A 47,191-nucleotide genomic window follows, 5' to 3' on the forward strand; every position below is an offset into this window, starting at 1 on the left:
CGCTGCCTGAAAAAAACGAACCTTCAGATGCCCGGAGCGCACCGCCAGGGAATTTCCACAGCATTCGCGACACGACCTCACGTTCCGCGTGATGGCACTGGATACCGGCACGCTATACGGCGACCTGACGCCGGAAAGCCGCGCCAATGGCGTGCCTGTGGTGGCGCGCCGGCCCGCAGGGCGCGATCAGATCGACGTCGCGGACCCGGGCGCTGCCCACGCCTGAAACACGTCGCGGCCGGACTCTTCGGCGATCACCACCTGCCCGAAGCCCGCCTCGGCAAGAAGCCGCGCCCAGGTGTCACGCGAAAAGATGCCAAGCACCATACGGTCATGAACGACGCGCCGGGTGCCATCGGCTTCGCGCAGCAGATAGACAAAATCGCTTTCATAGGTGGTTCTGCGGATCATCGGCTGCGTCCATTCCAGATAGCGCATCCCGCGTTCCGGACCGTCGATCCCGCCCATCGAGGCACCAGGCACGAAGCGCTCGACCGTCCAGTCCGGGCAGAACAGCGCCACCCCGCCCGGCGTCAGATGGGCGCAAGCCGTGCGCATCGTTGCCAGCAGATCGGCCTCTGTCGTCATGTGGCTGATCGCGTCGAAGACCAGAACGGCATCGAAGGTCTCATCCAGGCGCAGACTGCGCATGTCGCCGGTCAGGTGGCGACAGTCGGGATTCAGGCGGCGGCTACCGTCCAGCATGCGCAGCGACAGGTCGACCAGCGTCATGTCGAACCGGGTTTCCAGATGCGATGCCAGATGCCCGCCGCCCGCACCCAGTTGCAGAAGCCTTGGCCGCCCCGCCGCGCCGGCGGACAGAAGCCGCGCCACCGGCACGGACCCGGCCTCATATTCCGCGGGCGGCGACATGAGCGGCCACCAGTCTGCAAGATCATCATAAAGTCGCATGCGCCAGTATTGCGTCAACAGGCCGCGATTGTGCACGCTCGACTATCCCCGGCCCGGGCGCGCGGCAAGGATGCCGATCAATAGCAGATCCGAGACCGCGGGTCAGCGCGCCAGCCGGAAATAGGCGGCCTCGAAATTGTTTTCCATGCCCGCGCCACCGCAGAAGGCCATCGAACCGTTTGATGTGCCCGAAACCGTGCCACCGGCCACAAAGGCCGCGCCCTGAATGCCGTCGGCATTGGCGGTGAAGGCGATGTCCTTCGCGGCAATCATCTGGCCGCCATACATCTGCAAGTCAGACGGAATGTCGATGCCGCCGTAGGTGACGATCTGCGCACCACCGCCGGGGGCACAATTATCATTGCGCCCCACCTGTAGCCCCGAGGCCGCATAGACCGATTTGGCACCTGTGTTCCGCGTGACGATCACCACATCCTCAAGCCGTGCGCCGGCGCCGAATTTCAGGTCGCAATCGGTCACGATCACCAGTTCCGATAGCAGGGTGCCCGCCTCGATATTCGCGCCGGAATTCTTGCAAAGCACGCGGTGAACCCGGCCTTTCTGGAACATGGTCTGGTCAAAGTTGCCGTTGTTGGACGATACATCGATGACGATGTCCGAGGTGATGTAGTCGGGCATATAGGCCGAGCCCATGCTTTGGACACCGTTGTAGATGGCGTCGATGCGATCAAGGATCTTCAGCGGATAGACCCCGTCACGCAGCGCATATTGCAGGCCATCATTCGATTCAAAACCGGACTTGGGCAGTTCGATGTCCCGAGTGTCGGGCATGGACACGACGGTCCCCTGTTCAAACAGGTTGTTGCTGTTCACCGAGACATGGCCATTTGAATGCAGGCAGAACCCGGATTCATAGATGTTGTTGCTTTGCACATCGACCAGAACGTCGCCGACCATACCCTCGCGAAGGCAGGTCGGATAGTAGGTTTCGAACACCGACGGGGCCAGGACATCCCAGCTGTTCATCCCGACCAGACGCAACAGAAAGACGGTGACGGAATTCTGCCGCTCTTCCAGTTGGGCGGTGCGCACCAGAACGGCCTGGCGCGACCCGGGCGCGGGTTCGAACAGATCGGCATCGCGGTCCCAGCGGCCAAAGACGATGTCTTCGGGCAAAAGCGCCTCGCCGAAGGATTCGGGGGGCATGTTGCGCGTCACAAGTTCGATCGCGGCGGCCTTTGCCTCATCCTCGGGCAAAAGCTCTCGTTTGTAGAGCGCGGCATGGGCCGCGGAATCCGCTGTGATTTGCAGGCGCGTGCGCGCGGCAACCGCATTCGAGAAATCGATCGCAAGACCACCGACCATCAGGATGGCCAGCAGCAAAAACAGGCTGAGCGCGGTAACCACGCCGTCTTCCCTAGCGAAACGGGCGCAAAGGTTACGCATCATCATGGCCCCTCAGATCTCTTGCAGGTGGCTTGCGCGCACCGTGACATTCAGCGACCGGAAGGCACCGACAACGCCCAGCCCATCAAGATCGCGCGCGGGGATCGTCACCTCGGATGTGATGTAGCCGGCCTCGACGCTGGTATTGATCGTGGCGGATTGGCCAAGGTTGCCAAGGGCACGCTGAATGAATTCGTTTACCTCAAGCTGGTTGGTCAACCGGCCAACCGAGACATTGCGGTTCGCATCCTGCACGACGCGCAGCACGCGGCTCTGGTTGAAGAAGATGAAGGAAATGTCTGCTATGGCGGCAAAAAGGAACAGCAGGAACGGAACCCACAGCACCGCCTCGACGGATACCGCGCCGCTATCGGCGCGCGAGAACCGTCGCAACACATGCAGGATCGACGGCTGTCTGACCTTTGCGATCGCGTCCACTGGCATGTTTCCCTCTCTGGCGGCAGTCTGGATTTATTGTCGAATAACAGGAACCTAACAAAACGATCGAAACTGATACTTGTCACATCGATAAACAACGCCGCAAATCTGGCGGGATTACGGCCTCAACGTGGTAAACTTGGGGGAAACGCCTGAACTTTGGCACAAATTGGGCCTGACCGGCCCGTGTGACGCAGGCTTTCGTTGCAGGGCGTGGCTGGGGGCCTTCGGGCACTGGCGAATCGGGGCGATGGCATCGTCGACTTCACCGCATCGGCCCTCGCAAGGATGCCATTTGCGCCATTCCGCGCGGGTTCGCCGCTGCGACTACTGCCGGACATTCCGATAAGTTACCGCTGCCACAGGAGCTGACTGGCAGCGGCGCGCGGTCTGGTCAACCGCGACGTCCTTAAGGAAACCGACGGACGCCAAACCATCGGAGCCAGTCAGCGTGCGGGTGCTCCTTCCCCGTTGACCTGTCAAGCGCCTCGCGCCCTCGGGTGCGAGGCGCTTGCGTGGAGGGGAAGCGCGGCCACTATGACAGCGCCATAACGGGGGGCGCAGGCGCACGTCAGCACCCCCAAGGGGTGGCATGAGCAGCTGTAATTTCATGGGAAAATGGTACCGCCTGCCCGGCTCGAACGGGCGACCCCCAGATCCACAATCTGGTGCTCTAACCAACTGAGCTAAGGCGGCACTGCGCGCGGATTTAGCCCCTGTCGCCCGCGATTGCAAGAGCACTTTTGCCACGCTCGGGGATCACCCATGCACTTGCCCGCCGGGCGCCAAGCGGGTAACCCGAAAGAACGGGCGATTTCGTCCGCCAAGCGGAGGCGTGATCATGGGCATCAACAAGGAAAGCGAAATCGCGGCGAATCTTCAGATCGGCCCGACCTCGCTGGGGATGGTGCGAATCTATGTTGAAGGCGAAGGCGTAGACCTGCCGCTGGACTTCGACCCGGAAGAGGCCGAGGAAATCGCCGAGGAACTGCTGGCTGCGGCCGAGGCCGCGCGTGAGATGGGCAAGCCCAAAAAGGGCAAGTGATCACTCGGGCAGCAGCGGCACACCAGGATCGCGCAGCGCCTGCAGGCGGATCGCGGCGTGGCGGGCGAATTTCTGCGTGACCACCTTGCGCCGGGCACCTGCCAGCGGCACCGCGGGCGCCATACGCACCAGTTCGGCCCCATAGCGATCGGCCAGGATCAGGCCGGTATCTTCGGGCAACAGATCGACGGGGAAATCGGCATCAACCGCCCAGAAAAAGCGATCCGCCCATTCCAGATAGCCCTGCCATTTGCGATCCGAAGTGAAATCGACGCGGCTGGATTTGCATTCGACGATCCAGATTTCGCCTTTCGGGCCCAGCCCCATCACATCGACACGCAGACCGGGGCGGGGCACCAGTTCCTCAACCGTGACAAAGCCAAGCGTGCGCAGGTGCCTGCAGACACCGCGTGCGAGCCATTGTCCGGGCATGAGATCCTGGGCCATGGCGACCTTATGAACGAAGCAGGAACATCTGTCCAGATCCCCTTGCCGATCACGCCGCGCGCCCCTATGTCATGCGGTGGCGGGTTTCTGCTCGGCGCGTGCAAGGCCCTTTTCCAGTGGCCGATAAGCATTTCCGAGGGGGCTGGCTCTGCCGGGATCGTGGTCCCGGTATCTGGTTCCCACCTGATCTAGTCAGGCTCTCGGGAAATTCACGCCTTCACGGCTGCTGCGGTTCCCGCCACCGCAAAAAGCCGCAGGTTCGCCTGCGGCTTTTGAATTTTCAGGATCGTGCACAGCCCGCGGGCCTAGCGCTTGCGGATCGCCTTTGCGGCCACCGGCACCCGCGCCGGTTCCAGCACGGGAATTGCGTCGCGGCGGCCACCCTGGCCCCCATCCTCGGGTTCTGCCAGGCGCATGACGGCGATACCGAACTGGACGCCGGAAAACACCACCGTGTTGAACACCACCAGCAGCCCCAGCGCAATATAGCCCACATCCGAGGCCGAGATCAGATGCCACAGGTTCGCGACATTAAACCAAAGCAAAAGCCCGACAAAGACCACCGACAGGGCAAAGCCGGCAAAGACGTTGCGGATGTAAAGGCGCACCAGTTCAGGCATGACGACTCTCCCTTTGCTGAACCCAATGTAGCGCATCTGCCGGGGTTTCAAACCACCAAGCTGTCTCAGCCCCGGGGCGGGCGGCGAAAACTGGCGCATGACGGCGGGGTTGCGCGATCAGAATGCCTCGGGGCGGAATTCGCGGGCCATGTGGTCCAGCACGGCATTGACGAATTTCGGCTCTTTTCCGTCGGGGAAGAAGGCCCGCGCCACATCGACGAATTCGGTGATCACCACCTTGGGCGGGGTCGCGGGGTTCTGCAGTTCGGCCCCCGCGGCACGAAACAGCGCGCGCAGAACCGGGTCGATCCGGTCGATCGGCCATTTCGCCACCAGTGCACGATCGGTCGCCTGGTCGATCCTGCCCTGCCACATCACCGCGTCATCCAGCAGGCGACGGAACAGGTCGGGGTCGCCCTCGGCCAGTTCATCCTCATCATAGACGGCGCCGAAACGGTGGGTTTCGAATTCCCGGCGCACCCGTTCGGCCCCCTGCCCCGAGGCTTCCATCTGAAACAGCGCCTGCACGGCATAAAGCCGGGCCGCGGATTTGCGCTGCCGCTTTTCCTCGGGCGTCAGCTTGCGCGGCTTTTCGGGGCCAGCATTTTCGGGGCCAGCATTTTCGGGGGCGGTGTCGGTCATGCGCGGGTCGGTCCTTTTGCGTCACCGGCGATGCGCATCGACTCAGCCGCGGGGCGGAATCCGATGCCTTTCGTCCGGCCCGCCCATTTGCGCGACAACGCGACAAGATGCAAGGCCGCCGCGGCGGCACCGCCGCCCTTGTTCTGACCGGCGGGATCGGCGCGCACCTCGGCCTGGGGGCGGTTTTCAACGGTCAGGATGCCGTTGCCGATGCAGACGCCTTCCAGCCCCATCAACGCGATCGCGCGCGAACTGTCGTTGCAGACGGTGTCGTAATGCGTGGTCTCGCCCCGGATCACGCAGCCAAGGGCCACGAAGCCGTCGTAATCGGCCATCCGCGCGGCCATGGCGATGGCGGTCGGCACCTCAAGCGCGCCGGGCACCTCGACCAGATCGGCCACGGCACCGGCCTGTGCGGCCACGGCGCGCGCGCCGGCCACCAGATTGTCGGCGATGTCCTTGTAATAGGGCGCCACCACGATCAGCAGGCGCACCGGCTTGTCGAACTGCGGCAGCGGCAGGGTGTAATGGGTTTCATGCCCAGCCATGGATCAGTCCTTCCGATAGGGGCGCGTGCCCGTGATTTCCAGCCCATAGCCTTCCAGGCCGACCAGTTTCGGCTGGGCGGAGTTGGTCAGCAGTTCCAGCTTGTGCAGGCCCAGCGCCGACAGGATCTGCGCGCCAAGCCCATATTGGCGCAGCGTCTGCGGCGACGCTTCGCCCTGCGGAACCATTTTCATCGACGTGTCGCGCAGAAGCACCACGACACCGCGCCCTTCCTCGGCGATGGCGCGCATGGCGGCGGGCACGTCGCCCTCTTTCACCGGGTTCAGGCCCAGAACGTCGGTCAGCGGGTCCAGCGCATGCATCCGCACCAGGATCGGGGCGGGATCGGACAGATCGCCCTTGGTCAGCACGATATGTTCGGCGCCCTGGGTTTCATCGGTGAAGATGCGCATCGCCCAGTCGCCACCGTGAACCGAGCGGACCGGCCGATGCGCGGTTTCGTTCACCAGATTGTCATAGCGGCGGCGATAGGCGATCAGGTCGGAAATCGTGCCGATCTTCAGCCCGTGTTTCTGCGCAAAGACCACCAGATCGGGCAGCCGCGCCATGGTGCCGTCCTCGTTCATGATCTCACAGATCACGCCCGAGGGGTTCAGGCCGGCCAGGCGGCTGACATCCACCGCGGCCTCGGTATGGCCCGCACGCACCAGCACCCCGCCTTCGCGCGCGCGCAGCGGGAAGATATGGCCGGGGGTGGCGATATCGGCCGCGCCCTTGGTCGGGTCGATCGCCACGGCCACGGTCAGCGCCCGATCATGGGCGGAAATGCCGGTGGACACACCCTCGCGCGCCTCGATCGACACGGTGAAGGCGGTTTCATGGCGCGAGGAATTGGACGAGGCCATCAGCGGCAGGCCCAGCGCATCCAGCCGCGCACCGGTCAGCGACAGGCAGATCAGCCCGCGCCCGTGCATCGCCATGAAGTTGATCGCATTGGGTGTGCACATCTGCGCCGGGATCACCAGATCGCCTTCATTCTCGCGGTCTTCGTGATCGACAAGGATGAACATCTTGCCGTTGCGCGCATCCTCGATGATCTCTTCGATCGACGAGATCGCGTCGGAATAATCGGTCCGGGGGGCCTCGGCCATGTCACGTCTCCTTTGCGGCCCTGCGGCCGGGTTGGCCTTGCGTTTCGCGCCGGGGGGCGGCCAAGTCAAGGCACAGCTTGTGTGCAAATGTCCGGCGCCTAGCGCAGGGCCCAGTCCTGCAGCCGGGCAACGTAGCGCGCCAGCGTGTCGATTTCCAGGTTCACCCGGTCGCCAACCTGCGCCGTGCCCCAGGTGGTCACCGCCTTGGTATGCGGGATGATGTTCACGCCGAAGTCACAGCCCGACACCTCATTCACCGTCAGCGAGGTGCCGTTCAGCGCGACCGATCCCTTGGGCGCGATATAACCGGCCAGATGTTCGGGCGCGCGAAAGGTGAACCGCGTGCTGTCACCTTCGGTGTGCATCGCCACGATCTCGGCCACGCCATCGACATGGCCCGACACGATATGCCCGCCCAGTTCATCCCCGACCTTCAGCGCGCGTTCCAGGTTCAGCCGCCGCCCCACGGCCCAGCCGCCGATGGTGGTTTTCGCAACCGACTCGGCCGAGATCTGGACGTCGAACCAGTTGCGCGGATCGCCGCCCTTGGCGATCACCGTCAGGCACACGCCATCGCAGGCAATGGACGCGCCGATGTCGATGCCCGTCACGTCATAGCCCGTGCCGATGCGCGCGCGCAGATCGCCCGCCTGTTCCAGTTCCAGGACCTCGCCCAGATCGGTGATGATGCCGGTGAACATGACACTCCCCCTTTTGCGTTGCCTTTGCCTAGCCCGCGATGCCCCACCGTGCAAGGGCCGCGCAAAGGGTGGCACCGCGCACCGCCAGAATCCGCGTGACAGGGCCGGAATTTCCCTTATGCAGGCCGCGTGCGCAATCTGGCGCGGGATGGGTGGCATGGGTAAGCGGTTTTCAGGGCGACGGTTTTTGTTGCTACAGGGTCCGCACGGGCCATTCTTCGATCAGCTGGGCCGGATGCTGCGCGCGGCCGGATGCACGGTCTGGCGTGCGGGGTTCAACCGGGGCGATCAGGCCTTCTGGCGCGACCGCGCGCATTACATCGCCGTGACCGAACCGCCCGAGGCCTGGCCAGCCCGCATCCGCACGATTCTGGCGCAAAAGGCCATCACCGATATCGTGCTGTATGGCGACACCCGACAGGTCCATGCCGAGGCCGTCGCCGCCGCGCGCGCGGCAGGCATTACCGTGCATGTCTTTGAGGAAGGCTATATTCGCCCCTATTGGGTGACCTATGAACGCGACGGATCGAACGGTCATTCGCGCCTGATGCGGATGACCGTAGTCGAGATGCGCGCGGCATTGGCGCAATCGCAGATCGAATTCCCCGATGCGCCGCCGCGCTGGGGCGACCTGCGCCAGCATGTGTTCTACGGCGCGCTCTACCACTTTCTGGTGATGGCCTGGAACCGCGGCTACCCGAATTTCCGCCCGCACCGCGGGGTCAGCGTGGTGCAAGAATTCCGCCTGTATCTGCGCCGGTTGCTGTTGATCCCGGTGCACATGATCGAACGCCATGTCGCAACAACCCGTATCCGCCGCGGTGGCTTTCCCTATCATCTGGTGCTGCTGCAGCTGGAACATGACGCCAGCTTCCGCGCCCATTCGCAATTCGCCTCACAGACCGAATTCGTCGATCTGGTGATGGCGGGCTTTGCCGAAGGCGCCCCACCGCATCACCATCTGGTGTTCAAGGCCCACCCGCTGGAGGACGGACGCGCCCCGATCCGCCGCGCCATCGCCCAGGCCGCCCGGCGCCACGGTGTGCGCGACCGGGTGCATTTCGTGCGCGGCGGCAAACTGGCGGCGCTACTGGCGCAGGCGCGCTCGGCGGTGACGGTTAATTCTACTGCCGCACAACAGGCGCTGTGGCACGGGATTGCGGTCAAGGCACTGGGCCGGGCGGTGTTTGACAAGCCCGAATTTGTCTCATCCCAGCCGCTTGCGGCCTTCTTTGCCGCGCCGGACCGCCCTGACAGCCGCGCCTATCGCGCCTATCGCCATTATCTGCTGGAAACCAGCCAGATCCCCGGCGGGTTCTATTCCGCCCGCGGGCGGCGGACCCTGCTGCGCCAGGTGGTTGACAGGATGCTGGCCAAGGCCGACCCCTATGCCGCGTTGGCACAAACCCAGCGCGTCCCCGCAGCAACAGTTGCGGGCCATGACATGACATGCGATGAACGGACTCGCATTTCAGGGCCCAATCCGTATGGTTATGGGCAGGTTTTGGCCGTTTCCCGCCAAGAGGAGCGCGAGCAGTGATATCGAACCTTTCCCGCAAAGCGCGCGTTGCGGTGCTGATGAGTGTGGTTGCAGCCGTCGCAAGCTGTGGCCTGCCCCGATCCGGCCCCACCCGCGGCGAGATCATCGCAGGCGCCAAGGACCGCAAGGGCAATTCCTTCATCGTCGATGTCACCGATCACGTCGCCGAAGTCACCGCCGTCGAACCGCCGCTGGCATTTTCCCAGGCCTTCCTGAACGCGGGCGTCATCGGGTCGGACACGATCAGCCCCGGTGATGTGCTGGGCCTGACGATCTGGGAAAACGTCGATGACGGGCTTTTGGTCGCCCAGGGCGCAAATGCCACGCAATTGACCGAACTGCAGGTGGATGGATCGGGCTTCATCTTCGTGCCCTATGCCGGACGGATCAAGGCCGCGGGCAACACCCCCGAGGAATTGCGCCGGATCATCACCGAAAAGCTGGACGCCCAGACCCCCGATCCCCAGGTCAGCGTCGTGCGGCTGGCCGGTGATGGGGCCACCGTTTCGCTCATGGGCGCAATTTCGGGCCAGGGCGTCTATCCGATTGAACGGCCCACGCGGACCTTGTCGGCCATGGTGGCCAAGGCGGGCGGCGTCGCGATCAAGCCCGAGGTGGCGCAGATCACCGTCAAGCGCAACGGCTATTCCGGCAAGATCTGGCTGAAGGATCTATATGAAAATCCCCAGATGGATATCGCGCTGCGCCCCGGCGACGTGATTCTGGTCGAAGAGGATACCCGCGCCTTTGTCACGCTGGGCGCGGCCGGTCGGCAGGCGCGCGTGCCGTTTGACACCGAAAACCTGTCCGCGCTGGAAGCGCTGGCCATCGTGGGTGGGCTGAATTCGGGCCTTGCCGATCCCAAGGGCGTGTTCATCTTCCGCGAGGAAAGCGGCGATGTGGCCAATGCCGTGCTGGGCCGCACCGATCTGGTGGGCGAACAGCGGATGATTTACGTGCTGGACCTGACCGAGCCTGATGGCGTCTTTGTCGCGCGCGATTTCCTGATCCGCGACGGCGATACCCTTTACGTCACCGAGGCCCCCTATGTTCAGTGGCAAAAGACCCTGTCCGCGCTGACCGGGCCGCTTGCCACCGCCAACACCGTCGACAACCTGACCAGCAACTGATGCCCCGGCACTCGGGCACTGCGGGGCCGCACGATCCTGACGCCGGGGCCAATCCCCGGCGTCTGTTTGTCTATAATGCCGGATTTCTGCGTCAGGCGCGGCTGCGCGCGATCCTGCAGGCCGCCGGATACAGCCTGCGCCTTGGCCTGCCCCGCCCCGAAGATGCCGTGGCCGTCTGGGGCCGCAGCCCCACCGCCTGGCGCGGTGAGGCGATCGCCCGGCGCCAGGGTGCCGCGCTGATCCGGGTCGAAGATACCTTTCTGCGATCCATCCATCCCGGGCGGCTGGGCAGCGCGCCGCTGGGCTTGCTGATCGACCCTGTGGGCGTGCATTTCGACGCGGCGCAGCCGTCCATGCCGGAACGGATCCTGGCCCGGGACGGGCTGGACGACAATGCCATTTTACAACGTGCCCGTGATGGAATGGCGCGATTGCAGGCGCTGGAATTGTCCAAATACAACAATTTCGATGAAACGCTGGCCCCGCCCGCCCCGGGCTATGTTCTGGTGATCGATCAAACCGCAGACGATGCCGCGATCCGCCATGGCAATGCCAGTGCCGCCACGTTCTGCGAAATGCTGGCCCATGCCCGGATCGATCATCCCGGCGCGCGGATCGTGATCAAGACCCATCCCGAAACCCGGGCCGGATTGCGCGCGGGCTATTTCAGCGCCGCCGATTGCGATGCACGGACCACGCTGCTGACGGCGCCGGTGTCGCCCTGGAAGCTGCTGGAAGGGGCCATCGCGGTCTATACCGTCAGCTCGCAACTGGGGATGGAGGCGATCTTTGCCGGGCACCGACCACGCGTCTTTGGCCAACCCTTCTATGCCGGGTGGGGCCTGACCCAGGATGAAACACCGGTCGCGCGCCGGCAACGCCGGCTGACGCGGGCGCAGCTGTTCGCGGCGGCCTATATCCTGTCGCCAACCTGGTTCGACCCCTGCCGCACCCGCATCTGCAGCTTTGAGGACGCGGTGGACCAGCTGGAGGCAGAGGTCCGCGCCTGGCGCGCCGATCGGTCCGGCTATGTCGCGGGGGGAATGCGCCGTTGGAAACGCCCCACGATCCAACGGTTCTTCGGCGCACACGGCGGCGTCAGCTTCGCCAAGGATGCCAATGCGGTGCAGCGGGCGCAAAAACGTGGGCTGCCGCTGTTGTGGTGGGCAAGCCGGATCAGCCCCGATATCGAACAGGCCGCCGCCACGCAGGCCCTGCCCCTTGTGCGCGTTGAAGATGGGTTTCTGCGTTCTCGCGGGCTTGGCGCGGATCTGGTGCCGGCGCTGTCGCTGGTCGCGGATCGGCAGGGGGCGCATTACGACCCGAACCGCCCTTCGGACCTTGAGGCGCTGATTGCCGAAGCACCACCCCCGGGCGGACGGGCGCGGGCCGAAAAGCTTCTGGCGCGCATCCGAGCCGCGGGTCTGTCGAAATACAATCTGGGCGGCGCGGTTCCGGATCTTCCGGCGGGGCACCGGATCCTTGTGCCCGGGCAGGTCGAGGACGATGCGTCGGTCCGGCTGGGCGGCGGCAAGATTTGCACAAACCTGGCATTACTAGAGGTGGTTCGCGCCGAAAACCCGGATGCAATTGTCCTTTTCAAACCCCATCCGGATGTCGAGGTGGGCCTGCGCCCCGGCGCCGTCGCCCAGGCCTGCGCCCTGCGCTTTGCCGACCGCGTCGTGACGGGGGCAGACCCCGTCGCGCTGATCGAGGCCTGTGACGAGATCTGGACCATGACCTCGCTTCTGGGTTTTGAGGCGCTTTTGCGCGGCAAGCGGGTGACCTGTACGGGGGTGCCGTTTTATGCGGGCTGGGGCCTGACGCGTGACCTGGGGCCAGTGCCCGCGCGCAGACAGGCCCGGCCCGATCTGCTGCAACTGGTGCATGCGGCGCTGATCACCTACCCGCGCTACATTGACCCGATCACCGGCAAGGCCTGCCCGCCCGAAGTTGTGGTTGAACGCCTGTTCAAAGGCGAATTGCCTGCCCGATCCCCCCAAAACAGGCTGATTGCCAAGTTGCAGGGGCTGTTTGCAGGCCAAGCCTGGCTTTGGCGCTAGGCCCGCCGCCAGCGGTGGATCACATCCCCGCCGATAGGTTCGGTGCCGATCAGCGCGAAGCGGGGCGCATCGGCCAGGTGGTGCAGATGCATCGGGCCAAGCGCCGCGCGGGCATCGCCGCCAAGGGCGACACCCGCGGTGAAGCCGATCAGTTCATCGACCAGACCCGCGCGCATCAGGGCCGCGGCGAACACACCGCCGCCTTCGCAAAACACCCGCGTCAACCCCTCGGCGCCAAGGCACTGCATCAGGGCCTGCGGGTCCAGCCCGCCCCCGGCGTTTGGCACCTCCAGCAGGCGCGCCCCGGTCCCCTGCCAGAAGTCGCGCGCCTTTGCCGGTGCGTCAGGGCCATGCATCAACCATAGCGGCGCCTGCGCCACCGAGGCCGCCAACCTGCCCCGCGGCAGATCCAGCTGCGAGCAGACCACCACCCGCACCGGCGCGCGCAATGGCGCAAAGCCGCGCACGGTCAGCAAGGGGTCATCGGCCCGCGCCGTCCCGCCGCCGACCATGACCGCGTCATGGCGGGCGCGCAGGGCATGGACCCGGGCGCGTGCCTCGGGCCCCGTGATCCACTGGCTTTCCCCGCTGGCGGTGGCAATGCGGCCATCAAAACTGCTGGCGAGCTTCAGCGTCAGCATCGGACGGCCCTGCGTCACACGCATCAGAAACCCGGTCTGAAGGGCGCGGGCCTCGGGCTCTAGCACGCCTTCGGTGACTTCGACACCGGCCGCGCGCAGCATGGCATGGCCGCGCCCGGCAACACGCGGGTCGGGATCGGTCTGCGCGGTGACCACGCGGACCACACCCGCCGCAACCAACGCCTCGGCGCAGGGGGGCGTCTGGCCGTGATGGGCACAGGGTTCCAGCGTGACATAGGCCGTGGCCCCGCGCGCCGCATCCCCCGCCTGATCCAGCGCGCGGCGTTCGGCATGGGGCCGGCCGCCCGGCTGGGTCCAGCCCCGCCCCAGGATGCGCCCGTGACGAACGATCACGCAGCCCACGGCCGGGTTGGGCCAGACATTGCCAAGCCCCCGCCCCGCCAGCGACAGGGCCAGCGCCATGAACCGGCGATCAGCCTCGCTCACTCGGCATCGCCCGCGTGCGGGCGCAGTTCAGAGACAAATTTGTCGAAATCATCCGCCGCCTGGAAGTTCTTGTAAACGCTGGCAAAACGCACATAGGCCACGGTGTCGATCCGGGCCAGGGTTTCCATCACGATTTCACCAATCGTCTTGGACGGGATGTCGGTTTCGCCCAGGCTTTCCAGCCGCCGCACGATGCCCGAGATCATCTGATCGATCCGCTCGGGCTCAATCGGGCGCTTCTGCATCGAGATGCGGATCGACCGTTCCAGCTTGTCGCGGTCGAAATCCTCGCGCTTGCCCGAGGATTTGATCACCACCAGATCGCGCAGCTGCACCCGTTCATAGGTGGTGAACCGGCCACCGCAGGCCGGGCAGAACCGCCGCCGCCGGATGGCCACATGGTCTTCGGCCGGGCGACTGTCTTTCACTTGCGTGTCGATATTGCCGCAGAACGGGCAGCGCATGGGCCCTTCCCCTTTTCCTGATACTTCCGCCTCATCATCGGGGATGTGTCCCCCCGTTTGCCACAAGACTATAGGGGCAAGCCGATTCGTTGGGTAGACGGTTTTTCAGGCTACCAGATACGGGGGGCCGGGTGTGGCACGGCGGACTCAGAGATCGCTTAGATCCGGGAAGGGCGGGATCACATGTTCACAGGTGGATTCCGCCGCCGTGGCCAGATAATTGTCGCCCATCGCGCGGATCATCAGCGACAGGTTGCCCTCGCGCGGGGCATTGGCCGCGGCCAGCACCTGGGCATCGGGCCGCAACGTGAACACGACAGATCGCGCGCGCGGCCGCGTTTCGCTGGGCCCTTCGGGGCGAACGACATAGAGCCGCGCATTGTACTGGCCCAGCCGGTTCGCCGCATATTCGCCTGCGGCGCACCAATATTGCATCGGATCAAGGCCCGGGATGCCCACCACCTCGAACTGGCCGGGAACCGCAGGATCGGCCAGCACGGGGTTGCCAAGACTGCCGAAGGCATTGGGCAGCACGTCGGGCAGCGGGCGCGGCCCGGCCGCGCAGCCCGCGACAAGCAGCGCCACCGAAAGCGAAAGGGCAACAACCTTCATGACCTGATCCTCTGTTGCCCCACCGCCGCTTACTGATCGAGGAAGCTGCGCAGCTTGCGCGAGCGGCTGGGGTGTTTAAGCTTGCGCAGCGCCTTCGCCTCGATCTGGCGGATGCGCTCGCGGGTGACGCTGAACTGCTGGCCGACCTCTTCCAGCGTGTGATCGGTGTTCATGCCGATGCCGAAACGCATCCGCAGCACACGTTCTTCGCGGGGCGTCAGGCTGGCCAGAACGCGGGTCGTGGTTTCCTTCAGGTTTTCCTGAATCGCGGAATCCAGCGGCAGGATCGCGTTCTTGTCCTCGATGAAATCGCCCAGCTGGCTGTCTTCCTCGTCCCCGATCGGGGTTTCAAGGCTGATCGGTTCCTTGGCGATCTTCATCACCTTGCGAACCTTTTCCAGCGGCATCTGCAGCTTTTCGGCCAGTTCTTCCGGCGTCGGTTCGCGGCCGATTTCATGCAGCATCTGGCGGCCGGTCCGCACCAGCTTGTTGATCGTTTCGATCATGTGGACGGGGATGCGGATGGTGCGCGCCTGATCCGCGATGGATCGCGTAATCGCCTGCCGAATCCACCAGGTCGCATAGGTGCTGAACTTGTAGCCGCGGCGGTATTCGAACTTGTCGACCGCCTTCATCAGGCCGATGTTGCCTTCCTGGATCAGATCCAGGAACTGCAGCCCGCGGTTGGTGTATTTCTTGGCGATGGAAATCACCAGGCGCAGGTTCGCCTCGACCATTTCCTTCTTGGCCTGGCGGGCCTCTTTCTCGCCCTTCTGCACCTGGTTCACGATGCGGCGGAATTCCTGGATATCGACGCCGACATACTGGCCCACCTGCGCCATTTCCGAACGCAGATCTTCCAGCCGGTCGCGCGATTTTTCCAGAAGCGTCTGCCAGCCCCGGCCCGACTTTTCCGCCATCCGGTCCAGCCAGCTCGGGTCGAGTTCATAGCCACGGTATTCGTCGATGAATTCGCGCCGGTTGATGCGGGCCTGGTCGGCCAGCTTTACCATACCGGAATCGATCGACATGATCTTGCGGTTGATCCCGTAAAGCTGGTCGATCAGCGCCTCGATCCGGTTGTTGTGCAGGTGCAGTTCGTTCACCAGCAGCACGATTTCGGACCGCAGCTTCTGATAGGCGGCCTCTTCCGCAACAGAAAAGGTGCCGTCTTCGTTCAGCGTGGCCGACATCCGCAGATCCTGCATCTCGGCCAGACGCGAATAGTCGCGCGCGATGATCTCCAGCGTCTCAAGCACCTTGGGCTTGAGCGCGGCCTCCATCGCCGCCAGGCTCATGTTTGAGCCTTCGTCGTCATCCTCATCATCATCGGCACGGGCGATCGGGTTGCCATCGGCATCCAGCTCGGGCTCTTCGGTGCCACCGGCGCGACGCGGCGCGGCCTCGACCGACAGGCCATCGACCACTGGCTCATCCAGCTCGCCCTCATCATCCATCGAGCGGCCAAAGGTCGCCTCCAGGTCGATGACGTCGCGCAGAAGGATATCCTCATTCAGAAGTTCGTCGCGCCAGATGGTGATCGCCTGGAAGGTCAGCGGGCTTTCGCACAGGCCCGCGATCATCGTGTTGCGACCGGCTTCGATGCGCTTGGCGATGGCGATCTCGCCCTCGCGCGACAACAGCTCGACCGAGCCCATCTCGCGCAGATACATGCGCACCGGGTCGTCGGTGCGGTCCAGCGTCTCGCTTTGCGTCGTGGCCACCGCCACCTCGCGCGAGGTGGACGCTTCCACCACCGCGCCGCCCTCGGCTTCCTCGCCCTCTTCGCCCTCAATGACGTTGATGCCCATTTCCGACAGCATCGACATCACGTCCTCGATCTGATCGCCCGAAACCTGATCGGGCGGCATCACGGCGTTCAGCTGATCGTAGGTGATGTATCCACGCTCCCGCGCCTCGGCGATCATGCGCTTGACGGCAGCCTGGCTCATGTCGAACGAGGTGTCCTCGGCATCCTGATCTTCGGGCTTGGTATCGTCGATGTCTTTGGCGGCCATGGGCGCTCCTCGGGTCGGTGGTGGCCGGGCTGGCGGTCAGCCGGCGGCGGGGCACGGGGCGAATCGGTTTCCCCGGTTTTATCGAATCACAGGGCCGAATCACAGGGGGGGCGAATTCCCCCCTTCGTCCCTGCGGCTATCAGTGTCGCTTCTTGCGCCAGACCTCACCATCGATCAGCGCCTGAAGCTGGGCGGACAGGGCGGCGCGATCCTCGCCCATGTCACTATTTTCATCCATCTGCGACCGTTCGGCCCGGTGGCGGGCCGTTGCCGCCTGGCTAAGCCGCCAGGTCACCCCCTCATCGGCCAGACCGGTCAGATCCTCCATCGCATCCTCGATCTCGGCCCGCACGGCCCGGTGGGCATCCAGCTTTGCCAGTTCCTCGGCCAGACACATCCGCGCCAGATCCGCATCCGCGCCCGGCTGCACCGGTGGGGCAATGCGCACATGGGGCAGGTTCATCAGCTTTTCAAGTTCCGCGCCCGCCCCGGCAAGGATCCGTTCACGGATCGTCGCGGCGTCTTCATGGGCATGCATCAGAATCAGATGGCGCAGCCGTTCATGCCCCGGGTCGGCCAGATGCACCGTTTCCAGCTGGCTTTCGAACTGCGCGATCAGCGCGGGCTGCGCGGCACAGATCGCCAGCACCATCGCCGCGCGCAGATAATCGGCCACCGCCTCATCCGGCGATGCGACAAGCAACGTCGAGCGGGTCGAGGCAAGCGGCGGCGCCGACACCGCGCCGCGCCGCCAGGGTGCGCCCGCGCCAGGCTTGCCCCCCGCCGCGCCCGTGCGCGGGTTGCGCGGCCGCGCGGCACCGAACAGGTCCCAGCGCAGGCGCTTGATCTCTTCGCCGTAATGCTCCTTGATCGAGGGGTCGGCAATGCGCCGGATCGCGGCGCGCAGACTTTTGTCCAACGCGGCCTTGCGCTCGGGGCTGTCGAAATTCTTGCCCTCGGTCTCGCGCTGCCACAGCAGGTCGACCATCGGCCGCGCGCCCTCGATCACCCGGGCCATCGCCTCGGGCCCCTGCGCCCGGATCAGATCATCCGGGTCTTGCCCGCCTGGCAGAACCGCAAAGCGCAGGCCCTTGCCCGCCTCCAGCAATGGCAAGGCCAGGTCGATCACCCGCAGCGCGGCGCGCACCCCCGCCGCATCCCCATCCAGCGCCACCACCGGTTCATCATGCATCCGCCACATCAGGCGCAACTGATCCTCGGTCACCGCCGTGCCCAGCGGCGCCACCGCCCCGCCAAAGCCCGCCTCGACCAGCGCGATCACATCCATATAGCCCTCGGCCACGATCAGCCGCGCGCCCTTGCCACAGGCTTCACGGGCGGGCCCATGGTTGTACAGGCTGCGACCCTTGTCGAACAGTTCGGTTTCCGGGGAATTCAGGTATTTCGCCGGATCGTTCGGGTCCATCGCCCGCCCGCCAAAGGCAATACATCGCCCGCGCGCATCGCGAATCGGAAACATGATCCGGTTACGGAAAATATCATAGGGCGCCTTGCCGGTGCTGCTGGGCCGCGCCAGCCCCGCGCCCAGGATCAGATCCTCGGCAATCCCCTTGGCGCGCAGATGATCCCACAGGCCCTGCCAACCAGGTGGCGCAAAGCCGATCTCAAACCGCGCCAAGGCCTCGGCCCCCAGCCTGCGCCGCGCCAGATAATCGCGCGCGCCCGCCCCCGCCCCGGTCGACAGCTGCAGGCGATAGTATTTCACCGCCTCTTCCATCACCTGCGCCAGTTCGCTGCGCCGATCGGCCTTTTCGGCCGCCTTCGGGTCACGCGCGGGCATCTGCATCCCGGCCTCGCGCGCCAGAATCTCGACCGCTTCCATGAAGCCGACATTCTCGGTCTCGCGCACGAAACTCAGCGCATCGCCTTTCGCATGACAGCCGAAGCAGTAGTAATAGCCCTTGCGATCATCGACATGAAACGATGCGGATTTCTCATGATGGAAGGGACAGGGCGCCCACATGTCGCCCTTGGCCTGGTTGGACTTGCGCATGTCCCATATGACCTTGCGCCCCACCACCTGCGAGATGGAGACGCGATTGCGCAATTCGTCAAGAAATCCGGGTGGCAGCGACATGCCCCCTATATTGGTCCGCCGCCCGCAAGAGTCGAGAGGCCAGCAGCCCCCAAGCCGCATTCCCCGTCGGCTTTGTCAAAATATCCTCGGGGGGTGAGGCGCGGCACGCGCCGAGGGGGGCAGACAGCCCCCTTCCCGCCATCCCTACAACCCCTTGGACTGATAGCTTTTCGCCACCCGGTCGATCGCCACGATGAAGGCCGCCATGCGCAGGTCGGACACGTCGGGGCGCGCGTGCCAGACCTCGCGCATCGATTGATAGGCAATCCGCATCGTATCATCGAGCCCCGATCGCACCAGCTCCAGCTCGCCCGCGCCGGTCAGGAAGCGGCGCTTGAAATCGGGCGACAGGGTCCAGCCCAGGCCCCTGTCCGCGCTCAGCCGTTCCAGTTCCTCGACCAGCAGGCGGTTGCGCGCCTCCTCGGCGCGGCGTTGCATCCGGCCGAACCGGATGTGCGACAGGTTCTTGACCCATTCGAAATAGGACACGGTAACCCCGCCGGCATTGGCATAAAGGTCGGGGATGATCACGATGCCCCTGCGGCGCAGGATCTCATCGGCGCCCGCCGTCACCGGGCCGTTCGCGGCCTCGATGATCAACGGCGCGCGAATGCGCGCGGCATTGTCCAGGTTGATCACCCCCTCCATCGCGGCCGGGATCAGGATGTCGCAATCGGCTTCCAGCAGTTCGGCGCCAACGGGCTCGAACCGGCCCACGGGGCAGTTGCGGACACCGCCGGTGGCGCGCAGATGCGCCAGAACCGCCTCGATATCCAGGCCCGCGTCGTCCCACAGCCCGCCATCGCGCTCGATCACGCCCACGATGCGCGCGCCATCTTCCTGCGCCAGGAACCGCGCGGCATGGCTGCCCACATTGCCCAGGCCCTGCACCACGATGCGTTTACCATCCAGATCGCCCGACAAGCCGGTCTTGGCCACATCCTCGGGGTGGCGAAAGAATTCGCGCAAGGCATATTGTACCCCCCGCCCCGTCGCTTCGACCCGGCCCTGAATCCCGCCCGCGTTCAGCGGCTTGCCGGTCACACAGGCGCGGGCGTTGATGTCCGTGGTGTTCATCCGGGCATATTGGTCCACGATCCAGGCCATTTCGCGCTCGCCCGTGCCCATGTCGGGGGCCGGCACGTTCTGCGCGGGATTGATCAGATCGCGCTTGATCAATTCATAGGCAAAGCGGCGCGTGATCTGTTCCAGCTCATGCGGCTCCCAGTCGCGGGGGTCGATGCACAGGCCCCCCTTCGATCCGCCAAAGGGGGTTTCCACCAGCGCGCATTTATAGGTCATCAGCGCGGCCAGCGCCTCAACCTCATCTTGATTGACGCCGGGGGCATAGCGGATGCCGCCCTTCACCGGCTCCATATGTTCCGAATGCACCGATCGATAGCCGGTGAAGGTGTGGATCTGCCCGCGCAGCCGCACCCCGAAGCGCACCGTGTAGGTCGAGTTGCAGACGCGGATCTTCTCGACCAGCCCCGGCGACAGGTCCATGACCGCGACGGCGCGGTTGAACATGATATCGACCGAATCCCGAAACCCCGGTTCCCGCAGTTGTGTCATTCTTGCCTCCCTCTGGCGGGTTCGGGCCCCAAACGCCCACCGCCCGATTAAAGGCTAGGCCGGGGTTCGGCCTGTGGCCACCGTCGAAACGGCGAATCAGGGCGCATCAGCGGCACAATTCGACGCGACAGGCCGACGCTTTGCCACAGCCCTGGATTGCATGGGGAAAAATGCCCGCGTTCCGATCACCGCCGATCTGGAAACAATCGCGGCAAAATGGGGCGAGGACACCCCGATTGCCAAACAGTTCCGCGAACTTCGCAACTCTGCCTCATTTTCGCCAGACATGCCGCGTGTTATGACAAATTGTGGCGAAATCTGCGGCCCCGTGGGCTTGGCGGCGCCGCAATCTGTAAAAGGTTCCAAGATGTCAAAGATCGCCCCGATGGCCCCTCGATCCCTTGCAAAATCATTGCGCGCCCGTCTGGCGCGCCTGCGTGATGACGAAGACGGCGCGATCCTGATCTTCAGCCTGCAGATCTTTCTGATCATGCTGATCACCACCGGCGTCGCGATCGACTTTGTCCGCCAGGAAGAACGCCGCGCCACGATTCAGGCCACGCTGGACCGTGCCGTTCTGGCGGCGGCCGACCTGAACCAGTCGCTCGACCCGACCGAGGTGGTACTGGACTATTTCGCAAAAAGCGGGCTGGGCCACATCAAGGTCACGCCGATCGTGAAAGAGGGCGCCTATAAGGAATGGCGCTCGGTCGAGGCGAAGGTCAGCGACACCATGCCCACCCTGTTCGGCCCGCTTGTGGGGATCACCGAACTGCAGGTTCCCGCCGCAAGCCGCGCTACCGAAAGCGTCGGCAATGTGGAAATCTCGCTTGTGGTCGACATCTCGGGCTCGATGAATGATGCCGTCAAAAAAGCAGACGGCAGCACCACGACCCGTATCGCGCTGCTGAAAGAAGCGGCGAAGGAATTCGTCGATACGATGTTCACCAGCGTGCAGCCCCCGGGCGCGGCGCCGGGAAAGCTCTCGATCTCGCTGGTGCCCTACAATCAGCAGGTCGTACTGGGCAGCCGTCTGGCCAGCCTTTACAACCTTGAGACCGACCATAGTAGCAACACCTGTGCCGACCTTCAGACGCTCAGCTTCGATGATCTTGCAATCTCGCCCGCGGCCGGATTGCAGCGCACGATGTATGGCGACAGCTTCGACTACAAAGGCAACAGCTGGGCTCTGCCCCAACTGGTGAACGTCAACAATTGTCAGGAAGCCGGCTTCGCCGAGGTCATGGCCTTTGGCAATGTTCAGAAAGACCTGAAGGACAAGATCGATGCGCTGGTCGCAGGCGGCGACACGGCCATCGATTTCGGTGCGAAATGGGGCCTGGCGTTACTGGACCCGTCCGCACGCCCGGCGCTGGACAAGATGATTGAAAAGGGCTGGGCCAGCGCCGACCTGTCCGGGCGCCCGTTCGACTATCAGAAGGCCAATCCCCTGCCCGAAGATGTGGATGTGATGAAGGTGCTGGTGCTGATGACCGACGGTCAGAACACCCGGTCCTATTCCACCAAGCCGGAATACCGGTCCGGCCCGTCCGGCCTTGTGTCCACCAGAAACGCCACGGACATCGGCCCCGGCATCAGCAAGCAATATCTTTACTACCACGATCCGTCGCGCGCGCGTCCCTACTACAGCTTTTACGACAACAGCTGGAAATATGCCTATCAGGTCAGCGGCACGAAATACCCGATCACCTATGAAACGCTTTGGACAAAGCGCCACCCGATCTACGATCGCTATGGCCGCAAGATCGGCGAGGCGCCGATGACCATGCAGCATGTCGTCTGGGAATATCTTGGCGTTCCGAACAACAACCGCAGCGCTTTGTACGACAAGATGGCGCATCAGTCGGAATTTGGCGACAAGGACACCGATTTGCGCGCGCTCTGCGCCAAGGCAAACGCGAACACGCACAAGATCAAGGTTTTCACCATCGCCGTGGACGCACCTGATGAGGGCAAGGCGGTTCTGTCCGATTGCGCCACCAATGAGTCCTATTATTACCCGGTCAACTCTGCCGATCTGTCGACCGCCTTCGCCTCGATCGCCTCGGCGATCAACGCGCTACGGCTGACGAACTGACGCCATGCCAACGCCTTTGACCCAGCTCCTGCGCCGCGCCCGGTCCGAAACGGGCGCCGCCACCATCCCGGCGGTGCTGATGCTGCCGATCTTCCTGATCATCATGTTCAGCGGGGTCGAATTCGGCATGCTTGTGCTGCGCAAGACAATGTTCGAACGCGGCGTGGACATGGCCTCGCGCGATCTGCGGCTGGGGATCAAGCCGATGCCCGACCATGAGGCCGTCAAACGGTCGATCTGCGACAAGACCATCCTGTTTTCCGAATGCATGCGCGACCTTGCCGTCGAGGTGTTCGAGGTCGACCGGACCACCTGGTCCTCGGCCGGTTTCGACAAGGCGCCGACCTGCACCGACCGCAGCGACGCCGACCCCCTGGAGGTCGTGATTCAGCGCGGCCAAAGTAACCAGCTGATGCTGATGCGCGCCTGCATCAAGGCGCGCCCCCTGCTGCCCGGAATGGGTATCGGGGCGGCGCTGCTGACCGACAGTTCCGGCCAGTTTCCAATGGTGGCGACCACCGCCTTCGTGAACGAACCGCGCCTGGGCAGCAACTGAGGGTGCCATGAAAATCCTGAAAACCCTTGGCCCACGTCTTCGCCGGATCGGCCGGGACACCGCCGGCTCCATGCCGATCGAGGCGGTGATGGGTGCCGTTCTTCTGCTGGGCTGGCTGGGCGTGTCCTTTCAATTCTACGATGCCTTCCGCATCAAGGGCATCAACACCAAGGCCGCCTACACCATCGCCGATCTGATCTCGCGCGAGGATATGCCCGTCGGGCCCGCCTATATCGAGGGCCTCGAAGAGGTCTTTGAATTCCTGACCGTGCCACGCGGGGACACCTGGATCCGCGTCTCGTCGGTCCACTGGGATGGGGATGCCAAGGAATACCGCGTGACCTGGTCGCATGCCACCGACGGCCAGCCCGCACAGACCGATGAGACGATCAACCTGGCGGCCCATCGCATCCCCAAGATGCCGGTTGGCGATTCCGCCCTGGTGGTCGAAACCCGGTTCAACTACTCGCCCCTGGTGCAGATCGGGTCCGAGACTGCGAAAGAGGGATCGATCTTTTCGCGGATCGGCTTGCCCACGACCATCCCGATCTCGAATTTCGTGGTCACGCGCCCCCGCGGCCCGCGGATCATCTGGGATGACGCGAACTGATCCCCGCGCCCGCCCGCGTGGGTCAGGCCCCGACCGCCTTGCGCACCATGTCCCAGTAAATCTCCTCGACACGCTCGCGGCTTAGCCGGCCGCCGGCGCGGAACCAGGTATTCACGCCCGTCAGCATGGCGATGATCGCCAGCGTCGCCAGTTTTGTATCGGGCACTGACAGGCTGCCATCCGCCTGCCCCGCCTTCAGGATCGCCTCCAGCTCATTTTCATAGCTGCGACGCAACGCCTCGATCCGGGTGAAATTCTCAGGCCCAAGGTTGCGTAGTTCCATGTAGGACAGAAAGACCGCCTCGGCGCGGTCAAGGTTGAAGCGGATGTGAAAGCGCACGAAGCGTTCCAGCGCGTCCAGCGCATCGCCACAGCGCGGCACCGCCGCCCAGGCCGCCAGCAGATCCTTCATATGCGTTTCCAGCAGGTCGAACAGCAACGCTTCCTTGTCGGGGGTGTACAGATACAGCGCCCCCGCCTGCACCCCCACCGCCGCCGCGATCTGGCGCATCGACACGGCCGCAAAGCCATGCCGCGCAAACAGGCGCTGCGCCTCGGCGCGAATGCGCGGCCCAGTGATTTCGGAATGCGATCCTGCCTTGCGTGCCATGGCGGGACCGTAACTGAACGAATGTTCAATATCAAACCCCTATGGCCACCGCCCCGCCCCCGGCCTATTGTGGCGTGACTGTCCCAGCCCGAGTCCGCGATGCGCCGCCTGCCCGTCCTTCTGATCCCGATGCTGCTCATGTCCTGCGCCAGCGGCGGGACACCGCCAGACGCACAGACGCCCTACCCGGTGCTTTTGCCGATCGATCAGATCCTGGTTGATGCGACACCCGCCCCCGACCCCACCGCAGACCTGGCCAGCCGCGCCAGCGCGCTGCGCGCCCGCGCCGCAGTCCTGCGACAGCCGCTTCCCGAAGGCTAGGCCCCGTCCCGCGTTGCAAGCGCCCCGCCGACGCGCTAACAGATCGGGGCAATTGTTCATCTTCAGGAGTTTCCCATGCCCAGCCCGTCCGGCCCCGCCCTTCGTCTTGGCATCGCGGGCCTTGGCACCGTGGGCATCGGCGTGGTCAAGATCGTCCAGCGCCATGCCGAGCTTTTGCAGGCGCGCTGCGGCCGCCCCATCGTGATCACCGCCGTTTCCGCGCGTGATCGCCAGAAGGCCCGTGATGCCGATCTGTCCGCCTATGCCTGGGAAACCGACCCCGTTGCGCTGGCCCGGCGTGAAGATGTCGATCTGTTCATCGAACTGATGGGCGGCCATGAAGGCCCCGCCAAGGCCGCGACCGAGGCCGCGCTGGCCGCGGGCAAGGACGTCGTCACCGCCAACAAGGCGCTTTTGGCCCATCACGGCCAGACCCTGGCCGAAACCGCCGAGGCCGCCGGCCGCGTGATCCGCTTCGAAGCCGCCGTCGCCGGTGGCATCCCCGTGATCAAGGCGCTGACCGAAGGACTGGCGGGCAATGCGATGCGCCGCGTGATGGGCGTGATGAACGGCACCTGCAACTACATCCTGACCCGGATGGAAACCGCCGGCCTGCCCTATGACACCGTCTTCGAAGAAGCCCGCCAGCTGGGCTATCTTGAAGCCGACCCCAACCTGGATGTCGGCGGCATCGACGCGGGCCACAAGCTCAGCCTGCTGGCCGCTATCGCCTTTGGCACCCGTGTCAGCTTCGACGATGTCGAACTGGAAGGAATCGGCCGGATCTCGATCGACGACATCCGCCGCGCGGGCGACATGGGCTACAAGATCAAGCTGCTGGGCGTCGCCCAGATGACCGGCCGCGGGCTGGAACAGCGCATGACCCCCTGCCTCGTGCCGGCCACCTCGCCCCTGGGGCAATTGCAGGGCGGCACGAATATGGTGGTCCTGGAGGGCGACAGCGTTGGCCAGATCGTCCTGCGCGGGCCCGGCGCGGGCGAAGGCCCCACCGCCAGCGCGGTGATGGGTGATGTGCTTGATATCGCGCGCGGCCTGCGCCTGCCCACCTTCGGCCAACCCGCGCAAACGCTGGCCGCCCCGGTCGCGGCAAAGGCGAACTCGCCCGCCTCTTACTATCTGCGGATGGAATTGATGGACAAACCCGGCGCGCTGGCAAAGGTCGCCACCGTTCTGGGCGAGTCGGGCGTATCGATCTCGCGCATGCGCCAGTATGGGCATGAAAGCGCCTCGGCCCCGGTGCTGATCGTCACGCACAAAACCACGCGCGATGCGATCGATCACGCCATCGGCCAGATGGGATCGACGGGCGTCGTCCTGGGCGACCCCGTGGCGATCCGGATCGAGGAAGTCTGACCGCGCCCCTTCGGCTTTGTCAAAATATCCCGGGGGGACGGCGGGCCGCCCCTGGGGCGGCCCGCCGCGGGGGGCAGCGCCCCCCCGGCCCGGCGCCGTTAGCGCGACCGCCCTTGTGATCGCCCCCCCATCGCGGCTAGATGGCACCGGCCCCCGCGGAACCGGGCATCTTGCCCTTGCTGACAGGAACAGACATGACTTCTCCGACCGATTTCAACGACCGTATGCTTTCTCTGGGGCTCGCCCGCGTGTCCGAAGCCGCCGCCCATGCCTCGGCCCGGCTGATCGGCCGGGGTGACGAAAAGGCCGCCGACCAGGCCGCGGTCAACGCGATGCGCGATCAGCTGAACAAGCTCGACATCAAGGGCGTCGTGGTCATCGGTGAGGGTGAGCGCGACGAAGCCCCGATGCTCTATATCGGCGAAGAAGTCGGCTCGGGCGATGGACCCGAGGTCGATATCGCGCTTGACCCGCTGGAAGGCACCACCCTGACCGCCAAGGACATGCCCAACGCACTGACCGTGATCGCGATGGCCCCGCGCGGCACGCTTCTGCATGCGCCCGATGTCTACATGGAAAAGCTGGCCATCGGCCCGGGCTACCCCAAGGATGTCGTCAGCCTGGACATGGGCCCTGCCGAACGCGTGCATGCGCTGGCCAAAGCCGGCGGCGTCAAGCCCGAGGACATCACCGTCTGCATCCTGGAACGCCCCCGCCATGAGGCGATGATCGCCGAGGTCCGTTCGACCGGCGCCGCGATCCGGCTGATCACCGATGGTGACGTGGCCGGCGTGATCCATTGCGCCGAAGCCGAGATCACCGGCATCGACATGTATATGGGGTCGGGCGGCGCGCCCGAGGGCGTTCTGGCCGCCTCGGCGCTGAAATGCATGGGCGGGCAGATGTGGGGCCGGCTGCTGTTCCGCAACGATGACGAACGCGGCCGCGCCGCAAAGGCCGGGATCACCGACCTGAACCGCATCTATTCGCGCGACGAGATGGTGACCGCCGATGTGATCTTTGCCGCCACCGGCGTGACCAACGGTTCGATCCTGCGCGGGGTGAAGCGCGAGCCGAACTTCATCGAGACCGAAACCATCCTGATGCGGTCGAAAACCGGCTCGGTGCGCCGCATGATCTATCGCAACCCGATCCGCTAAGCTTGCAAGGGGGGCTGTCTGCCCCCCAGCCTTCGCCACCCCGCCGGGGTGGCGAAGCCCCCCCCGAGAGTATTTAGCCAAGAAGAAGGCCGCCGATCCGGTCCTTGTGATCTGCCACTGGCGGAAGCCTTCGTTTTTTGGCACCAAGGGCCGCATGAACACAGCCTTTCTGAATGTCGAAAGCTCGGCCACCGGCCGGCGCTGGGTTGGCCCTTCGGTCGACGCCGACCGCCTGGCAGAGGCCATGGCGCAGGCCACGCGCCTGCCGCTGCCGCTGGCCCGCGTGCTGGTCGCCCGCGGCGTGACCCCCGACGAGGCCGGCGGTTTCCTGGAACCCACCCTGCGCGACCTGCTGCCCGATCCGCGCCGGCTGAAGGATATGGAGGCCGCCGCCGCCCGCTTTCTGGCGGCCGTGAAACGGGGCGAACCGATTGCGGTTTTCGCCGATTATGACGTGGATGGCGGTGCCTCGGCGGCGCTTCTGCTGACCTGGCTGCGCACGATGGGGCGGCAAGCGACCCTGTATATCCCCGACCGAATCGATGAGGGCTATGGCCCGAATGTCCCGGCCATGGCGGCACTGGCCCGCGATCATCGGCTGATCCTCTGCGTCGACTGCGGCACCTTGAGCCATGAGCCGATCGCCGCAGCCAAGGGGGCGGATGTGGTGGTGCTGGACCATCACCTGGGGGCCGAGACCCTGCCCCCCGCCGTTGCCGTCGTGAACCCGAACCGCCAGGATGAAGAGGGCGATCTGGGCCATCTGTGCGCGGCTTCGGTAGTTTTCCTGATGCTGGTCGAGGCGAACCGCCAGCTGCGCGCAGAGGGTGCGCAGGGGCCCGACCTGATGGCGATGCTGGATCTGGTCGCGCTGGCGACTGTTGCCGATGTCGCGCCGCTGGTCGGCGTCAACCGCGCGCTGGTGCGTCAGGGGCTAAAGGTAATGGCGCGGCGCGGTCGCCCTGGCCTTGTGGCGCTGGCCGATGTGGCACGGATGGACCAGATGCCCAACACCTACCATCTGGGCTTTCTGCTGGGGCCGCGGGTGAATGCCGGGGGCCGCATCGGCGCGGCCGATCTGGGCGCGCGGCTTCTGGCCACCGACGACCCGCATGAGGCGCAGGCGCTGGCGGCGCGGCTGGATGCGCTGAACACCGAGCGCCGTGAAATCGAGAATCGCGTCCGCGAAGAGGCCTTGGCCCAGGCCGAGGCGCGCGGGCTGGAGGCGCCGCTGGTCTGGGCGGCGGGTGAAGGCTGGCATCCCGGCGTCGTGGGGATCGTCGCGGCGCGGCTGAAAGAGGCGACGAACCGCCCCGCAGTGGTGATCGGTCTGGACGGGGCCGAAGGCAAGGGGTCGGCTAGGTCGGTTGCGGGCGTCGATCTGGGCGCCGCCGTGCAGCGCGTCGCCGCCGAGGGGCTGCTGATCAAAGGGGGCGGGCACCGGATGGCCGCAGGGCTGACGGTTGCGCGCGACCAGCTGGAACCCGCGATGGAACGGCTTGCGGCGCTTTTGGCCAAACAGGGCGCGGGCGCGCAGGGGCCGCGCGACCTGCGGCTGGACGGGCTTTTGATGCCCGCCGCCGCAACCCCGCACCTGATCGAGGAAATCGAAAAGGCAGGCCCCTTCGGGCAGGGGGCCCCCGCCCCGCGATTCGCCTTTGCCGGGATGCAGATCCTAGGCCCGCGCCGGATCGGCGAATCGCATCTGCGGTTCAGTTTCGGCGACGGCATGGGCCCCCGGATCGACGCAATCGCCTTCGGCGCCTTCGATGGCCCCCTGGGTCCGATGCTGGCCGATCCAGGCGTCGCACGGTTCCATCTGGCAGGCCGGCTGGAGATCAACAGCTGGGGCGGGCGCAGCAAGGTGCAGCTGCGCCTTGAGGATGCCGCAAGAGCCTGAAACCCCATCCTTTTCGGGCCGTTTTCGGACTTGCGCGCCGATGCGAAGAAAGTTTTGGAAAATCGCAAAAAGCCCCTTGCGCGTCGCGCGCAGCTGGCCTAAACACCGCCCCACACCGCAGGTGATGATCGCCGATCAAAGGCGAAAGTCACGAAAAGCGGTCTCGGTGGCCCGTTCGTCTATCGGTTAGGACGTCAGGTTTTCAACCTGAAAAGAGGGGTTCGACTCCCCTACGGGCTGCCACTTCTTCCTGTAAGAAATTGATATTCATTGATTAATCCTTCTCGCTGTCCAACAGTTCAGAAGAGTTGGACAAATTCTTGAGCCTTGCGAAGCCGCTGTCGGCAAGTTTTGAGCGATTTGCCGCCTTGGTGTAGGTTGAGGCCTGTGACGTATCGGTGTGTGCTAGAAAGGCCGCGATTTCGTTCTCGGTTGCACCCGCAAGCGCCAGCCTTGCAGCGCCAGCCTTCCGTAGCCCGTGTATCGAGCCGGGCACTCCGGCTTGCACACACTTGTCACGAAACCAGTTCCCGAAAGATTCGACCACATACGGCTCTTGGCTGCCTTCCTTGGGCAAGAAGTAATGCTGGTCTATGGGGATATGTTTGAGTGCGTCTTCAAGTTCGGGAAGCAACGGCAAGTCGGCTTCGACCCCTGTTTTGCTTCGGGCATATACAATCCTCTGTTTGCCGTCTCGCATGCGAAGCATGTGCCGCCCGGACCCGCATAGGTCCTGCCGGGCCATGCCGGTATTCAACGCCAACAGCAGCGCCAGCCCAGCTTTACTTCTGGGACCATGATACGAAAGGAAGCGCTGGATCTCAGACTCTGTCCAAGTATGATAGCCCTTTGTGTTTTCTTTCATCTTTTCAGCATCCCGTGCTGGATTATGCCCTTTGTACCGCAGCTTTTTTGCAGCGAAATTGTATAGCATAGACAGGTTCTTCTTCACCGTATTCGCGGCGGCTGGTCCCTCTTTCTTGGCCATGAGGGCTTCAACATGCTCTACTTCCATCCGCGCGAAGGGCAGATCACCTGCCTCTAACTTGATCCAGTCGAGTTGGCCACGAAGCGTGCTCTTGCGAGTGGGCGAATGCCCCCTAAACCTCAGGCTTCCGTACAGTTGCTCAATCAGCCAGCCGATTGTGTCAGACTTCGCCTTGCTCCTCGGCAGCTTTACATGCTCCAGAGCAGCTTCATAGGCGGCGTCAAACTCGAGCGACCCATATGGGCCAGGCAGATTGCACCGGAACCCGTTCTTCTCGAAACGCCAGTAAATGCGGCCCTTAACGATGTTCTTCCGCACCCAAGGGTATTTTTTGTTCTTGGGTCGCCTCATTTTTTCAACAACCTGTCACATGGGTTGCCGCCGCTGTCATCTGGGCTGCCCTCGGGCACGATCACGACCAGACCGGCGCGATGGTCCACCTCCACTCGTCCGATCTTCAGCCCGGCCGAAATCGCCGCCGCGATACTGCGGGCGACCTCGACTTTGGTGACTATTGCAGGTCGGTTTGCCATCATCCCCGCCCCCTCTGCGTTTGGTCTGGCTCAACCATGTTGGCATTCAGAAATTCATCGAATGCCCCTTGGGGAACGAAGTACATGCCGCCGATCTTCACGTGACGAAGTTGCTTCGTCGAAATCAGCGACCGGACGCGGCGCTCGGGCCAGCCGAGGCGTTGAGCCAGCTCCTTGGGAGTCTCCAGATTATTTTGCATGGCGAATCCTCGAAGAATCATAGACTATTTGCACAAGACGAGACGAATCTAACCAGAAATGTATCGCCATGGATGTAAAGTATATGATTCGATACTGGATGCAAGTCTAATGACGATTGCGGAGCGACTGGCCCATTTCCGAAAAAGTCTTGGCAAAACGCAGATCCCCTTCGCAGAAGAGCTTGGCGTGTCGCAGTCGGCGTACAAGAACTACGAACGCGAGGCGACCGATCTGCCGATCAGCATCGCTGTCAAGCTGTGCCAAGACTACGACCTGTCAGCGGAATGGCTGCTACTTGGGCGGTCGGGCATGACCACCAAGATGACGGACGAGATCATCGAAAGTGCCGTTGTGGTGACGCGCGAATTCCTGACCGAACACGGGCTGGAGGTGCCGCCGGAAAAAGAGGCGAAGATTGTCCGATACCTGGTTCGCAAGATGTCCGAGACGGGCAAGCTGAACCCGGCGGAATGTGAAGAGATTATCAGGTTGGCGATTTGACGAGGGGCCTATGTCCACACCGGAAGAGATCAGACAAATTATGCGCGAAGCCCTTGAGCAGCAGCGCGCGAAAACGCTCGCGACAATGTCCGCCAGTGCTCAGCGCCTTGTGAACATTGCACCCAAGCCAGAGCTAGAAACGGTGCAGGCCAAGGCGCGCTCGGCATTCCTTAAGGCGTTATCTTGGCCCACGGCGCAGGCCAGCGCGGCAGGGGCGGTTCTCAGCTACGCCTTCGCCATCGCTGCGCTGAACATCGCTGGCGGCCATGCCCCCAACCCACTGACAGCCCCCGTGTCGTCTGTCAGCGGGCTTGTAGCCCTGCTGGCGCTCGCGCAGTTTGCCTACCTGATCCACCGCCGATAACGACCCGGCGCAGCCGCGCCCAAGAATGAAAGAGACCCGAGCAGATGCCCACCCTACGCTGGTTGACCCGAGACGACGATGTGCGCGCCGCTGAGAAGGTGCCCTACCGCCTGTTGGAGGAGGTCGAGGGGCTGGGCTATGGCGACCGGGAAGCGGGGAACATGCTGATTCAGGGCGATAACCTTGAGGCGTTGAAGGCGCTGCTGCCCTATTACGCGGGTCAGGTGAAATGCATCTATATCGACCCGCCCTATAACACCGGATCGGCGTTCGAGCATTACGACGACAATCTGGAGCATTCCCAATGGCTGGCCATGATGTGGCCCCGGCTGGAACTGCTGCGCGAGTTGCTGGCCGAGGATGGCTCGATCTGGGTGAGCATTGATGATGATGAAGGACACTACCTCAAGGTCATTATGGATGAGGTCTTTGGTCGAAAGAACTTCATCGTGAATGTGCTCTGGCAAAAAAGGATCGGACCTGACAACCGCATTCCTTTAGGTGACGCCCATGACCACATCCTCGTTTACGGGAGAGAAAAAGAGCGATTTCGAGCCAACGCCAATCGAATTCCGCTTACTGAAAAGCAGTTAAAGGAATTCAAGAATCCCGACAATGATCCGCGCGGGCCGTGGACATCATCGTCGAACTTTTCCGCTCAAGGATATCGACCTAACCAGATGTATGAAATCGCGACGCCTGGAGGTGCTGTTTACACTCCACCCGAGGGGCGTTGCTGGGTCACTATCCAATCAGAATTTGAACGCCTCAAAGCTGAGGGGCGCATGTGGTTCGGCAAAGATGGAAAGGGCATGCCGAGGAAGAAAACATATCTTCGCGAGCATGAGGGTCGCATGTCTTGGTCATGGTGGACCAACGATGAAGTGGGAAACACTCAGGAGTCGAAGAAAGAAGTAAACACCATCTTCGGGAAGAACTCCTTTGACACGCCGAAGCCGGAACGACTGATGGAACGATTGCTTCACATCGCCACCAACCCCGGCGACCTCGTGCTCGACAGCTTCCTTGGTTCCGGCACCACCGCTGCCGTCGCACAAAAGATGGGGCGGCGCTATATCGGGATCGAGATGGGCGACCATGCCGTCACCCATTGCGCGCCGCGCCTGCAAAAGGTGGTGGATGGCGAACAGGGCGGGATTTCCAAGGCGCAGAACTGGCAGGGCGGCGGCGGATACCGCTTTTACCGCCTTGGCCCGCCGGTCTTTACTGAGGATGGCGCAATCCAGCCCGATATCCGCTTTCCCATCCTTGCCGCCCATATCTGGTTCGCGGAAACCGGCAGCCCGTGGACGGAACCGCGGCCCCTGACCCCCTTCCTTGGGGCGCAGGGGGGCAAGGGCTATGCGCTGCTGTATAACGGCATCCTTGGCGACAAGTCGGTGTCTGGCGGCAACGTACTGACCCGCAAGACGCTGGCCGCAATCCGTGCCACCATGGGCGATTTCACCGGCCCCCTGACCGTCTACGGTGAACGCACGGCGCTGTCTGACGCAACATTGAAGGCCGAACAGATCGAATTCAAACAAACCCCCTATGATGTGAAGGCGCGCAAATGAAGCTGAAGGATTATCAGAAAGCCTCGCTCGCCACGCTGCGAAAATTCTTTGAAGAGGCGCGGATTACAGGCCCCAAACCGGCCTATGAGACGATTACGGCAGAACCGGAACTCGCGAAACGGCTCAAGGGCTACGCGGCAGGCTACAAGCCGATCAAGGCGCTGCCCGAGGTGCCCTATGTCTGCCTGCGACTGCCCACCGGGGGCGGCAAGACGATCCTCGCGGCGCATTCGATTACTGTGGCCAAGGATGCCTGGGTGGAAAAGGATTTCCCGCTGGTGCTGTGGCTGGTGCCGACGAACACGATCCGCATCCAGACCGCCGAGGCGCTGAAAAATCCACGTCACCCCTATCGGCAGGTTCTGGACGCGGCATTCGAGGGCCGCGTGCGGGTGTTCGACATTGGCGATTTCACCCAGATCACGCCGCATGACCTGCGGTCGAACCTTTGCGTCGTGGTCGGCACGATCCAGACGCTGCGCGTCAGCAACACCGACGGGCGCAAGGTCTATGCCCATCACGAGATGCTGGAGGGGCATTTTTCGACGGTTTCGCCCAACACACCGGGGCTTGATCGCAATGACGATGGCCCGAATAAGGGCGATATCCGATTCAGCTTTGCCAACCTGATGCATCTGCACCGCCCGCTTGTCATCATGGATGAGGCGCACAAGGCGGGCACGAACCTCAGCCAGGATGTCTATGAGCGGATCAACCCAAGCGCCCTGATCGAGTTCACCGCCACGCCCAAGGGCTTCAACAACATCCTTCATTCTGTCACAGCGCAAGAGCTGAAGGATGAAGAGATGATCAAGATGCCCGTGGTGCTTGACGAGGCAGAGACGTGGCAGGGGGCGGTGAACTCCGCCATCCTGAAACGCGCCGAGTTGCAGGAGTATGCCGATCTGGATCGGGAGGGCTATATTCGGCCCATCGTGTTGTTTCAGGCACAGAAGAAGGGTGAGGATGTTACTGTCGATGTGCTGAAGCAGCACCTGATCGACAATGAGAATATTGACCCGGCCAAGATCGCCGTGGCGACCGGCGCGCAGCGTGATCTGGACGGGATCGACCTGTTCAAGCCCGATTGCCCGATTGAATATGTCATCACCATCGAGGCGCTGAAGGAAGGCTGGGATTGTTCCTTCGCCTATGTGTTCTGCTCGCTGGCAAATATCCGCAGCAGCACGGACGCCGAACAGCTTCTAGGCCGCGTGCTGCGGATGCCCTATGCGAAAAAGCGCAAGGAACCGGCGCTGAACAAGTCCTACGCTAAGCTGGTCTCAAAACATTTCTCCGAGGCCGCCGTCAGTCTGCGCGACAAGCTGGTAGATATGGGCTTCGAGGAAAGCGAGGCCGAGGCCAATATCGAGGCCGAACAGCCGGGGCTGGATGACGGGCTGTTTGGGCGGCAATCACGCCCACGCCCGACGATGACGGTCGAGCTGGACGCCTCCGAGGAGGAGCGCCGCGACATCAACATCGTCGCACCGGGGAAGATCAAGGTCTCGGCAGGTGATGACGGCAAGACCCGGATCGAATTCACCGGCGTGCCCAAGCCCAAAGACGAAGAGCGCCTGTTCCAGATGGCTCCCGAACGTCTGCATGGCGTGCTGCGCGAGAAGCTGGCTGAGTTCAAGTCTAAGCACGCCGACGATCTGGCCCCCGCCCATCTGGGCGAGGAATTCACCGTGCCGCGACTGATGGCGCATGTGCAGGGCGAGCTGGTCTTTGGCGATACCGATATCCTGATGGAGTATCACGACTGGTCGCTGGCCGATCATCCGGCACGGCTGACCAAGGCCGAGTTTGATATTATCGAGACGACCAACACCTTCGAGATCGACCTCGACGGCAATCGCCTGTCGATCTCGGCGGCGGATAGTTCGGAACAGCTTTCGCTGGATATCGACGTGGACGACTGGACGCCGAATGCGCTGGTGCGCTGGTTGGATGGGAAGGTCCGCGATCAATGGATCGGCCAGGCGGAGCTTCTGGCCTGGCTGAGCGATGTCGTCACCCACCTGACCCGCGACCGCGATATCCCCCTATCGCAGCTGATGCGCTGCAAGTTCATCCTGGCACGCAAGCTGAACGAGAAGATCCGGGGCTTCCGCCAGATGGAGCGCGACAAGGTTTACCAGATGAACCTGTTCGGCCCCGAGGCGCGCGTCGAGGTGTCGTTCGATAACGGCATCCGGTTTTTCGACGAGATGTATTTCGACGTGCCCAAGTATCGGGGCATGTATAAGTTCAAGCACCACTTCATGGGGCCGGACGAGGTGCCGACCTTCGACAGCAAGGATGGTGGCGAAGAGGTCAAATGCGCCTGGGCGCTGGATGCCCTGCCGGGCCTGAAATACTGGACCCGCAACGTCAGCAGGCACCCGAATTCTTTCTCGCTGCCGACCTCGACCGACAAATTCTATCCGGATTTCGTGGCCGTCATGGAGGATGGTCGTCTCTTGGTGGTCGAATACAAGGGCAAGCAGTTGTCTCCGGAAGAAAGCCGCGACAGCCGCGAAAAGAAACTGATCGGTCAGCAGTGGGCCAAGGCATCCGGGGGAAAGGCCGTCTTCGTCATGGCGACGATGGAACGCGGAGACCCAAAGGAAGTGCGAGAGCAGGTGGTGGCTACGCTGTCCCCATGAATTCAAGAAAAAGAGTTTCTGAGGGGCGGCCCCTCAGAAACCCGAAGCCATCGCGGCTCACTTTTTCCGGCGGATCGTTTCGACCACATGAGTCGATTTTTTCTGTTGCGCCGTTTTGACGGTCGTAAAGCGACCAGTTTTAGCACTGCGGCCAATCTTCATATTCTTCTTTGCCATGGGAAACCTCACTATTGGCAAGTTTGGGAGGAAGATGAGCGGCGGTGGTGCCGCTCATCTAATTCTCTTCCGATTCTTATTCAGGAATAAGAATCGGCCAAGCGCGCAGCCCAAACGCTTTCGCGTAGAGCCGCTCACCGGTCGTCGGACACGTCCGCCAAGGGCGGAACACGTACCGATAACCCGGCGGAGGGGGAGTATGACGTTTTGCCATCCCTCGTTCTCCTTCGGGGCGTATCTTGCCATTTGACCCGAAAAGCGCTATATCTGCCCTTGCAACGGAAGCTGATTTGCGTTTTCGGGAGGCTCTGCATCGTCAAGCCCCTGATGCACGATTCAGAATTTCACTTGGAGGCTCGGGCGCCAACCTGAGCCTTCTTGCGTTAACAGCCCCCACTCTTGCGGATCGAACGGAGGCGGTGGTGGGCGGCATCCCAAGAGACGCCGAACCTGTCCATAAGGTCTTGTTCCCGGTCAGTGTTGTAGATGAAGCTCTGCGGCATCAGGAACTGGGCGGCGAACTGGTTCGCCTGAGGCTCTGCAAGGCAGTAGGGCTTAGTGCCATCTCCGCGCTTTGCTCGCGCCAGAGGCACGTTAGTGTGAAGGGCCCAGTGGCCTAACTCATGGGCAGCGGTGAATCGTGCCCGGCCCTCTCCGGCACAGGCTTTTTCGTACACATCCTCTCGCAGCATAATGAACTTACCAGTGGGGCAGGTGTAGCCTTCGGCACGTCCCATCTCATGGTGGGAACCCACATCGAAGCGCACCATGTCGAGCTGGTAGTCGAGGACTTGCTCGATAAGCTCGACCACCGGAACTTCAGGGAAGGTGTGCAAGCCGAACTGTTGCCGGAACCGGTCGGCCCGGCTTCCGATGGCCGCCCAACTCATGGGCGGCACCTTATAATCGTCTCCGGTACTCATTTCGCGTCCTTCTTGTTGAGGATTTGGAAGATGCTCTTGAGCTCGTCGTCAGACAGGCTGTCCATCCGCCGCGCCATGAGGCCGGCAGTATCTCGGGCCAACGGGCTGTCAGCCTCGATAGTGAATGCTTTCCGGGATCGGTCAGCAGCGCGACGCATGGCGTCGGCGGCTTCCCCGGCCAGCCGGTAGGCTTTAATAACAAGATCTTCAAAGCCCGAGGGCGGGCTTTTCGTACCGCGCTCTACGGCGGAAATGAAAGCAGAGGACCGTTCAAGGCGCTGCGACATGTCAAGCAGACGCTCGTCCTCATCAATTCGCAATTTCCGCAGCTCCTTTCCGATTTCTGTGGTCATGGTCGTGGCTCCTCACGAGTGGTTCCATGACAACATACGCGCTGCGGCTTAGGGATTCAACCACAAAGGTTAAAATTTTTCACCTTCTGGATTTGCAGGAGAGCCTCAAAAGTTAACGCGTTACCCAAAACAGCTCTCGAATACCTGAAAGCAAACCTTCTGCGGAAAGCATTAGAGTCAAAAGATAGGCTTATCAGCTGCGGTTAGAGGTAAACAATTCCGCCGCAGGCACCCCGAGCGCCTCAGCGATCCGAAGGATCGTCTTGAGGCCCGGATTCCGTTCCCCGCGCTCGATGCCGCCGATGTAGGTTCGGTCAAGTTCCACGGTCAGGGCAAACCCCTCCTGCGAATAGCCCTGCGCCTTGCGCAGCTCGCGCAGGCGCTTCCCGAAATCCTCGACTGTAAACGTGCGCTCCATACCGCTGTAGCGCAAAAAAGGTGTTTAATCGTCCACGGACTAATCGTATCACTTTGAGCAACAGAGGAGATTTCGATGAGTTTCGTACGATTTGCCCGCCAGTTGTTAATAGCATCGCTGATTTCCAGCGCAGCAGCTGCCGCCCACGCCCAGGACCGTTTGGCCGAAACGCTGACGCCGGAGCCGCGCCCTTACCCCTACGCGATCCTCGACATTCAGCCGGGAGCAGAGGCGATGGACGCGGCCAGCATGTTCGGAGAGCGGATGATGCTGATCCTCGTGCCCGAGCAGGTCGCGTTGCGGGTCGAGAATGGCGAGGGGCGCGCATTTGCGTTGACCTTCGACCAAAAACTGGTGACGCAGGGCGTGGGGCTGCACACCCGAATGGGCCGCGATCCCTATGCCGAGATCAACGCCACGCTGGCGACTGACGTCATGGGCAGGCGAGTGCTGCAAATCCGGCGCACGATCCGCGAGCCGAACGAGAACCTGCCCGAACCTGCCGCGCTGATTGCGCAGCTGGAAGAGCGCTATGGTCCGCCTTCGAAGCGGGACGGAAGCAGCGCAACGTGGGCTTGGGGTGAGGATGGCTTTATTCCTGATCTCGACGGCCAGCCGCTGTATGAGATCACCACCGTCAGCCAGTTTGGGTTGCGCAAGACGATCCAGTATCGACCCTGCTCAACGGGCTTCAGTGCCGATGCCGAATACCGTTTTCGCCAACACCGTGAAACGCCGATCATGCCGGGTTGCACGGCGCTGTTCACGGTTGGGGTTAGCGGCGGCGCACAGCTCTCAACCGTCAGCTTTTCGCTGACCGATTTCGATCTGATCCGCCAGCATGTGGCCGAGGTGGATCGTCAAATCCTCGAAGCCTTGACCACCGACGCACCGGTCGCGCCCGCCGATATGGACCTGTGACGCCATGACAGACACAGCACCAGAAATCCAAACCTGCCCGTTCTGCTACACCGAGCTGGACGCCCGCGCGACCGTTTGCGGGCAATGCGGGGCTGTCAAAGACCTCACCCCCGCATGGATGAGCCGCCTGAAGTTCTATGGCCTGAGTGTCGGGCTTATTCTGGTCGGGCTGTTCCTCGCCTTCGTGGACGGCAAGGGGATCAATTGGTGGGCGGTGCCTTTCGTCGTGATCGGAGCCGCCTTTCTGGTGCTGGGCCGCAAGGTCGACCTATCTGACCAGCTTTGGCACCGTAAGGAATGAGGAGGCCGCTATGACTTGGTATGATACGCCGAAGTGCAGGGAGCAGCGGCAGGAACTGGTCGCATTGGCAAAACGCGACCGATCCGAGGCTGAAGAGGCCCGCTTTCAGGAATTGATCGACCTCGTGAAGAAATGCGATGCATACAACAAGGCAGCCGAGGATTTCGTAAACGGCGCGCCATGAGCGGCAAGCCGCCGCGCAAGGACGAGTGATGGCACATTGGTACTCGGCCGACCCGCATTTCGGGCATGAGGCGATCCTTGCCCATGCCGGGCGGCCCTTCCGCAGCATCGAACATATGGACGCGACACTGATCGAGCGGATGTGGAGCCGTGTCGGCCCCGAGGACGATCTCTGGATCGTCGGGGATTTCGCCTTTGGCCTGAAGGCAAAGGATGAAGGCTGGCTGCTCGGCCTCTTCGGCCAGCTTCCCGGCGCGCGCATACACCTGATCACCGGCAATCACGACCTCGCCCCGACACTGGCCCTGCCATGGGACAGCATCACGCCCATGGCCGAGGTGCCGGACCCCGAAGCTGAACGCCCGGTCACGCTCTGCCATTATCCGATGATCACCTGGAACCACGCCCGTAAAGGCGCGCTGCATTTCTTCGGCCATGTTCACGGTAATTGGCGCGGTTCATCCAACGCGGTGAATGTCGGCGTCGATGTCTGGGACTATGCCCCCGTCAACGCCCGCGAAGCCTCCGCCCGCGCCCGCAGCCTGCCGCCCAACAGGCACTGGCAGGATGCTGAGCCTCGGGCGAAAGCGAGGTAATCCAAATGTCCCGTTCCCACCGCAAAACCCCGATCATTGGCGTAACAAAAGCCCCAAGCGACAAGACCTTCAAGACCAGCGAACACCGCCGGGCACGCCGCGCCCTGAACCAGATCGACCTGACCGCAGATGACGCGCCTCATGAAAAGCAATTCGGCGACCCATGGCGCGCCGACAAGGACGGCAAGCACCCTTTCGACCCGAAAGAATGCTCGGAGTTGATGCGCAAATGACCCGCAACCCTGAGCACCGCCCGACGCATCACGGCAACAACAAGCCATTCCGCATGAAATGCACGCTCTGCGGCAGCATCGCGGAGAGCTGGCACTACGCGGCCAAAGCGCCGAAAGGGGCGACGAAGGGCATGGCGTCCTGCGCGTGCGGCAACATCACCGTCGACAGCCTGGGCTACAAAAACCTCGGGCGGGTTTTCGAGAAGCAACCAGGCACGGCAGAAGGCGTGGAGTGATCCGCTATTCTCCGCATCTGGTGCGGAGAATAGGCCGCGTAATCTCCGCAATCGCTCGATACTTGGCGTCTCGCTCATGTGGAGTTTCCGGCTCCCGTGTGGCATCCGGCCCCGCCTGACATCGCCTCCCATAAGGCAGGGGAAGGCGGGGTAGCCAATAGCCTTGAACAAACCAGCAAGGCTGCCTCAATCCCTCAGGGCGCTCGCCCTTCGGCAACGTTCTTGCCAACCTGATAGCAATGCAGGGCGCAGGGAAAGTGCCGGATGAGCACTCCGTCAATTTCGCTCTCGGCGGTGATCGTCTTCGTTGTCGCCCCTGCGGGAACGCTGTTGGCAAAGTTGCGTTTGGCGAACTCGACAAGCCCGCGCAATTCACCTGGTTGATCACTGGCGTAGCGGTCGGACCATTTGATTTCATATGCCCAGGTCGGCTTGAGGCGCGCCGGATCGACACGAACCAGATCAACTTCCAGATCGGTCCTTCCCTGCTTCCACCGCGCGTAATGCAGGTTTTTCATCAGATCGGAGTGGAACCATTGCGAAAAAATCGCCGTCTCGGACATCGCGCCCATCGCATCGTCACCATCGGCAATCGGAGCGAATAGCGCGGCGCGCATGGATGGGTTGGTCAGGTAGACCTTGAAGTTTCGCATCCGCTGAAATGTCTTGCCAGTGTCGTCCACACGGCGGATTCGGACAATCAGGAAAGCGGCTTCCAAGTATTCGAGATACTTCGTGATCGTGTTCTTGGCTACGCCCGAGCTTTGAGCCAGGCCGTCGAGACTGATTTCCTGCCCCGTATGGTAGGCTATTGTCGTGAAAAGCCGATTGAGTTCCTGAATGTCCTGAATGCCATAGAGGCTGGGGAGGTCACGCAGCAAAACCTTGTCGATGATATCACGGCCAAGGAAACGCTGCACATCCGCTTGAATCGCCGGGTTGAGAACCGCTTCCGGGTAGCCTCCGAAGTTCAGGTAATTGATGAACTCTTCGTTCAGCCGCTCGATATTCGGCGTGGAAAACCGTAGGGTCGCGCCAAGCGGAGCGGATGTGATCAGATCGGCTTCCAACTCCCTAAACGCCAGGAATTCGGCAAAGGTGAGTGGCGGGAGGAAAAAGTCAGTGAAGCGACCTGCGCCCGATTCCTGGCTTTTCAGGCGCAGCGCCGCCGCCGCCGAACCGGATGCGATAAACCTTGTGTTCGGGTGCTGGTCGGTCAGAACCTTGAGATGGACTTCCCAGTCTTTCAGATACTGGATCTCATCAAAGACGATGATCCGCTTTGCCTGCGCATCATGCTCAGTCTCTTCCTCGAACAGGTCAATCAGGCGCGAGAGCGGCATTCCGCTATAGAGTGGCGTGTCGATGGATACGAACAGGATGTTCTGGCCGCTGAACCCCTCGTTTATCGCCTTCTCAATCAGCTGACGCAGCATGACGGTCTTGCCAACCCGTCGCGGCCCCATCAGGATGGTTGAGCGTCGCACAGACCAGTCCAGGGCAAGCTTCGAAAAGGGGCCAAAATAGGCGCGCGTCTTCTCGGCTGGACTTTGAGCCACCTTATACGAAGCGTCCCACCACGGGTTATCCCGGCGGAGACTTTTGAGAATGTCTGATTTCGCGATTTCGAGCATGTTTCTCTAGTATCAAGGCATTGATCTTATGTCAACAAGGGCGCTCATAGCACTGATAACATGAAGAAATCCATGTAGTAGTAGTGAGCCATGCTCCCTGTCTGGACAGCCTCTTACGCTTAACTGCACGCTTAGTCTGCACGCACCACCCGGAACATCCGCCCGTTGTAGCGGGCGAGATCCGACAGGCCGGGGGCGCTCCAGTGCGTGATGGTTTCGCCCTGCGGCACCACGATCACCACGCGGTTGCGGTAGGGGATCAGATCGAACCCGATTTGCTGCCGCAGCTCGGCAAAGTGTTCGAGTTCAGCACGCGCTGCATCGCGGTCGGCACCGAGCTGCGCCAAATCGGCGCCCATTGCATCGATCTCGGCGGAGAGAGCGGCCTCACGGCTTGCCAACCGATCTGCGAGAGCCTGCAAAGCTGCTTCGCCTTCGGCCCGCGCCTCGGCGATCTGCTGGGTGTTTTCCGAACGGATGCGGCTGGTCTCGGTTCGTGCATCGGACATCATTCGGCTGGCCATGCCCGCGATTAAAGTCAGTACCAGAAGCGCGCCAAGGGCCAGCAGAACGACGCCAAGGGTGACTCTACGACGTAGCCCTACGATCCGTTTACCTTCTGCCTCGATGGCCTTGGCCAGGGTTGCACAAGATGCCTCCAAATCTAAAAGTTCTGATCGCGCCTTGGCCAATCCCTCTGTCAACTTGTTCAGATCATCGGCAACTGCGCCGTGGGCATCCTCCTTTCTCTGCCGAAACTTTGCGAGACGGGCATCCAGTTCATTCATGGTTGCAAACCGCGATCATGATTCAGTGCGGCCTTCACCGGCTTCGCCGCTTCTTCCTTGGTGATATCCTTTTCCGGCTGCGAAAGTCGCGAGGCTATGTTGGCCCAAGCGTTATGCAAAACCTGCATTGTGTCTCTGATCAAATCGATCAGGTTGAGGTCCGAGGCCCGTTTGCGCAGATCGTCGTCTTTGATGATCCAGACTTTGGTTTCTTCAGGGTGCGGGCGCACTGATCCATCGAGTACACCGAGAAACAGCTCCAACACGACCCGGCCCGCCTCGCGCGCGGAATCGCGGAGGTTTTGGGTGCGCTCCTTCTCGATCTTGGCAAGCGTGTCACGCAGACGGCGCGCTTCGTCTTCCGTCGCGGTTTGAGCCTGCCGGAGGGATGCCCTGTCCTCTGCAAGAAGCCCTTGTTGACGTGCCTCAAGCGCAGCTTGCTGGCGTTCGATCTCTTGTTTTACGCGTGTTTCAGCAGCACGGGCGGTCTCTTCGGCCTGCTTCCGGATAAGTTTGGCCTCCACCCGGTCAAGATCAGCCTCCTCCAGCGCCGCTTCGGCAAGATCCAGCTTTTCGGCGATTTCCTCAACCTTGGCCGCGAGTGATGCTTCCAGCCCATCTTCGGCATCGACCAGAACGCCCAAGCGCTCCTCCATGTCGCGGATGACTTTAGCTTCGCGCCGAGCGGCCTCCTTTTCAGCTTTCCATTGCTGGCGGCTTAACCTCCGGCGCTTCGGGCCGGTGCGTGTGAGGCCACAGAGTAAACTGACGTGTTCAAAGTAATCATCCTGAATCTCGCGGGCCTTGGCGCGATAGGCGGCGTTACCCATTCTCAACGCCGCCTTGTCGTCGTGGCCAGCGGCACGCGCCACCTCCATCGCCTCCTCCTTGGAGCGCCAGGCAGGATTCAAGTCGCGCGCCGAACAGTTTGGGTCATCCAAAGGCAAGACGAATGCATGAACATGGGGGTGCTTTTCGTCCCAATGGGCAATGACACTGACAAGCTTTTCACCAAAAGTCGCCTTGAGCCATGCCACGTTATGGTCGCGCCACCGCTCATACTCTGCGCGGGCCTCAGGTGTGGCTTTCACCAGTTCGGTTGGAACCGGGTAAGACGCGACCGCCGTCAGCAGCGTGTGCCGATCCTGCCTAATACCGCGACGCGCCATCCTTCCCCCCTTCAGCGTCACCTCGACACTGCCAGCCGTAACCATCTCGTCATGCAGACGTGGCACTTCATCGATTGGAACCCCGAAAATGGTTTCGGGCGGAACGGGATTTTCAACATGCGCACTGAAAGCAGGTGCTCGAGCGGCCTCTTCAAGCACCTGCTCGACTGACTGCCCACCAGGATTTTTCTTGCGAGAGAAGCTCTGCAAATGCACGAATTGGGGACCGGACATCACAGCCCCACAGTTGCGTGGCAAACACAATATTGACCGACTATTATGTTGGCGAGCAACATGTCGGGCAAGGCGCTGCGCCCCTGCACCCAGCCAGCGGCTGCGCCGCCGGTCCCGCCGGGACCGAAGCCGCCGATCGCGGCTGCACACATCTTCCGCCGCCAGCCTCGTGATGGGCGCTGCGGAACATGTGTGCGAAGAGGTCTCAATGAGCGAGGAAGCTGTTCCATCACAGGCACCCCGCAGCTTGTGCTTCACCAAGCGTGATGAGATTGCGGTCCACTGCCTCCTGCACCTGAGCCTTCGTCAGGTGCCGACACATCCCGTGGCGCGCCCTGACCCATCCTGCAATCTGTCCCACGCGTTTGACCGCCGCCGCTTCCGCCTCCGCCCGAGCGAGCCGCAGATCATCAACATGCCGCTGCCACTTTCGGCCCCGCAGCCAGTTGTCGATGAAAGCGACCTTGCTCCTGGTGAATTCCGCGCTCTCTGCCGAATAGGCGCGGGCGGCTGCCACCAGCTCGTCCCGTGAAACCTGCCGCAGGATGTCCTTCACGAGTTGGCGGCAAGCCTTTCGGTCCCGCCTGCGGTCCTCAGGGTAAGCCGCCCAGACAATTTCCAGGTCAGCATCCGCCTCCTCCGCGATGGAAGGATATGGTTTAGAATATGGTTCTAATCTGTTCCTATAACATTTGCCCTCAGGGGCCGATGCGCTGCCTTCAGGGGCAAATGCATCATCTGCCGTTTCGGGCTGCTGCATTTGCCCTTCTGGGCAAATCAGTTCGCCCAACGCATACCAGTTCGCGCGCTTGAACCGATCCTCAGCGAAGTTGCCTTTCAAGATCAGCCCCGCCTCAAGCAGCTTGTCGAGCGCTGTTCGGATCTGTTTTGCAGTCAGATAGGGGAACTGTTCGTCGAACGCCGCGAGCGAATTGTAGGTCCAGTAGCGGCCCTCATGGAAGTTTCGCCGGTTCGCTTCGTTGTGGCGCACCCAGAACACGAGATTGCGATAGACTACCGCCGCATTGATGCCGACCAACATAGCGATTCCCGGGTCGAACGCATGAAATGCGGCGTCGGCCTTGATCTCTGAGCGGCTCATCCGAGCGCCCCAAAACGGTTGGACAGAACCCGTTTTTTCCAAATGAAATCAATGGGGGGGAAACACCCTGTTGGACAAATTATGTCGTTGATTTTATTAAATAGTGCCCCCACCCTACGGGCTGCCACCTTATCCAGAAAAATCAGACATTTGCGATTTGGAATTCGGCACAACGCGTCGACTTCTGCCCGCATGCGCGATCAACCTCGCTGTAGCGGAAAAAGCCCGTGATCCCGACACCCAAGTCGGGCACCCCGGCATCAAAGCCTGCGCATCAGCCGTCCGCAGATCGTCAGTTCAGCGCCCGCAGCTCGGCCAGCAGCGCGGCATTCCGGCACCAGTCGGGCGGCGCGGGCGCGCGGTCGGGGTTTTCCGAAAGATATGCCAGACAGCCCGCCACCCCGTCGCATTGCCGGCAGCGATCAACCATTCCCGCCAGATCCGCCCGTGTCAGCACGCCCTCTTGCAGGTTCGCCGAGAAATCCACCCCAAGCCGGCGCGCGATACCGCGCGTGATCCAGAAGTGCAGATCCGGATTTCCTTGAATTTCCATTACCTTGGCCCTCCGCCACGGGTTTCGCCTGACCGCTGCACCGACAACCGCGCCCTTGCGCATCATCCGGCGCGGTTGCGGGACTGTCGCGATGACAGCCCGGCATCCACGATCATTGTGACAGGATCATCAAATCTGACCATGACAGCCATGATCCAGATCAAGCGGGCGAATGCCACCCCGATCCTGGATCAGCGCCCACGGGCGCGCAGCTCGGCCACGGTCTGACGCACGACATCCATGCGCAGCGAATTGGCCGGATGGGTGCCAAAGATCATCCGGCCCGGGTCCGGGATCCGCGTGAAGAATGCCGCGCCAAGCAGCGGATCATAACCCGCATTCCAGGTCAGGACCGTGCCCAGACGGTCAGCCTCCAGCTCATAGTCCTTGGATTTTGCCCGGCTTCCCACCGTGGCGCCGAAATCCTGTGCCGAACGGATCGCAGTCGGATCCGCGCCTGACGCCGCCGCCAGCGTGCCGAAGATCAGCGCCCCGGCCATCGCGTCCTGCTGCTTGCGCGGAATATGTTCGGCAATGTGATGGGCCGCTTCATGCGCCATGACAAAGGCCAGCTCATCCTGGTTGCGCGCCTCGGAAATCAGGGCAAGGTTGAACCCGATGACCGGCCGCCCCGAGGCTTCGAAGGTCTGAAAGGCGTTGGGCGCCTGGCCGGGTCGGTCGTCCACCACGATGCGGTAATCGCAGTTTTGGGCAGCTGCCCGTTCGCGGCACTCGGTCTCGATCAGCGGCTCCATCCGGCGCGCCACGGCGATGAAATTCTGCGCGGCCATATCAGGCGGCAAAAGCTGCGGCACGGGCGCGCTGACAGCCTGCACCGGCACCATCTGCCCGGGCGCCCCCGCGCAGGCGGCAAGGATCGCCAGAAGCGGCAGGGCAAGGGCAAGACGCAGCTTGGCAAGGCGCATGAATACCTCCGGACGGATCATATCCGGCAGATTACCGGGCCGCCCCGCCCCGGAAAAGGGCGCACCGCCCTGCTCACGCCAATGTTTCCTCTTTCTGCCCGGCCTTGCGCACGCTAACCTTAGCCCATGTTCACCATCGAGCACGAATTCGACGCCACCGTGATCACCCTCGTCGATGAGGGGGACGATTCGAGTGGTTTTCTGCAGGAAGACATCACGATCCACAGCTTTGAGGAATGCGTCACCCTTGAGCAGCTGGATGAACATACCGACACCGTGCAGCGCATCACCTTTTCGCATGCACAGTTGCGCGAACTTGCCGCGGCGCTGAACCTGCCCGAAGGGGTCTATCGTCTGCATCGCCCCGCAGACAAGCACGACAAGACCTGACGCGCCTCTTCGGCTTTGCGAAAATATCCTGGGGGTCCGGGGGCAGAGCCCCCGGCGCATGCCCAAGCGGACAGGGGGGGGGGGGGGGGGGGGGGGGGGCCCGCCCCCCCCACCGACAAAAAAAAACACCCCAACCCCACCAGAAGAGAAAC

At 62.8% G+C, this 47,191-nt stretch carries 50 protein-coding genes, 2 tRNA genes and 1 pseudogene; 24 read left to right on the forward strand and 29 right to left on the reverse strand.

From position 1 onward, the window contains the following. Nucleotides 1–91 precede the first annotated feature (91 nt). Nucleotides 92–226: a hypothetical protein gene (locus MXB90_RS17755; RefSeq protein WP_284040852.1), complete on the forward strand. Its 135-nt coding sequence runs from the start codon at nt 92–94 to the stop codon at nt 224–226. Here MXB90_RS17755 and MXB90_RS14200 read toward each other — a convergent pair. The 4 genes from MXB90_RS14200 to MXB90_RS14215 all read right to left on the reverse strand — a co-directional run bounded on the left by MXB90_RS14200 (nt 187) and on the right by MXB90_RS14215 (nt 3,453). Next, a complete protein-coding gene (locus tag MXB90_RS14200) occupies nt 187–912 on the reverse strand; it encodes a class I SAM-dependent methyltransferase (RefSeq protein WP_250046003.1) in 726 nt (241 codons plus the stop codon). The two genes, MXB90_RS17755 and MXB90_RS14200, sit on opposite strands and share 40 nt — an antisense overlap. Nucleotides 913–1,014: 102 nt before the next feature. Next, on the reverse strand, nt 1,015–2,319 hold the full coding sequence (locus tag MXB90_RS14205; protein WP_250046005.1) for a Tad domain-containing protein: 1,305 nt from the start codon (nt 2,317–2,319) through the stop codon (nt 1,015–1,017). 12 nt (nt 2,320–2,331) lie between these two features. Then, a complete protein-coding gene (locus MXB90_RS14210; RefSeq protein WP_250046006.1) occupies nt 2,332–2,757 on the reverse strand; it encodes a TadE/TadG family type IV pilus assembly protein in 426 nt (141 codons plus the stop codon). A gap of 619 nt (nt 2,758–3,376) precedes the next feature. Next, nucleotides 3,377–3,453 (reverse strand) — tRNA-His (locus tag MXB90_RS14215). 145 nt (nt 3,454–3,598) lie between these two features. Here MXB90_RS14215 and MXB90_RS14220 point away from each other — a divergent pair. Further along, nucleotides 3,599–3,802, forward strand: a complete 204-nt coding sequence (locus MXB90_RS14220) for a DUF6324 family protein (RefSeq protein WP_250046008.1) — start codon at nt 3,599–3,601, stop codon at nt 3,800–3,802. On the opposite strand, the gene MXB90_RS14225 is transcribed toward MXB90_RS14220, so the two are convergent. The 6 genes from MXB90_RS14225 to MXB90_RS14250 all read right to left on the reverse strand — a co-directional run bounded on the left by MXB90_RS14225 (nt 3,803) and on the right by MXB90_RS14250 (nt 7,870). Continuing rightward, the gene (locus tag MXB90_RS14225; RefSeq protein ID WP_250046009.1) at nt 3,803–4,249 is read right to left on the reverse strand and encodes an MmcB family DNA repair protein; all 447 of its coding nucleotides are present in this window, start codon (nt 4,247–4,249) and stop codon (nt 3,803–3,805) included. 305 nt (nt 4,250–4,554) lie between these two features. Further along, nucleotides 4,555–4,869 (reverse strand): hypothetical protein, encoded by a 315-nt coding sequence (locus tag MXB90_RS14230; protein WP_250046011.1) that lies wholly within the window; start codon nt 4,867–4,869, stop codon nt 4,555–4,557. A 117-nt stretch (nt 4,870–4,986) separates the two neighbouring features. Next, the gene (gene nusB, locus MXB90_RS14235) at nt 4,987–5,511 is read right to left on the reverse strand and encodes a transcription antitermination factor NusB (protein WP_250046012.1); all 525 of its coding nucleotides are present in this window, start codon (nt 5,509–5,511) and stop codon (nt 4,987–4,989) included. Next, nucleotides 5,508–6,059, reverse strand: coding sequence for a 6,7-dimethyl-8-ribityllumazine synthase (locus MXB90_RS14240; RefSeq protein ID WP_250046014.1), 552 nt, complete (start codon nt 6,057–6,059; stop codon nt 5,508–5,510). The genes nusB and MXB90_RS14240 overlap by 4 nt, the downstream gene beginning before the upstream one ends. Nucleotides 6,060–6,062: 3 nt before the next feature. After that, entirely contained in the window at nt 6,063–7,169 is a 1,107-nt protein-coding gene (gene ribB, locus MXB90_RS14245) for a 3,4-dihydroxy-2-butanone-4-phosphate synthase (protein WP_250046016.1), read from the reverse strand. Nucleotides 7,170–7,267: 98 nt separating this feature from the next. Beyond that, nucleotides 7,268–7,870 carry a riboflavin synthase gene (locus MXB90_RS14250; protein ID WP_250046018.1) on the reverse strand — a complete coding sequence of 201 codons (603 nt, stop codon included), beginning with the start codon at nt 7,868–7,870 and terminating at the stop codon, nt 7,268–7,270. 157 nt (nt 7,871–8,027) lie between these two features. Between MXB90_RS14250 and MXB90_RS14255 the strand changes: the two are divergent. The 3 genes and pseudogenes from MXB90_RS14255 to MXB90_RS14265 all read left to right on the forward strand — a co-directional run bounded on the left by MXB90_RS14255 (nt 8,028) and on the right by MXB90_RS14265 (nt 12,603). Beyond that, nucleotides 8,028–9,318: pseudogene (locus MXB90_RS14255) on the forward strand (capsule biosynthesis protein). Between the two features lie 130 nt (nt 9,319–9,448). Continuing rightward, nucleotides 9,449–10,540 (forward strand): polysaccharide biosynthesis/export family protein, encoded by a 1,092-nt coding sequence (locus MXB90_RS14260; RefSeq protein ID WP_250046019.1) that lies wholly within the window; start codon nt 9,449–9,451, stop codon nt 10,538–10,540. Beyond that, a complete protein-coding gene (locus MXB90_RS14265; RefSeq protein ID WP_250046021.1) occupies nt 10,540–12,603 on the forward strand; it encodes a capsular polysaccharide biosynthesis protein in 2,064 nt (687 codons plus the stop codon). Before MXB90_RS14260 ends, MXB90_RS14265 begins: the two co-directional genes overlap by 1 nt. Here MXB90_RS14265 and ribD read toward each other — a convergent pair. From ribD to MXB90_RS14295, 6 genes are all read right to left on the reverse strand, one after another. Then, nucleotides 12,600–13,691 (reverse strand): bifunctional diaminohydroxyphosphoribosylaminopyrimidine deaminase/5-amino-6-(5-phosphoribosylamino)uracil reductase RibD, encoded by a 1,092-nt coding sequence (ribD, locus tag MXB90_RS14270; RefSeq protein ID WP_250046023.1) that lies wholly within the window; start codon nt 13,689–13,691, stop codon nt 12,600–12,602. The two genes, MXB90_RS14265 and ribD, sit on opposite strands and share 4 nt — an antisense overlap. Continuing rightward, nucleotides 13,688–14,155, reverse strand: coding sequence for a transcriptional regulator NrdR (nrdR, locus tag MXB90_RS14275; protein ID WP_250046024.1), 468 nt, complete (start codon nt 14,153–14,155; stop codon nt 13,688–13,690). The genes ribD and nrdR overlap by 4 nt, the downstream gene beginning before the upstream one ends. Nucleotides 14,156–14,302: 147 nt before the next feature. Next, on the reverse strand, nt 14,303–14,767 hold the full coding sequence (locus MXB90_RS14280; RefSeq protein ID WP_250046026.1) for a hypothetical protein: 465 nt from the start codon (nt 14,765–14,767) through the stop codon (nt 14,303–14,305). Between the two features lie 29 nt (nt 14,768–14,796). Continuing rightward, a complete protein-coding gene (gene rpoD, locus MXB90_RS14285) occupies nt 14,797–16,785 on the reverse strand; it encodes an RNA polymerase sigma factor RpoD (RefSeq protein WP_250046027.1) in 1,989 nt (662 codons plus the stop codon). Nucleotides 16,786–16,924: 139 nt separating this feature from the next. Next, nucleotides 16,925–18,883, reverse strand: a complete 1,959-nt coding sequence (gene dnaG, locus MXB90_RS14290; protein ID WP_250046029.1) for a DNA primase — start codon at nt 18,881–18,883, stop codon at nt 16,925–16,927. 144 nt (nt 18,884–19,027) lie between these two features. Continuing rightward, nucleotides 19,028–20,458, reverse strand: a complete 1,431-nt coding sequence (locus MXB90_RS14295) for a Glu/Leu/Phe/Val family dehydrogenase (RefSeq protein ID WP_250046031.1) — start codon at nt 20,456–20,458, stop codon at nt 19,028–19,030. Between the two features lie 412 nt (nt 20,459–20,870). On the opposite strand from MXB90_RS14295, the gene MXB90_RS14300 reads away from it, so the two are divergent. From MXB90_RS14300 to MXB90_RS14310, 3 genes are read left to right on the forward strand one after another with little or no spacing between them, the layout of a single operon-like run. Beyond that, on the forward strand, nt 20,871–22,556 hold the full coding sequence (locus MXB90_RS14300; RefSeq protein WP_250046035.1) for a TadE/TadG family type IV pilus assembly protein: 1,686 nt from the start codon (nt 20,871–20,873) through the stop codon (nt 22,554–22,556). A 4-nt stretch (nt 22,557–22,560) separates the two neighbouring features. After that, on the forward strand, nt 22,561–23,112 hold the full coding sequence (locus MXB90_RS14305; protein WP_250046037.1) for a TadE/TadG family type IV pilus assembly protein: 552 nt from the start codon (nt 22,561–22,563) through the stop codon (nt 23,110–23,112). Between the two features lie 7 nt (nt 23,113–23,119). After that, entirely contained in the window at nt 23,120–23,722 is a 603-nt protein-coding gene (locus MXB90_RS14310; protein ID WP_250046039.1) for a TadE/TadG family type IV pilus assembly protein, read from the forward strand. 22 nt (nt 23,723–23,744) lie between these two features. Here MXB90_RS14310 and MXB90_RS14315 read toward each other — a convergent pair whose 3' ends face one another. After that, nucleotides 23,745–24,332: a TetR family transcriptional regulator gene (locus MXB90_RS14315; RefSeq protein WP_250046040.1), complete on the reverse strand. Its 588-nt coding sequence runs from the start codon at nt 24,330–24,332 to the stop codon at nt 23,745–23,747. A gap of 99 nt (nt 24,333–24,431) precedes the next feature. Between MXB90_RS14315 and MXB90_RS14320 the strand changes: the two genes are divergently transcribed. The 5 genes from MXB90_RS14320 (at nt 24,432) to MXB90_RS14340 (ending at nt 29,330) form a co-directional block, all read left to right on the forward strand. Further along, complete coding sequence (locus MXB90_RS14320) at nt 24,432–24,653, forward strand: hypothetical protein (RefSeq protein WP_250046042.1); 222 nt, start codon at nt 24,432–24,434, stop codon at nt 24,651–24,653. Nucleotides 24,654–24,728: 75 nt separating this feature from the next. Further along, nucleotides 24,729–26,027, forward strand: a complete 1,299-nt coding sequence (locus MXB90_RS14325) for a homoserine dehydrogenase (protein WP_250046043.1) — start codon at nt 24,729–24,731, stop codon at nt 26,025–26,027. 194 nt (nt 26,028–26,221) lie between these two features. After that, on the forward strand, nt 26,222–27,187 hold the full coding sequence (gene glpX, locus MXB90_RS14330) for a class II fructose-bisphosphatase (RefSeq protein WP_250046045.1): 966 nt from the start codon (nt 26,222–26,224) through the stop codon (nt 27,185–27,187). A 154-nt stretch (nt 27,188–27,341) separates the two neighbouring features. Continuing rightward, nucleotides 27,342–29,087 (forward strand): single-stranded-DNA-specific exonuclease RecJ, encoded by a 1,746-nt coding sequence (gene recJ / locus MXB90_RS14335; protein WP_250046046.1) that lies wholly within the window; start codon nt 27,342–27,344, stop codon nt 29,085–29,087. Between the two features lie 168 nt (nt 29,088–29,255). Continuing rightward, nucleotides 29,256–29,330: transfer RNA gene (locus MXB90_RS14340), tRNA-Glu, on the forward strand. A 31-nt stretch (nt 29,331–29,361) separates the two neighbouring features. On the opposite strand, the gene MXB90_RS14345 is transcribed toward MXB90_RS14340, so the two are convergent. The 3 genes from MXB90_RS14345 to MXB90_RS14355 are packed head-to-tail and all read right to left on the reverse strand — an operon-like array spanning nt 29,362 to nt 30,808. Beyond that, complete coding sequence (locus MXB90_RS14345) at nt 29,362–30,426, reverse strand: tyrosine-type recombinase/integrase (RefSeq protein WP_250046048.1); 1,065 nt, start codon at nt 30,424–30,426, stop codon at nt 29,362–29,364. Continuing rightward, nucleotides 30,423–30,611 (reverse strand): hypothetical protein, encoded by a 189-nt coding sequence (locus tag MXB90_RS14350; protein WP_250046049.1) that lies wholly within the window; start codon nt 30,609–30,611, stop codon nt 30,423–30,425. Before MXB90_RS14350 ends, MXB90_RS14345 begins: the two co-directional genes overlap by 4 nt. After that, nucleotides 30,608–30,808, reverse strand: a complete 201-nt coding sequence (locus tag MXB90_RS14355; RefSeq protein WP_250046050.1) for a helix-turn-helix domain-containing protein — start codon at nt 30,806–30,808, stop codon at nt 30,608–30,610. The genes MXB90_RS14350 and MXB90_RS14355 overlap by 4 nt, the downstream gene beginning before the upstream one ends. A 109-nt stretch (nt 30,809–30,917) precedes the next feature. Between MXB90_RS14355 and MXB90_RS14360 the strand changes: the two genes are divergently transcribed. From MXB90_RS14360 to MXB90_RS14375, 4 genes are all read left to right on the forward strand, one after another. Continuing rightward, nucleotides 30,918–31,310 (forward strand): helix-turn-helix domain-containing protein, encoded by a 393-nt coding sequence (locus MXB90_RS14360; protein WP_250046052.1) that lies wholly within the window; start codon nt 30,918–30,920, stop codon nt 31,308–31,310. A gap of 10 nt (nt 31,311–31,320) precedes the next feature. Then, on the forward strand, nt 31,321–31,674 hold the full coding sequence (locus MXB90_RS14365) for a hypothetical protein (protein WP_250046053.1): 354 nt from the start codon (nt 31,321–31,323) through the stop codon (nt 31,672–31,674). 62 nt (nt 31,675–31,736) lie between these two features. Continuing rightward, nucleotides 31,737–33,251 (forward strand): site-specific DNA-methyltransferase, encoded by a 1,515-nt coding sequence (locus MXB90_RS14370; protein ID WP_250046054.1) that lies wholly within the window; start codon nt 31,737–31,739, stop codon nt 33,249–33,251. Beyond that, entirely contained in the window at nt 33,248–35,902 is a 2,655-nt protein-coding gene (locus tag MXB90_RS14375; RefSeq protein ID WP_250046058.1) for a DEAD/DEAH box helicase, read from the forward strand. The genes MXB90_RS14370 and MXB90_RS14375 overlap by 4 nt, the downstream gene beginning before the upstream one ends. Before the next feature lie 560 nt (nt 35,903–36,462). On the opposite strand, the gene MXB90_RS14380 is transcribed toward MXB90_RS14375, so the two are convergent. The 3 genes from MXB90_RS14380 to MXB90_RS14390 all read right to left on the reverse strand — a co-directional run bounded on the left by MXB90_RS14380 (nt 36,463) and on the right by MXB90_RS14390 (nt 37,773). Beyond that, entirely contained in the window at nt 36,463–37,002 is a 540-nt protein-coding gene (locus MXB90_RS14380; protein WP_250046060.1) for an ImmA/IrrE family metallo-endopeptidase, read from the reverse strand. Beyond that, nucleotides 36,999–37,355 carry a hypothetical protein gene (locus MXB90_RS14385; protein WP_250046062.1) on the reverse strand — a complete coding sequence of 119 codons (357 nt, stop codon included), beginning with the start codon at nt 37,353–37,355 and terminating at the stop codon, nt 36,999–37,001. Before MXB90_RS14385 ends, MXB90_RS14380 begins: the two co-directional genes overlap by 4 nt. A gap of 193 nt (nt 37,356–37,548) precedes the next feature. Beyond that, complete coding sequence (locus MXB90_RS14390; RefSeq protein WP_250046063.1) at nt 37,549–37,773, reverse strand: helix-turn-helix domain-containing protein; 225 nt, start codon at nt 37,771–37,773, stop codon at nt 37,549–37,551. Between the two features lie 75 nt (nt 37,774–37,848). Here MXB90_RS14390 and MXB90_RS14395 point away from each other — a divergent pair, with 75 nt between their 5' ends. From MXB90_RS14395 to MXB90_RS14420, 6 genes are read left to right on the forward strand one after another with little or no spacing between them, the layout of a single operon-like run. After that, the gene (locus MXB90_RS14395) at nt 37,849–38,694 is read left to right on the forward strand and encodes a hypothetical protein (RefSeq protein ID WP_250046065.1); all 846 of its coding nucleotides are present in this window, start codon (nt 37,849–37,851) and stop codon (nt 38,692–38,694) included. Between the two features lie 4 nt (nt 38,695–38,698). Then, nucleotides 38,699–38,995: a hypothetical protein gene (locus MXB90_RS14400; RefSeq protein ID WP_250046066.1), complete on the forward strand. Its 297-nt coding sequence runs from the start codon at nt 38,699–38,701 to the stop codon at nt 38,993–38,995. Between the two features lie 10 nt (nt 38,996–39,005). After that, a complete protein-coding gene (locus MXB90_RS14405; protein WP_250046068.1) occupies nt 39,006–39,179 on the forward strand; it encodes a hypothetical protein in 174 nt (57 codons plus the stop codon). Between the two features lie 28 nt (nt 39,180–39,207). Further along, nucleotides 39,208–39,774 (forward strand): metallophosphoesterase, encoded by a 567-nt coding sequence (locus MXB90_RS14410; protein WP_250046070.1) that lies wholly within the window; start codon nt 39,208–39,210, stop codon nt 39,772–39,774. Between the two features lie 5 nt (nt 39,775–39,779). Further along, nucleotides 39,780–40,007 (forward strand): hypothetical protein, encoded by a 228-nt coding sequence (locus MXB90_RS14415; protein WP_250046071.1) that lies wholly within the window; start codon nt 39,780–39,782, stop codon nt 40,005–40,007. Next, nucleotides 40,004–40,243: a hypothetical protein gene (locus tag MXB90_RS14420; protein WP_250046072.1), complete on the forward strand. Its 240-nt coding sequence runs from the start codon at nt 40,004–40,006 to the stop codon at nt 40,241–40,243. Before MXB90_RS14415 ends, MXB90_RS14420 begins: the two co-directional genes overlap by 4 nt. A gap of 194 nt (nt 40,244–40,437) precedes the next feature. Here MXB90_RS14420 and MXB90_RS14425 read toward each other — a convergent pair whose 3' ends face one another. From MXB90_RS14425 to MXB90_RS14450, 6 genes are all read right to left on the reverse strand, one after another. After that, the gene (locus MXB90_RS14425; RefSeq protein ID WP_250046074.1) at nt 40,438–41,877 is read right to left on the reverse strand and encodes an ATP-binding protein; all 1,440 of its coding nucleotides are present in this window, start codon (nt 41,875–41,877) and stop codon (nt 40,438–40,440) included. Nucleotides 41,878–42,008: 131 nt separating this feature from the next. Continuing rightward, on the reverse strand, nt 42,009–42,665 hold the full coding sequence (locus MXB90_RS14430; protein ID WP_250046076.1) for a hypothetical protein: 657 nt from the start codon (nt 42,663–42,665) through the stop codon (nt 42,009–42,011). Further along, complete coding sequence (locus MXB90_RS14435; protein WP_250046077.1) at nt 42,662–44,068, reverse strand: plasmid recombination protein; 1,407 nt, start codon at nt 44,066–44,068, stop codon at nt 42,662–42,664. Before MXB90_RS14435 ends, MXB90_RS14430 begins: the two co-directional genes overlap by 4 nt. A 229-nt stretch (nt 44,069–44,297) precedes the next feature. Next, nucleotides 44,298–45,170, reverse strand: a complete 873-nt coding sequence (locus MXB90_RS14440; protein WP_250046079.1) for a hypothetical protein — start codon at nt 45,168–45,170, stop codon at nt 44,298–44,300. Nucleotides 45,171–45,462: 292 nt separating this feature from the next. Then, nucleotides 45,463–45,723 carry a DUF6455 family protein gene (locus tag MXB90_RS14445; RefSeq protein ID WP_250046080.1) on the reverse strand — a complete coding sequence of 87 codons (261 nt, stop codon included), beginning with the start codon at nt 45,721–45,723 and terminating at the stop codon, nt 45,463–45,465. Between the two features lie 191 nt (nt 45,724–45,914). After that, nucleotides 45,915–46,649 (reverse strand): M48 family metallopeptidase, encoded by a 735-nt coding sequence (locus MXB90_RS14450; RefSeq protein WP_250046082.1) that lies wholly within the window; start codon nt 46,647–46,649, stop codon nt 45,915–45,917. A gap of 126 nt (nt 46,650–46,775) precedes the next feature. On the opposite strand from MXB90_RS14450, the gene MXB90_RS14455 reads away from it, so the two are divergent. Further along, nucleotides 46,776–47,039, forward strand: coding sequence for a hypothetical protein (locus MXB90_RS14455; protein WP_250046083.1), 264 nt, complete (start codon nt 46,776–46,778; stop codon nt 47,037–47,039). Nucleotides 47,040–47,191: the final 152 nt, after the last annotated feature.

The sequence above is a fragment of the Phaeovulum molybdatiresistens genome, assembly GCF_023544865.1.
Lineage (GTDB): Bacteria > Pseudomonadota > Alphaproteobacteria > Rhodobacterales > Rhodobacteraceae > Pontitalea.

What these genes read in the sequence shown, in the direction of transcription:
- MXB90_RS14305 (WP_250046037.1), top strand. Translation starts at nt 22,561, where the DNA reads ATGCCAACGCCTTTGACCCAGCTCCTGCGCCGCGCCCGGTCCGAAACG.
- MXB90_RS17755 (WP_284040852.1), top strand. Translation starts at nt 92, where the DNA reads ATGGCACTGGATACCGGCACGCTATACGGCGACCTGACGCCGGAAAGC.
- MXB90_RS14240 (WP_250046014.1), bottom strand. Translation starts at nt 6,059, where the DNA reads ATGGCTGGGCATGAAACCCATTACACCCTGCCGCTGCCGCAGTTCGAC.
- MXB90_RS14415 (WP_250046071.1), top strand. Translation starts at nt 39,780, where the DNA reads ATGTCCCGTTCCCACCGCAAAACCCCGATCATTGGCGTAACAAAAGCC.
- rpoD (WP_250046027.1), bottom strand. Translation starts at nt 16,785, where the DNA reads ATGGCCGCCAAAGACATCGACGATACCAAGCCCGAAGATCAGGATGCC.
- dnaG (WP_250046029.1), bottom strand. Translation starts at nt 18,883, where the DNA reads ATGTCGCTGCCACCCGGATTTCTTGACGAATTGCGCAATCGCGTCTCC.
- recJ (WP_250046046.1), top strand. Translation starts at nt 27,342, where the DNA reads ATGAACACAGCCTTTCTGAATGTCGAAAGCTCGGCCACCGGCCGGCGC.
- MXB90_RS14310 (WP_250046039.1), top strand. Translation starts at nt 23,120, where the DNA reads ATGAAAATCCTGAAAACCCTTGGCCCACGTCTTCGCCGGATCGGCCGG.
- MXB90_RS14260 (WP_250046019.1), top strand. Translation starts at nt 9,449, where the DNA reads ATGAGTGTGGTTGCAGCCGTCGCAAGCTGTGGCCTGCCCCGATCCGGC.
- glpX (WP_250046045.1), top strand. Translation starts at nt 26,222, where the DNA reads ATGACTTCTCCGACCGATTTCAACGACCGTATGCTTTCTCTGGGGCTC.
- MXB90_RS14360 (WP_250046052.1), top strand. Translation starts at nt 30,918, where the DNA reads ATGACGATTGCGGAGCGACTGGCCCATTTCCGAAAAAGTCTTGGCAAA.
- ribB (WP_250046016.1), bottom strand. Translation starts at nt 7,169, where the DNA reads ATGGCCGAGGCCCCCCGGACCGATTATTCCGACGCGATCTCGTCGATC.
- MXB90_RS14375 (WP_250046058.1), top strand. Translation starts at nt 33,248, where the DNA reads ATGAAGCTGAAGGATTATCAGAAAGCCTCGCTCGCCACGCTGCGAAAA.
- MXB90_RS14220 (WP_250046008.1), top strand. Translation starts at nt 3,599, where the DNA reads ATGGGCATCAACAAGGAAAGCGAAATCGCGGCGAATCTTCAGATCGGC.
- MXB90_RS14380 (WP_250046060.1), bottom strand. Translation starts at nt 37,002, where the DNA reads ATGAGTACCGGAGACGATTATAAGGTGCCGCCCATGAGTTGGGCGGCC.
- MXB90_RS14450 (WP_250046082.1), bottom strand. Translation starts at nt 46,649, where the DNA reads ATGCGCCTTGCCAAGCTGCGTCTTGCCCTTGCCCTGCCGCTTCTGGCG.
- MXB90_RS14420 (WP_250046072.1), top strand. Translation starts at nt 40,004, where the DNA reads ATGACCCGCAACCCTGAGCACCGCCCGACGCATCACGGCAACAACAAG.
- MXB90_RS14445 (WP_250046080.1), bottom strand. Translation starts at nt 45,723, where the DNA reads ATGGAAATTCAAGGAAATCCGGATCTGCACTTCTGGATCACGCGCGGT.
- MXB90_RS14425 (WP_250046074.1), bottom strand. Translation starts at nt 41,877, where the DNA reads ATGCTCGAAATCGCGAAATCAGACATTCTCAAAAGTCTCCGCCGGGAT.
- MXB90_RS14355 (WP_250046050.1), bottom strand. Translation starts at nt 30,808, where the DNA reads ATGCAAAATAATCTGGAGACTCCCAAGGAGCTGGCTCAACGCCTCGGC.
- nrdR (WP_250046024.1), bottom strand. Translation starts at nt 14,155, where the DNA reads ATGCGCTGCCCGTTCTGCGGCAATATCGACACGCAAGTGAAAGACAGT.
- MXB90_RS14250 (WP_250046018.1), bottom strand. Translation starts at nt 7,870, where the DNA reads ATGTTCACCGGCATCATCACCGATCTGGGCGAGGTCCTGGAACTGGAA.
- MXB90_RS14295 (WP_250046031.1), bottom strand. Translation starts at nt 20,458, where the DNA reads ATGACACAACTGCGGGAACCGGGGTTTCGGGATTCGGTCGATATCATG.
- MXB90_RS14350 (WP_250046049.1), bottom strand. Translation starts at nt 30,611, where the DNA reads ATGATGGCAAACCGACCTGCAATAGTCACCAAAGTCGAGGTCGCCCGC.
- MXB90_RS14265 (WP_250046021.1), top strand. Translation starts at nt 10,540, where the DNA reads ATGCCCCGGCACTCGGGCACTGCGGGGCCGCACGATCCTGACGCCGGG.
- MXB90_RS14440 (WP_250046079.1), bottom strand. Translation starts at nt 45,170, where the DNA reads ATGAGCCGCTCAGAGATCAAGGCCGACGCCGCATTTCATGCGTTCGAC.
- MXB90_RS14400 (WP_250046066.1), top strand. Translation starts at nt 38,699, where the DNA reads ATGACAGACACAGCACCAGAAATCCAAACCTGCCCGTTCTGCTACACC.
- MXB90_RS14200 (WP_250046003.1), bottom strand. Translation starts at nt 912, where the DNA reads ATGCGACTTTATGATGATCTTGCAGACTGGTGGCCGCTCATGTCGCCG.
- MXB90_RS14430 (WP_250046076.1), bottom strand. Translation starts at nt 42,665, where the DNA reads ATGAATGAACTGGATGCCCGTCTCGCAAAGTTTCGGCAGAGAAAGGAG.
- MXB90_RS14315 (WP_250046040.1), bottom strand. Translation starts at nt 24,332, where the DNA reads ATGGCACGCAAGGCAGGATCGCATTCCGAAATCACTGGGCCGCGCATT.
- MXB90_RS14320 (WP_250046042.1), top strand. Translation starts at nt 24,432, where the DNA reads ATGCGCCGCCTGCCCGTCCTTCTGATCCCGATGCTGCTCATGTCCTGC.
- MXB90_RS14410 (WP_250046070.1), top strand. Translation starts at nt 39,208, where the DNA reads ATGGCACATTGGTACTCGGCCGACCCGCATTTCGGGCATGAGGCGATC.
- MXB90_RS14365 (WP_250046053.1), top strand. Translation starts at nt 31,321, where the DNA reads ATGTCCACACCGGAAGAGATCAGACAAATTATGCGCGAAGCCCTTGAG.
- MXB90_RS14395 (WP_250046065.1), top strand. Translation starts at nt 37,849, where the DNA reads ATGAGTTTCGTACGATTTGCCCGCCAGTTGTTAATAGCATCGCTGATT.
- MXB90_RS14405 (WP_250046068.1), top strand. Translation starts at nt 39,006, where the DNA reads ATGACTTGGTATGATACGCCGAAGTGCAGGGAGCAGCGGCAGGAACTG.
- MXB90_RS14280 (WP_250046026.1), bottom strand. Translation starts at nt 14,767, where the DNA reads ATGAAGGTTGTTGCCCTTTCGCTTTCGGTGGCGCTGCTTGTCGCGGGC.
- MXB90_RS14225 (WP_250046009.1), bottom strand. Translation starts at nt 4,249, where the DNA reads ATGGCCCAGGATCTCATGCCCGGACAATGGCTCGCACGCGGTGTCTGC.
- MXB90_RS14230 (WP_250046011.1), bottom strand. Translation starts at nt 4,869, where the DNA reads ATGCCTGAACTGGTGCGCCTTTACATCCGCAACGTCTTTGCCGGCTTT.
- MXB90_RS14455 (WP_250046083.1), top strand. Translation starts at nt 46,776, where the DNA reads ATGTTCACCATCGAGCACGAATTCGACGCCACCGTGATCACCCTCGTC.
- MXB90_RS14325 (WP_250046043.1), top strand. Translation starts at nt 24,729, where the DNA reads ATGCCCAGCCCGTCCGGCCCCGCCCTTCGTCTTGGCATCGCGGGCCTT.
- MXB90_RS14385 (WP_250046062.1), bottom strand. Translation starts at nt 37,355, where the DNA reads ATGACCACAGAAATCGGAAAGGAGCTGCGGAAATTGCGAATTGATGAG.
- MXB90_RS14390 (WP_250046063.1), bottom strand. Translation starts at nt 37,773, where the DNA reads ATGGAGCGCACGTTTACAGTCGAGGATTTCGGGAAGCGCCTGCGCGAG.
- MXB90_RS14435 (WP_250046077.1), bottom strand. Translation starts at nt 44,068, where the DNA reads ATGTCCGGTCCCCAATTCGTGCATTTGCAGAGCTTCTCTCGCAAGAAA.
- MXB90_RS14345 (WP_250046048.1), bottom strand. Translation starts at nt 30,426, where the DNA reads ATGAGGCGACCCAAGAACAAAAAATACCCTTGGGTGCGGAAGAACATC.
- nusB (WP_250046012.1), bottom strand. Translation starts at nt 5,511, where the DNA reads ATGACCGACACCGCCCCCGAAAATGCTGGCCCCGAAAATGCTGGCCCC.
- MXB90_RS14205 (WP_250046005.1), bottom strand. Translation starts at nt 2,319, where the DNA reads ATGCGTAACCTTTGCGCCCGTTTCGCTAGGGAAGACGGCGTGGTTACC.